At 37.7% G+C, this 57,671-nt stretch carries 51 protein-coding genes (2 of these 51 cut by a window edge); 32 read left to right on the forward strand and 19 right to left on the reverse strand.

Going from position 1 to position 57,671, the window contains the following annotated elements:
- From HX124_RS10515 to HX124_RS10585, 15 genes are all read left to right on the forward strand, one after another.
- Positions 1–571: the 3' portion of an amidase gene (locus HX124_RS10515; protein WP_286383459.1), read on the forward strand. The gene continues 542 nt to the left of window position 1, outside the view; only the last 571 of its 1,113 coding nucleotides appear in the window; its start codon lies beyond the left edge, outside the window; its stop codon occupies positions 569–571.
- 18 nt (positions 572–589) lie between these two features.
- Positions 590–1,756, forward strand: a complete 1,167-nt coding sequence (locus tag HX124_RS10520) for an acyl-CoA dehydrogenase family protein (protein WP_286383460.1) — start codon at positions 590–592, stop codon at positions 1,754–1,756.
- Positions 1,757–1,787: 31 nt separating this feature from the next.
- Positions 1,788–2,312: a nuclear transport factor 2 family protein gene (locus HX124_RS10525; protein WP_286383461.1), complete on the forward strand. Its 525-nt coding sequence runs from the start codon at positions 1,788–1,790 to the stop codon at positions 2,310–2,312.
- A gap of 29 nt (positions 2,313–2,341) precedes the next feature.
- On the forward strand, positions 2,342–3,619 hold the full coding sequence (locus HX124_RS10530; protein WP_107007953.1) for an aromatic ring-hydroxylating oxygenase subunit alpha: 1,278 nt from the start codon (positions 2,342–2,344) through the stop codon (positions 3,617–3,619).
- A 10-nt stretch (positions 3,620–3,629) separates the two neighbouring features.
- On the forward strand, positions 3,630–4,115 hold the full coding sequence (locus HX124_RS10535; RefSeq protein ID WP_286377467.1) for an aromatic-ring-hydroxylating dioxygenase subunit beta: 486 nt from the start codon (positions 3,630–3,632) through the stop codon (positions 4,113–4,115).
- A gap of 9 nt (positions 4,116–4,124) precedes the next feature.
- Entirely contained in the window at positions 4,125–4,862 is a 738-nt protein-coding gene (locus HX124_RS10540; protein WP_286383462.1) for an SDR family NAD(P)-dependent oxidoreductase, read from the forward strand.
- 34 nt (positions 4,863–4,896) lie between these two features.
- Entirely contained in the window at positions 4,897–5,850 is a 954-nt protein-coding gene (locus HX124_RS10545; RefSeq protein WP_286383463.1) for a PDR/VanB family oxidoreductase, read from the forward strand.
- Positions 5,851–5,904: 54 nt separating this feature from the next.
- Positions 5,905–6,870, forward strand: coding sequence for a p-hydroxyphenylacetate 3-hydroxylase reductase component (locus tag HX124_RS10550; RefSeq protein WP_286383474.1), 966 nt, complete (start codon positions 5,905–5,907; stop codon positions 6,868–6,870).
- A gap of 255 nt (positions 6,871–7,125) precedes the next feature.
- Complete coding sequence (locus HX124_RS10555; protein ID WP_286383464.1) at positions 7,126–8,268, forward strand: ABC transporter substrate-binding protein; 1,143 nt, start codon at positions 7,126–7,128, stop codon at positions 8,266–8,268.
- Positions 8,269–8,363: 95 nt separating this feature from the next.
- Positions 8,364–9,401 carry a branched-chain amino acid ABC transporter permease gene (locus tag HX124_RS10560; RefSeq protein ID WP_286383465.1) on the forward strand — a complete coding sequence of 346 codons (1,038 nt, stop codon included), beginning with the start codon at positions 8,364–8,366 and terminating at the stop codon, positions 9,399–9,401.
- Complete coding sequence (locus HX124_RS10565) at positions 9,398–11,200, forward strand: branched-chain amino acid ABC transporter ATP-binding protein/permease (RefSeq protein WP_286377471.1); 1,803 nt, start codon at positions 9,398–9,400, stop codon at positions 11,198–11,200. The genes HX124_RS10560 and HX124_RS10565 overlap by 4 nt, the downstream gene beginning before the upstream one ends.
- Positions 11,197–11,970: an ABC transporter ATP-binding protein gene (locus HX124_RS10570; protein WP_286377472.1), complete on the forward strand. Its 774-nt coding sequence runs from the start codon at positions 11,197–11,199 to the stop codon at positions 11,968–11,970. Before HX124_RS10565 ends, HX124_RS10570 begins: the two co-directional genes overlap by 4 nt.
- Positions 11,971–11,984: 14 nt before the next feature.
- Positions 11,985–12,977, forward strand: a complete 993-nt coding sequence (locus HX124_RS10575; RefSeq protein ID WP_286383466.1) for a ketopantoate reductase family protein — start codon at positions 11,985–11,987, stop codon at positions 12,975–12,977.
- Positions 12,978–12,988: 11 nt separating this feature from the next.
- Positions 12,989–13,738, forward strand: coding sequence for a class II aldolase/adducin family protein (locus HX124_RS10580; protein WP_286377474.1), 750 nt, complete (start codon positions 12,989–12,991; stop codon positions 13,736–13,738).
- Between the two features lie 31 nt (positions 13,739–13,769).
- Positions 13,770–14,756 carry a TauD/TfdA family dioxygenase gene (locus tag HX124_RS10585; RefSeq protein ID WP_286383467.1) on the forward strand — a complete coding sequence of 329 codons (987 nt, stop codon included), beginning with the start codon at positions 13,770–13,772 and terminating at the stop codon, positions 14,754–14,756.
- Positions 14,757–14,899: 143 nt separating this feature from the next.
- Here the strand turns inward: HX124_RS10585 and pcaD are convergent, their stop codons facing one another.
- The 7 genes from pcaD to HX124_RS10620 form a co-directional block, all read right to left on the reverse strand.
- Positions 14,900–15,676 (reverse strand): 3-oxoadipate enol-lactonase, encoded by a 777-nt coding sequence (gene pcaD / locus HX124_RS10590; protein WP_107007941.1) that lies wholly within the window; start codon positions 15,674–15,676, stop codon positions 14,900–14,902.
- A 141-nt stretch (positions 15,677–15,817) separates the two neighbouring features.
- On the reverse strand, positions 15,818–17,020 hold the full coding sequence (gene pcaF, locus HX124_RS10595) for a 3-oxoadipyl-CoA thiolase (RefSeq protein ID WP_286418688.1): 1,203 nt from the start codon (positions 17,018–17,020) through the stop codon (positions 15,818–15,820).
- A 133-nt stretch (positions 17,021–17,153) separates the two neighbouring features.
- Positions 17,154–17,804: a 3-oxoacid CoA-transferase subunit B gene (locus tag HX124_RS10600; RefSeq protein ID WP_107007738.1), complete on the reverse strand. Its 651-nt coding sequence runs from the start codon at positions 17,802–17,804 to the stop codon at positions 17,154–17,156.
- Positions 17,805–17,824: 20 nt separating this feature from the next.
- Entirely contained in the window at positions 17,825–18,496 is a 672-nt protein-coding gene (locus HX124_RS10605; protein WP_286418690.1) for a 3-oxoacid CoA-transferase subunit A, read from the reverse strand.
- A 130-nt stretch (positions 18,497–18,626) separates the two neighbouring features.
- Positions 18,627–19,547, reverse strand: a complete 921-nt coding sequence (catA, locus tag HX124_RS10610; protein ID WP_286384117.1) for a catechol 1,2-dioxygenase — start codon at positions 19,545–19,547, stop codon at positions 18,627–18,629.
- Between the two features lie 116 nt (positions 19,548–19,663).
- Positions 19,664–19,954 carry a muconolactone Delta-isomerase gene (catC, locus tag HX124_RS10615; protein WP_107009750.1) on the reverse strand — a complete coding sequence of 97 codons (291 nt, stop codon included), beginning with the start codon at positions 19,952–19,954 and terminating at the stop codon, positions 19,664–19,666.
- Between the two features lie 14 nt (positions 19,955–19,968).
- On the reverse strand, positions 19,969–21,078 hold the full coding sequence (locus tag HX124_RS10620) for a muconate/chloromuconate family cycloisomerase (protein ID WP_107009749.1): 1,110 nt from the start codon (positions 21,076–21,078) through the stop codon (positions 19,969–19,971).
- A gap of 102 nt (positions 21,079–21,180) precedes the next feature.
- Here HX124_RS10620 and catM point away from each other — a divergent pair, with 102 nt between their 5' ends.
- The 4 genes from catM to HX124_RS10640 all read left to right on the forward strand — a co-directional run bounded on the left by catM (position 21,181) and on the right by HX124_RS10640 (position 25,734).
- Positions 21,181–22,098, forward strand: coding sequence for a cis,cis-muconate-binding transcription regulator CatM (gene catM, locus HX124_RS10625; RefSeq protein WP_107009748.1), 918 nt, complete (start codon positions 21,181–21,183; stop codon positions 22,096–22,098).
- Between the two features lie 160 nt (positions 22,099–22,258).
- On the forward strand, positions 22,259–22,651 hold the full coding sequence (locus HX124_RS10630) for a DUF4440 domain-containing protein (protein ID WP_107009747.1): 393 nt from the start codon (positions 22,259–22,261) through the stop codon (positions 22,649–22,651).
- Positions 22,652–23,049: 398 nt separating this feature from the next.
- Positions 23,050–24,315 carry an OprD family outer membrane porin gene (locus HX124_RS10635; protein ID WP_107009746.1) on the forward strand — a complete coding sequence of 422 codons (1,266 nt, stop codon included), beginning with the start codon at positions 23,050–23,052 and terminating at the stop codon, positions 24,313–24,315.
- 27 nt (positions 24,316–24,342) lie between these two features.
- On the forward strand, positions 24,343–25,734 hold the full coding sequence (locus HX124_RS10640; protein ID WP_286384116.1) for an MFS transporter: 1,392 nt from the start codon (positions 24,343–24,345) through the stop codon (positions 25,732–25,734).
- Between the two features lie 53 nt (positions 25,735–25,787).
- Here the strand turns inward: HX124_RS10640 and HX124_RS10645 are convergent, their stop codons facing one another.
- The 5 genes from HX124_RS10645 to dnaE form a co-directional block, all read right to left on the reverse strand.
- Complete coding sequence (locus tag HX124_RS10645) at positions 25,788–27,794, reverse strand: lipase family alpha/beta hydrolase (protein ID WP_286384115.1); 2,007 nt, start codon at positions 27,792–27,794, stop codon at positions 25,788–25,790.
- A gap of 127 nt (positions 27,795–27,921) precedes the next feature.
- Entirely contained in the window at positions 27,922–28,854 is a 933-nt protein-coding gene (locus tag HX124_RS10650) for an ABUW_2363 family tetratricopeptide repeat lipoprotein (RefSeq protein WP_286384114.1), read from the reverse strand.
- A gap of 380 nt (positions 28,855–29,234) precedes the next feature.
- Positions 29,235–30,056 carry a serine O-acetyltransferase gene (gene cysE, locus HX124_RS10655; protein WP_107009743.1) on the reverse strand — a complete coding sequence of 274 codons (822 nt, stop codon included), beginning with the start codon at positions 30,054–30,056 and terminating at the stop codon, positions 29,235–29,237.
- Positions 30,056–30,889 (reverse strand): RNA methyltransferase, encoded by an 834-nt coding sequence (locus tag HX124_RS10660; RefSeq protein WP_107009742.1) that lies wholly within the window; start codon positions 30,887–30,889, stop codon positions 30,056–30,058. Before HX124_RS10660 ends, cysE begins: the two co-directional genes overlap by 1 nt.
- Positions 30,890–30,925: 36 nt before the next feature.
- Positions 30,926–34,498: a DNA polymerase III subunit alpha gene (gene dnaE / locus HX124_RS10665; protein ID WP_286384113.1), complete on the reverse strand. Its 3,573-nt coding sequence runs from the start codon at positions 34,496–34,498 to the stop codon at positions 30,926–30,928.
- A 176-nt stretch (positions 34,499–34,674) separates the two neighbouring features.
- Between dnaE and HX124_RS10670 the strand changes: the two genes are divergently transcribed.
- The gene (locus HX124_RS10670; protein WP_286384112.1) at positions 34,675–35,562 is read left to right on the forward strand and encodes a tetratricopeptide repeat protein; all 888 of its coding nucleotides are present in this window, start codon (positions 34,675–34,677) and stop codon (positions 35,560–35,562) included.
- A 64-nt stretch (positions 35,563–35,626) separates the two neighbouring features.
- Here HX124_RS10670 and HX124_RS10675 read toward each other — a convergent pair whose 3' ends face one another.
- Both HX124_RS10675 and HX124_RS10680 read right to left on the reverse strand, forming a co-directional pair.
- A complete protein-coding gene (locus HX124_RS10675) occupies positions 35,627–36,685 on the reverse strand; it encodes a type II asparaginase (protein WP_286384111.1) in 1,059 nt (352 codons plus the stop codon).
- A 253-nt stretch (positions 36,686–36,938) separates the two neighbouring features.
- The gene (locus tag HX124_RS10680) at positions 36,939–38,174 is read right to left on the reverse strand and encodes a pyridoxal phosphate-dependent aminotransferase (protein ID WP_107009738.1); all 1,236 of its coding nucleotides are present in this window, start codon (positions 38,172–38,174) and stop codon (positions 36,939–36,941) included.
- A 152-nt stretch (positions 38,175–38,326) separates the two neighbouring features.
- Between HX124_RS10680 and msrB the strand changes: the two genes are divergently transcribed.
- Both msrB and HX124_RS10690 read left to right on the forward strand, forming a co-directional pair.
- The gene (gene msrB / locus HX124_RS10685; RefSeq protein WP_286377899.1) at positions 38,327–38,746 is read left to right on the forward strand and encodes a peptide-methionine (R)-S-oxide reductase MsrB; all 420 of its coding nucleotides are present in this window, start codon (positions 38,327–38,329) and stop codon (positions 38,744–38,746) included.
- Positions 38,743–39,228 carry a glutathione peroxidase gene (locus tag HX124_RS10690; RefSeq protein WP_286384110.1) on the forward strand — a complete coding sequence of 162 codons (486 nt, stop codon included), beginning with the start codon at positions 38,743–38,745 and terminating at the stop codon, positions 39,226–39,228. Before msrB ends, HX124_RS10690 begins: the two co-directional genes overlap by 4 nt.
- Before the next feature lie 125 nt (positions 39,229–39,353).
- Here HX124_RS10690 and HX124_RS10695 read toward each other — a convergent pair whose 3' ends face one another.
- On the reverse strand, positions 39,354–40,700 hold the full coding sequence (locus tag HX124_RS10695) for an amino acid permease (protein WP_286384109.1): 1,347 nt from the start codon (positions 40,698–40,700) through the stop codon (positions 39,354–39,356).
- Between the two features lie 237 nt (positions 40,701–40,937).
- Between HX124_RS10695 and HX124_RS10700 the strand changes: the two genes are divergently transcribed.
- The 3 genes from HX124_RS10700 to HX124_RS10710 all read left to right on the forward strand — a co-directional run bounded on the left by HX124_RS10700 (position 40,938) and on the right by HX124_RS10710 (position 44,535).
- Positions 40,938–41,921, forward strand: a complete 984-nt coding sequence (locus tag HX124_RS10700) for an ion transporter (RefSeq protein WP_286384108.1) — start codon at positions 40,938–40,940, stop codon at positions 41,919–41,921.
- A gap of 75 nt (positions 41,922–41,996) precedes the next feature.
- Positions 41,997–43,214: a sodium/glutamate symporter gene (gltS, locus tag HX124_RS10705; RefSeq protein WP_286384107.1), complete on the forward strand. Its 1,218-nt coding sequence runs from the start codon at positions 41,997–41,999 to the stop codon at positions 43,212–43,214.
- 400 nt (positions 43,215–43,614) lie between these two features.
- Positions 43,615–44,535: a LysR family transcriptional regulator gene (locus HX124_RS10710; protein ID WP_107009733.1), complete on the forward strand. Its 921-nt coding sequence runs from the start codon at positions 43,615–43,617 to the stop codon at positions 44,533–44,535.
- Positions 44,536–44,963: 428 nt separating this feature from the next.
- Here the strand turns inward: HX124_RS10710 and HX124_RS10715 are convergent, their stop codons facing one another.
- Together HX124_RS10715 and HX124_RS10720 are read right to left on the reverse strand one after the other, a co-directional pair.
- Positions 44,964–45,878 carry an alpha/beta fold hydrolase gene (locus HX124_RS10715; protein ID WP_286384106.1) on the reverse strand — a complete coding sequence of 305 codons (915 nt, stop codon included), beginning with the start codon at positions 45,876–45,878 and terminating at the stop codon, positions 44,964–44,966.
- Positions 45,879–45,886: 8 nt separating this feature from the next.
- On the reverse strand, positions 45,887–46,438 hold the full coding sequence (locus tag HX124_RS10720; protein ID WP_286384118.1) for a PadR family transcriptional regulator: 552 nt from the start codon (positions 46,436–46,438) through the stop codon (positions 45,887–45,889).
- Between the two features lie 165 nt (positions 46,439–46,603).
- On the opposite strand from HX124_RS10720, the gene HX124_RS10725 reads away from it, so the two are divergent.
- The 3 genes from HX124_RS10725 to HX124_RS10735 all read left to right on the forward strand — a co-directional run bounded on the left by HX124_RS10725 (position 46,604) and on the right by HX124_RS10735 (position 50,410).
- Positions 46,604–48,628 (forward strand): NADPH-dependent 2,4-dienoyl-CoA reductase, encoded by a 2,025-nt coding sequence (locus tag HX124_RS10725; RefSeq protein WP_286384105.1) that lies wholly within the window; start codon positions 46,604–46,606, stop codon positions 48,626–48,628.
- A gap of 193 nt (positions 48,629–48,821) precedes the next feature.
- Entirely contained in the window at positions 48,822–49,226 is a 405-nt protein-coding gene (locus tag HX124_RS10730) for a nuclear transport factor 2 family protein (protein WP_286384104.1), read from the forward strand.
- A 101-nt stretch (positions 49,227–49,327) separates the two neighbouring features.
- Complete coding sequence (locus tag HX124_RS10735) at positions 49,328–50,410, forward strand: YheT family hydrolase (protein WP_286384103.1); 1,083 nt, start codon at positions 49,328–49,330, stop codon at positions 50,408–50,410.
- 154 nt (positions 50,411–50,564) lie between these two features.
- Here HX124_RS10735 and HX124_RS10740 read toward each other — a convergent pair whose 3' ends face one another.
- Positions 50,565–51,440 (reverse strand): LysR substrate-binding domain-containing protein, encoded by an 876-nt coding sequence (locus tag HX124_RS10740; RefSeq protein WP_286384102.1) that lies wholly within the window; start codon positions 51,438–51,440, stop codon positions 50,565–50,567.
- A gap of 144 nt (positions 51,441–51,584) precedes the next feature.
- On the opposite strand from HX124_RS10740, the gene HX124_RS10745 reads away from it, so the two are divergent.
- A complete protein-coding gene (locus HX124_RS10745) occupies positions 51,585–53,003 on the forward strand; it encodes an aspartate ammonia-lyase (RefSeq protein ID WP_286384101.1) in 1,419 nt (472 codons plus the stop codon).
- A 142-nt stretch (positions 53,004–53,145) separates the two neighbouring features.
- On the opposite strand, the gene HX124_RS10750 is transcribed toward HX124_RS10745, so the two are convergent.
- Positions 53,146–53,685 carry an internalin gene (locus HX124_RS10750; protein ID WP_286384100.1) on the reverse strand — a complete coding sequence of 180 codons (540 nt, stop codon included), beginning with the start codon at positions 53,683–53,685 and terminating at the stop codon, positions 53,146–53,148.
- Positions 53,686–53,911: 226 nt separating this feature from the next.
- On the opposite strand from HX124_RS10750, the gene pyrG reads away from it, so the two are divergent.
- The 3 genes in view from pyrG to eno are tightly spaced (at most 43 nt apart) and all read left to right on the forward strand, a layout consistent with a single transcriptional unit that may run on beyond the window.
- Complete coding sequence (gene pyrG / locus HX124_RS10755) at positions 53,912–55,552, forward strand: CTP synthase (RefSeq protein WP_107009780.1); 1,641 nt, start codon at positions 53,912–53,914, stop codon at positions 55,550–55,552.
- Between the two features lie 27 nt (positions 55,553–55,579).
- Entirely contained in the window at positions 55,580–56,437 is an 858-nt protein-coding gene (gene kdsA, locus HX124_RS10760) for a 3-deoxy-8-phosphooctulonate synthase (protein WP_107009781.1), read from the forward strand.
- A 43-nt stretch (positions 56,438–56,480) separates the two neighbouring features.
- Positions 56,481–57,671: the 5' portion of a phosphopyruvate hydratase gene (eno, locus tag HX124_RS10765; protein ID WP_286377887.1), read on the forward strand. It continues 99 nt past the right edge of the window; the window shows 1,191 of its 1,290 coding nt (coding positions 1–1,191); the start codon lies at positions 56,481–56,483; its stop codon lies beyond the right edge, outside the window.

The raw sequence follows: 57,671 nt of genomic DNA on the forward strand, positions 1-57,671 counted from the left end.
CATAGAGCAAACACCCAAACTTGCATGGTTGGATGTAGATGCAGATGTAAGCGTCATTTCATGTATAGAAAAATTTTTATCTCAAAGAAATTTAGATATTGGGCATGAACATGTCGCATCTTTTACCGATGCTTTTCATGCAGGTATGCAAATCATTAATTATGAAAATTGGCAGGCTTATGCAGCACTCACCAGAACAGGTTTGATTGGTGCTGATGTGCAAGGACGCTTGTTAAAAGCTGCGGAAACGACACAAGAACAAGTTCAACAAGCGGAGCAAATCAAAAAGATTTTTACACAAGAAATTGATGCGTTATTGGAACAATATGATGCTTTGATTTTACCCACTTTACCGCAGTTAGCACCCAAAGTTGTTGATGCTGAAAATACGGTGGCATTTTTAAACTTAACTGCTCTGGTTCGCCCATTTAATTTATCTGGGCATCCTGCAATATCTATTCCACTAGAAACAGAACAGGGCTTTCCTGTTGGATTACAAATCGTAGCTAAACGCAATGCGGATGAGCAGTTGTGTGCAATTGCAAAATTTGTCGTGAAGGCAGCGCAATAAATTACAAGGAGTTAGGTAATGAATGATTTATCTAGAGTGTTTAGTTTTGACCAGAGTACAACGGTTGATCTTGAGACGTTATGTCAGGAAATTCGTGAACGTGCAATCACAGGCGAGTTTGATGATCAGGCTTATGTCAGCCAAGACATGATTCAAAAGTTAAAACAATTGGGTGTATATCGTGCACTTGTGCCAAAACGTTTTGGTGGTTTGGAAGTTTCGCCAAGAACATTTTGTGAGTTAATTGAAAAATTATCTATGGCTGATGGTTCAGTGGGTTGGGTTGCAAGTTTTGGAATGAGTCCAGCTTATTTAGGTGGTTTGCCTGAGGAAACTTTGCAGCTTTTATATAAAGATTCGCCTGATATTGTATTTGCTGGCGGAATTTTCCCACCGCAACCTGCTGAAATCACAGATGAAGGTGTGGTTGTAAAAGGTCGTTGGAAGTTTTCAAGCGGTTGTATGGGGGCAGATATTGTCGGTGTAGGAATTTCTCCACGTAAAGACAATGAAGCTCAAGGTTTACCGCGTATGGCAGTATTGCCAGCACATAAAGTAAAAATTGAAATGACTTGGGATACGGTTGGTTTAAAAGGAACAGGCAGCCATGACTTAGTTGTTGAAGATGTATTGGTTGCAAAAGAGTGGACTTTTGTTCGTGGTGAGCCTTCAAAACTGTCTGAACCCTTTTTTAAATATCCATCTTTGTCTTTGGCAACACAAGTTTTGACGGTTGTAGGGATTGGCGTGGCAGCGGCTGCATTGGAAGAGTTTAAAAAACTAGCACCGGGTAAAGCGTCGATTACAGGCGGTTCAGAAATTGCGAATCGACCTGTTACACAATATGAATTTGCACAAGTGGAAGCAGAGTTTAAAGCAGCGCGTACATGGTTCTATGAAACGATGGACGCAGTATGGAATGAAATACTTGCAGGGCAAAAACCGTCAGAGCAACAGATTAGTGATATGCGTTTGTCTTGTACACATGCAGCACGTGTTGCAGCGCGTGTGGCTCGTAAAATGCAAATGTTGGCAGGGATGACTGCTATTTATACCAATAATGTGTTTAGCCGTTTTGTAAACGATACCAATGTCGTGACACAGCATGCTTTTATGGGCGACGCTACTTTACAAAATGCAGGTTCGGTAAGTTTTGGTTTAAAACCAACACCGGGTTATTTATAAGCATTTTTAGGCAAAAAAGTGAGTATTTAAGATGAATGACATGGATTTGACAGCAATCTTAGCACGTCTAAATAAGCTTGAAGCAGAGAGCGCAATCCGTAATTGCATCAATCGTTATATGGAAATCTGTGATGCATTAGATGCCAATACTGATCTGAATGAATTGATGGATTTATTTGACTCCAACAGTATTTGGGAAGGGATTGGCGAAAAATATGCCAAATCTTTTGGGCGTTATGCATCATGGCAGGCAATTTATGACATGTTCAAAAGCTATATCCAAAAAGAATCACATTTTGTCATGAATGCTCACTTTGTCAGCTCAGAACAAATTTATGTAGAACAGCAGCAGGCAAAAGCCACTTGGCTGATGTTGCAAACTTCAACGTTCCGTGATGGTCGCAGTCATTTAAATGCAGCCAAACTCAGTGTGAAGTTTCAACAACAGACAGATGGAACTTGGAAAATCAAACATTTCCAGACTGAAAATATTTTAAGTCGCCCTGTATCGCATTGGGACAGTACAGCCGAATTGCCAGTACCGACCCAAAATTAACCAAGGATAAATGAAAAAGGATCATCAAAATGAATAGTATTATTCCAATGCAGAATATTGATATTGATTATAACGAGCTTGTGCAAAGTGATCGTGCGCATACATCTTTGTATAAAGATGCCAATATCTTTGAAGATGAAATGGAAAAAATATTTTATAAAACTTGGGTTTGGGTTGCTCATGCGAGTGAAATCCCAGATGCTGGTAGTTATAAAACAATGAACATTGGTAAACAACCTGTGGTTGCAGTACGTGACCGTAAGAAAAAAGTTCATGTGCTGTTAAACCGTTGCCGTCATCGTGCTGCAACTGTTTGTGAACATAAAAAAGGTAAAACCAATAGTTTTGTTTGCCCATATCACGGTTGGAGCTATGCACTTGATGGCAGTTTACGTGGTGTGCCATCTCCTGAAAGTTATGGTGAATGTTTAGATAAATCAGAACTGCCGATGATCAGTTTACGTGTCGAAGAATATAACGGCATGATTTTCGCTTCATTTAATCATGATGTAGAGCCACTAGAAGACTTTTTAGGTGCTGCGAAAAAATGGATTGATTTGTTCATGAAACAAGGTGCAGGTTATCCTGTCAAAGTTTTAGGTGAGCACCGTTTTACGTTCCCAGGTAACTGGAAAATTCAGTTAGAAAATACAACAGATGCATATCATTTCCCATTGGTACACAAATCATTCCTCAGCTCTGTAGATGAAAAAACAGAAGAATTATTTAACTTTGAAAACCAACCAGGCTATGTCGAAGATTTGGGTAATGGTCATAGTGTGATGGTCATGATTCCTGAATTGGTTGATTTAGACGAAGAATTGATGGAACGTCCAATTCAAGAACGTTTTGAAGATTTGGCACAGGCTTTACGTGATGAAGGACATGAAGAACTTGAAGTGCGTCGTATTGTACGTGCAGTGGGTGGTTCAGGTTTTAACTTAAATATCTTCCCAAATATCGCTTGTTCAATGGCATTTTTCCGTGTAATGCAGCCGATTTCTGTAGAAAAAACTGAAATTCACCATTCTGTGATTACGATGGATGGTGGTCCTCAAATTGCCAACCAATATCGTCTACGTTTACATGAACATTTCCAAGGTCCATTTGGTTTTGGTACACCAGATGACGCTGAAGCGTGGGAACGTGTACAAAAAGGTGCAAGTGCAGGTGATGATTTGTGGATCATGCTGAATCGTGGCTTACCAGGTGAAGTGAAAACTGAAGATGGTCTAAAAAGCGATGTGAGTGCTGAAACAGGGATGCGCGCTGCTTATCAGCAGTGGAAAAAGTTGATGACGGCTTAAGGAGAGTGCCATGAAAATTGATTTGAATTTATTAAATGAAGTGACTGCTTTTATTTGGGCTGAAGCAGATATGCTCGACCATTTTGAACATGAAGCATGGTTAAGCCTGTGGAATGAACAAGGTGTTTATATTATTCCGATTGATCCGACATTGACTGATTATGAAAATAATTTGAACTATGCCTATGACAATCATCATATGCGTCAACTTCGTGTGAATCGCTTAAAAAATGGTGAAGCAATTTCAACATCACCAAAAGCCAATACTGTACGTAGTGTGTCACGAGTACGCATTATTAAAGATGAAAATGGTGAAATCGTCTTACGTTGTGCGCAGAACTTACGTGAGTTTCGTAAAGAAAATTTAAAACATTATACCGCAGATATTACATTCCATTTGGTACGTGATGCAGAACAAGGTTTTAAAATTAATCGTAAAATTATTAACTTAGTTAACTCTACAGATACTTTAGCGGGTATCAGTTACATTCTCTAGGAGAAAAAAATGAAACAGGTTGTTTTAGTGACTGGTGCTGCATCAGGTTTGGGAAATGTCATTGCTGAATATTTTGCAGCGCAAGGTCATCAGGTGATTTTATCGGCAAGTACTTTAGAAAAAGCTGAAAATGCTCAAGCACGTAGTGCACATGCAGACCATATGTTTCCTTTGAAATTAGATATTTCACAAGAAGCAGATTTTCATGCTGCTGTGGCGTGGATCGAAACGAAATTTTCTAAACTCGATGTGTTGATTAATAATGCAACAGTCACTAAGGCAACACCTGTTTTAGAAATTACAGCAGCAGATTTTGATTGGATTACCCAAGTAAATCAAAGAGGTACATTCCAAGCCTGTCAAATTATTGGGAAATATATGGCAGATAAAGGTCAAGGACGTATTATTAATATGGCGTCGTTGGCTGGGCAAAATGGTGGAACTGCAACAGGGGCACATTATGCGGCAAGCAAAGGTGCAATTGTGACCTTAACCAAAATTTTTGCGAAAGAATTTGCAGCAAAAGGGGTGACTGTAAATGCCATTGCACCAGGTCCAATGGAGTCACCTATTGTACATAGTGTCGTATCTGATGAAAAAATGGCACAGTTTATTCAAAATATTCCAGTGAAAGCCTTAGGAAGTATGGAATTTATTGCAGAAACATGTGCTTTATTGGCAAGTCCAAGTGCTGCATTTGTGACAGGTGCAACATGGGATATTAACGGCGGATTATTTATGCGTTAAGCCTTGTGCTTAATGCATAAGAGGGAGAAAAATCATGACTACACTTTATCCTGTTGTTGTTAAAAACCGTCATATTGAAGGTGAAAATGTCGCAGTTATGGAGTTTGAATCTGCGACAGCAAAAGTCCTGCCTAAAGTTGAGGCGGGTGCGCACATTGATGTGCATTTACCCAATGGTATGGTTCGACAGTATTCGCTTTGTCAAAATCCGAGCCAACAAGGCATATTTCGTTTGGGTATTTTACGTGATCCCGAATCACGTGGTGGTTCAGTTTCTGCATTTGATGACCTCAAAGATGGCATGCAAATTCAGGTCAGTGAACCTAAAAATTTATTTCCACTGGTTAAGGCAAAACATAGTGTTTTGATCGGAGGTGGCATTGGGATTACGCCACTTATTACGATGGCATACCAGTTGCAACAAGAAGGCGCTTCATTTGAACTACATTATTGTGGTGCAAGTCCTGAGCGTTGTGCTTTTGTTGATGAAATTAAAAATGGTGAACTTGCGGCATTTACAAGCTTTCATTTTAAATCGGAAGGTGCAAGCCATCGTGAGTTTTTTGAATCTGCAATCAAAGATATTGATGCAGAAAGTCATATTTATACCTGTGGTCCAAATGGGTTTATGGACTGGGTGATTAATCTGGCAACAACACAAAATTTTGCTGAAAATCAGATTCATAAAGAATATTTTCAGGTTGATATTGAAACAGGTGGCGATGCATTTGAAGTGGTTGCGCAACAAAGCGGCAAAATTATCATGGTGAATGCAGAAGAAACGATTTTACAGGCTTTGGCACGAGAAGGTATTGAAATAGAAATGTCTTGTGAACAGGGTGTATGTGGTACATGTATGTGTGATGTCATCGAAGGTGAGCCTGATCACCGAGATGTTTATTTTACTGATGAAGAAAAAGCCAGTAATGAGCAAATATTAGTCTGTTGTTCTCGGGCTAAATCTGCGCGTTTGGTGCTTGATATTTAAATTTTTCAAATAGATACCGTCCATTTAGGAATAGGACCAAAGATTCAGGAGAGAATAATGAATGCATTACAAGCAATAGAGACTATACAAATAGATCCAATGAAATTTCGTCGTGCTTTAGGTAATTTTGCGACAGGTGTGACGATTATGACTGCACAAAATGCAGAGGGCGAAAAAGTAGGCGTTACAGCAAATAGCTTTAACTCAGTCTCTTTAGACCCTGCCTTAATTTTGTGGAGTATTGATAAAAAATCTTCGAGTTTTCATGTGTTTGAACAAGCAACACACTTCGCAGTCAATGTTTTGTCAGGCTCTCAAATTGAGCTATCGAATAAATTTTCACGCCGTAATATTGATAAATATGACGGTACAAGCCATCGTGAAGGTGCAGGTGGTGCTCCAATTTTGGCACATTGCTCTGCGGTATTTGAATGTGAACGCCATCAAATTATTGAAGGTGGTGATCATTGGATTATTATTGGCAAAGTTGTAAATTTCCATGATGAAGGGCGTAGTCCATTGGTATATCACCAAGGTGCATATTCTGGTGTGACTCCACATCCTTTATTGCAAGTAAAAGATACCAATGATCATGTTGAATATGATGTTGGAGCAATGCATCAAGGGCATTTACATCGTAACGTTTGTTATTTGATGAGTCGTGCTTTTAAATTTTACCAAAATGACTATATTCCAAAACAGTTGGTGACAGGTTTTAGAACCAGTGAAGCAAGATTATTGTTAGTGCTTGGCAGTGGTACAGCGTCTAGCAAAGCTGATTTACCTCGAGATATTGCAATGCCAATGCGAGAAGTTGAGCAATCGGCGGCGATATTAGCCAAAGAAGGCTTATTGGTGGAAAATGATGGTTTTTATCATTTAACAGAAAAAGGTAAAAAAACAGCACATTATTTATTTGATATCGCCGATAGTCACCAAAATGAAGTCTTTGAAAAGTACCCTGAAAATGAAAAAGAAATTTTCATTAAAATCTTAAGAGATATTGCAGGTATTGTTTAAGACGTTTATTTACCGATAAAAAATGAAAGATTTTATCGGTAAATTTGAGAACTTGAAATTTCGATCAGTGTATTGTGCTGAGTCAATCATTAGGATGATGATTGTTGCAATATATGGTCTAAATTTTAAAAATAGCATCTATATCGATTTAAAATTCGATATATATTTTTAAAATTAACATGAAAATTACATGTATTTATGTTATAAAAATGCTAAGTCGAGAGACTTGTGATAATGAAAAATGGAGTTAAGGATATGGAAATTAAAAAAATATTACTGCTTTCAGCATTAACGACTGTTGCAGTAAATAGTTATGCAGAAATACGTATTGGTGTGGTGAGTTCATCCACTGGACCTGTTGCGATGGTCGGCATTCCACAACGTAATACAGTTGCTTTGCTGCCTAAAATGATTGGTGGTGAAAAAGTCACTTATATTTCATTGGATGATGCAAGTGACCCAACTGCCAGTGTAAAAGCAGTCAATAAACTGATCAATGAAAGTAATGTTGATGCGATTATTGGACCATCAGGTTCACCTAATGCCAATGCTGTTATCGGTACTATTGCCAAAGCGCAAGTTCCTTTATTAGCACCAGTTGGTACATCAACGGTCGTTTTACCGATGAATGAGCAACGTAAATGGGTATTTAAAACCACACAAAATGATGAGTTGATTGCAGAAGCTTTAGTCGATGATATGGTGAAGCGTAACATCAAAACTTTAGGTTTTATTGGTACAGCAGACCCTTATGGAGAAAACTGGAGCAAAGTTGTGAGTAACTTAGCAGCCAAGAAAGGGATTAAAGTCACTCAAAAAGAATCTTTTCAACGTCAAGATACGTCATTAACAGGGCAAGCGCTAAAATTAATTGCAGGTAAACCACAAGCGATTTTGGTGGCAGCACCAGGAAGTTCAGCCGTTACTCCACAAGTGGCTTTATATGACCGTGGATATCGTGGGCAAATGTACCAAACACATGGTGCAGCGTTGGATCAATTTTTAAAACTGGGTGGTAAAAAAGTTGAAAATACGATTTTAGCAGCAAGTTTAATGTTGGTGATTAATGAGGTGGCAAATACACATCCATCTAAAGCCATTGCATTGAAATATATGAATAATTATAAAAAGGCTTATGGTGAGTATCCCGCAACTTTTGGCGCTAACGTGTATGATGCAGGTTTGTTGCTTGAAAAAGCGATTCCAATTGCATTAAAGCAGTCTAAACCAGGAAATGTGAAATTCCGTCAAGCTTTACGCAATGCATTGGAACAAACCAAAGAATTGGCTGCAACACAAGGCGTTTATAACATGACACCAATGGATCATAGTGGTTTTGACAAGCGTGGACGCGTGATGATTACAGTAAAAAATGGACAATGGACGTTGTTGAAATAATTCATCTTTTTTAATTTATTAATCTGCTATTTAAAATTTAGGGTGTAAACACTCTTAGCGGAGTGTTGCCTCTAAAATAGCAAGGATCAGGCGTTATGGATTTAGATATCGCATTAATTCTTGGGCAAGATGGCATTACCAGTGGTGCAATTTATGCGTTGCTCGCATTATGTATTTTATTGGTTTTTACCGTAACCCGAATTTTACTTATTCCTTTAGGCGAGTTTAGTGTTTTTGGTGCTTTAACACTTGCTGCAATTCAAGCTGGAACACCAAGCCGTATTGTCTGGTTACTCGTCGTATTTTTTGTTGTGCAATTGCTTATAGATGCTTATGTGAGTTTAAAAAATAACGCAAAGTTTAATTTAAAGAGTCATAGTCTATGGGGGTTTTATATTGCGCTCATCACAGCTGCAATGTATTTTTTGCCTTTAGCAGAGCTACCAATTTTTGTTCAAGTCATATTGGCTTTGGCTGTGGTTACACCGCTAGGTCCACAAATTTATCGTTTATTTTTCCAACCTTTAGTGGCTGCTAAGCCTTTAGTTCTACTGATTGTTTCGATTGCTGTGCATGTCGCATTGGTCGGAATCGGACTATTAATTTTTGGTCCAAATGGTGCGCAAACTAAACCCTTTAGCGAAGCGACTTTTGAGCTTGGTAGTTTGGTTGTGAGTAGTCAAACTTTATATATCTTATTTGCTTTTTTTAGCATGATTATTTTGTTGTGGTATTTTTTTGGTAAAACACTCTACGGCAAAGCATTAAGAGCAACGGCTGTGAATCGAGTGGGTGCTCAGCTCATGGGAATTTCTCCTATTTTTGCAGGAAAAATCACTTTTGCGATGGCTGCATTTATGGGGGCATTTGCAGGAATTCTCATTGCACCGATTACAACTTTATATTATGACTCAGGCTTTATTATCAGTTTAAAAGGATTTGTGGGCGCGATTATTGGCGGTTTAGCAAGCTTTCCTGTTGCTGCAATCGGTTCTGTTGTTGTTGGTATTATTGAAGCATTTTCAATGTTTTGGGCAAGTGACTATAAAGAAATCATTGTATTTACCTTGATTATTCCATTTTTACTTTGGAAGTCTTTAACCTCTCGTCAAATTGAGGAGGATCATGAATGAAGTCTAAGTATTTATTTATGGGCTTTGTTGCGCTCATGGCAATCAGTCCTTTTTTGCTACCAACCTATCAAGTCACATTATTAAATTATATTGGTCTAAATGCCTTAGTGGTTTTGGGTTTAGTCTTACTCACAGGCGTTGGTGGCATGACCAGTTTTGGTCAGGCGGCATTGGTGGGAATTGGTGCTTATTCAACAGCGTATTTAACTGTGACAGAGCAGCTTCCACAATTTTTAGCATGGACAGGAGGAAGTCCTTGGGCAGCCTTGTTGTTGGGAATATTCATTACTGTGGTTTCTGCACTTTTAGTCGGTGGATTAACCTTAAAACTGTCGGGGCATTATTTACCTTTAGGCACAATTGCTTGGGGAATTTCTTTATATTATTTTTTCTCAACCATTGAAACATTAGGTGGGCATTCAGGGATTTCAAATATTCCAAATATTGCGATTGCAGGTTATGCCTTAGATACCAATAACAAAATGTTTTATCTGATTTGGTTTATTTTATTTATTGCGATTATTTTGACTAAAAACTTACTTAACTCAAGAGAAGGTCGTGCGATTCGTGCGCTTAAAGGTGGGCAAGTTATGGCAGAGTCTATGGGGGTGAATACCTTTAGATCAAAAATGGTCGTATTTATTATTTCTTCAGTTTTTGCGTCTATTTCTGGTTGGTTATATGCACATAATCAGTCCTTTATTAACCCAACGCCATTTGGTCTACAAATGGGGATTGATTACCTATTTATGGCTTTACTCGGTGGGGTAAGTAGTATTTGGGGTGCAATTTTTGGTGCAGGCATTTTTACAATGATGCGCCAATGGTTACAAGACCTCATGCCTGTATTATTTGGTAATGAAGGACAATATGAAACGATTGTCTTTGGCTTAATGATTGTTGTGTTGATGCAAAAAGCACCATCTGGTTTATGGCCGATGTTGGTAAAGTTACTTCCTCAGCGTTTTAAAGCCAATGATTTACATACTGTTTTAACTGAACCTACGCAAAAACTACCCAGCTTAGATTTACCTGCCAAAGGCACAGTCATTTTAGAAGCGAAAAATGTCACAAAAAAATTTGGTGGTTTAGTTGCCAATAACAATATGAATTTAAAAATTCATGCAGGTGAAATATTAGCCCTGATTGGTCCAAATGGTGCAGGTAAAAGTACCATGTTTAATCAACTTTCGGGAGTCGATGTACCAACCAGTGGTGAAGTGATTTTTTTAGGTGAAAAAATTAATGGCAAGCATTCTCGTGAGATCGCGAAAAAAGGACTCAGTCGGACTTTTCAGCATGTCAAAATTTTACCTGAAATGACAGTGCTCGAAAATGTCGTGATTGGCGCGCATTTACGTGGCAAAAAAGGCGTATGGGCATCTTTATTTCGCTTAGATCGTGAAGAAGAAAACAATCTTTTAAATGAAGCTAAATATCAATTAGAACGTGTCGGTTTAGGTGAATATCTTTATACCGAAGCGGGCAGTTTAGCATTAGGGCAACAGCGTATTTTAGAAATTGCACGTGCTTTGTGTGCGCACCCAAGTTTATTGTTACTAGATGAACCCGCAGCAGGTTTACGCTTCAAAGAAAAGCAAGCTTTGGCTGATTTATTAAGCAAACTAAAAGCTGAAGGCATGGCAATTTTACTGGTTGAACATGATATGGATTTTGTCATGAACTTGGTTGATCAGGTTGTCGTGATGGAGTTTGGTGAGAAAATTGCAGAAGGCTTACCAGAAGATGTACAAAAAGATGAGGCGGTGTTAGAGGCGTATTTAGGAGGTGTAGCATGAGCATCGTAACAGCAAATACGCAAGGAAAAAGCTTACTTGAAGTCAATAACTTAAGTGTCGCTTATGGCAAAGTCGAAGCTTTAATGAACTTTAATATGCGAGTGAATGAAGGACAAATTGTTTCTGTTGTGGGTCCAAATGGTGCAGGAAAAACCACATTACTTTCAGCCATTATGGGGGTGTTGGGTTCAAAAGGTCAGGTTGAGTTTGATGGTCAAGTCGAACAATGCCCACAAATTGAAAGAATGGTGGTACGTGGTTTAGGACTTGTCCCTGAAAAAAGAGAACTTTTCAGTACCATGACGATTGAAGATAATTTAATGCTGGGTGGCTTTCAGCGTTATCGTCATGGTGATCGGGCTTTAAAAGAAACCTTAGATGAAGTTTATACCATTTTTCCTCGTTTAAAAGAGCGTCGTATTCAAGAGGCAGGTACGCTTTCAGGTGGTGAACGTCAAATGTTAGCCGTGGGACGTGCTTTAATGGCAAAACCAAAATTGTTAATGCTTGATGAGCCAAGTTTGGGGCTTGCACCTTTAATTACCCGTGAAATTTTTAAAATTATTGATCAATTGCGTGGACAGGGTGTATCAATTTTATTGGTTGAACAAAATGCTCGTGCTGCACTAAAACTTGCTGATTATGCTTATGTACTTGAAATGGGTGAATTATCTATGCAAGGAACAGGGCAAGATTTAGTTGAAGATCCTAGAATTATTGAAAGTTATTTGGGAATTAACAGTAAACATCAGGACATTCTGGCAATTTAGTAGGGAGTTTTGTGATGCAAAAAAATGCCAAAATTGCCATTTTAGGAGCAGGTGCAATCGGTTGCACCTTAGCAGCACGACTTATTTTATCGGGTTGTGATAGCGTTAGCTTGATCGCACGTGGTGAAAATTTTCAAGTTTTATCAAAGCAAGGTATTTATCTTAAAGATTTAACAGGTGAATATCACGTGCAGCCCTACCAAGTGGTTGAAGACTTAACCCAGTTAGATAAGCAAGACATTGTTTTTATTGCCACAAAATCCAATGCCTTGCCACAAATTGTGCAATCACTTCAGCATGTTTTACATGCAGAGAGTTTAGTTATTCCTTTAATGAATGGTATTCCTTTTTGGTATTTTTATCAGCAGGAAGCACAACAAGATATTCCTGTAGTGAAATGTTTAGATGCAGATCAGCAATTAATTCAACAGTTTCCTTTAGTACATTTAATCGGTGCGGTTGTATTTATTACCGCAGAGCTAAAAAGCTATGGAAAAGTTGAGTCGAATAATCCGTATTTATTGATTTTAGGTGAACCTACTCATCAAATTACATCACGTATAACAGCAGTTAAAAAAATCTTTGTTGATACAGAAATTGAGTTGCGAATTACAGAACATATTCGAGATCAGATTTGGACGAAAGTGATTGCAAACTTAAGTTCAAATCCTTTGTCAGTTGTGGCAGGAGCCACATTAAAAGATATTTATTCACATCCTTATTTACGTGAAATTACGTTGCAAATTACACAAGAAGTACGGCAAGTTGCAGCAAGTTATGGCGCCCGTATCAGTATAGACCCAATGACTTTTTTACAACTTGGTGCAGATATGGGCGAGATTCATACGTCAATGTGGTATGACTATCAAAAAAAACAACCTTTAGAAATGGCAGGTATTGCAGAAGCAGTTTTAGAGCTAGCAGAGCGCTTTAACTGTCCGATGCCAGTCACCAAACATATTTGTAATCTTACACATTATTTGAGTCAACAATCACTTCAACCTTAAAAAGGATTTTTATGAATGCAAGTGTAAAACCCATCAGTATGTGTCAGCAGGAGTGGGAACTGCGCGTAAAATTGGCACATTGCTACCATTTGGTCGATTATTTTGGTTGGACAGAAACCATTTTTAACCATATTTCAGCACGTCTTGAGGGCGATGAAAATCATTATTTAGTCAATCCTTTTGGGCTAAATTATAGTGAAATTACACCTGAAAATTTACTCAAAGTTGATTTAGATGGTCATAAAGTTGAACCCTCTGAATATGATGCAAACCCAGCAGGTTTTGCTTTACATAGCGCAGTACATGGCGCACGACATGATATTCGTTGCCTCATTCATACCCATACCACACCAATTAGCGCAGTGGTACAAAAGAAAAATGGTTTTTCCTATGATAGTTTTTATGGTGCGCAACTCTATGGGCGTGTGGCTTATCATGCTTTTGAGGGAATTACTTTATTTGCAGAAGAAAAACAGCGCATGATTGAAAATTTGGCAGATAAACATATTTTAGTGCTGCGGAATCATGGAATTGCAGTAGGAGAAAATAGCATTGAAAAAGCATTTTTCTTACTTTGGACTGTACAACGCGCGGCTGAAATTCAGTGTCAAGCAGGCGCACTAGGAGGCGAAGACTATCCATTAAGTGAAGAAGTAAAACAAAAATGCACAGATCTAACCGCAATGCTGATTCGTGACAGTGGTTTTGCCATTAAATTTTTTAATGCGATGGTGCGTAAAATGCAAGCAACAACAGCTTGATAGAACAAGCTTAATCAACAGGGAAAATGTGATGAGTATTATTTTAAAAGAAAAAATTGAAGCAAAAGCTGCATGGATCGGTAAGGATTTAGCACAAAATCAACAAAATTGGATTTATCAACTTTCACCACATAGTTTAACGGTATTTGATCAGGCACTCAAACAAGTTGAAGCGAAACATTTAACTGCACCACATTTTACTCAGCAAGACTTTTTGATTGATGATCAAGATGTATTAGCAGAAATCGCACATTGGGCAGATGAACTCGAAAATGGTTATGGTTTTTTTGTACTGCGAGGTTTATCGGCAGAGATCTACTCTGAAACACAATTAGCCATTATTTATTATGGTTTAGGTTTATATTTGGGTGAACCTGTAACTCAAAATCCAAAAGGGGACTTGATTGGCTTTGTACAAAATGTCGGTGATCAAAGCCAAAAATCGACACGGGTTTATGAGACAAATGCTTATTTACCTTATCATACTGACTTATCGGATGCAGTTGGACTACTCTGTATTCGTAAAGCCAAAGAAGGTGGTTTGAGTAGTTTAGTCAGTGCGGCTACCATTTATAATAAAATTTTAGTCGAATATCCTGAATATCTAAGTTATTTTTATCATCCGATGCCTTGTGCGCATTTAGGTGATGATATTGAACCACTTACGCCTATTTTTAGCTTTTATCAAAATAAATTAAGTTGTCGTTATATGCGTGCATATATTGAACTTGGACATGAATATCAAAACTTTAAAATTTCTCAAGTTCAAAAAGAAGCTTTAGATCTTTTTGATCATTTTATTCATGATCCTGATTTACGTTTAGATATGATGTTAGAATCGGGCGATATCCAATTTTGTAATAATTATGCAGTGATGCATTCTCGAACAGGATTTATAGATGATGAACATCCTGAAAAAAATCGTAAATTATTGCGCCTTTGGTTAAAAATGCCAAATGCACGTATGTTATCGCCAGAGTTCCCAGGCAGAAATGGTATAGCGGTTAAAGCAGCTTAAGAGATTAAACATTAAATTTAAAAAATGCTTTAAATGTAAGGTTCATTTGAGGCATTTTTTGTTTGAGATAAAGGATAAAACATAAAAAAAGATGTAATGTCGAAACACTACATCAGAAGAGGAAACATAAAAATAAAACAGAATTAATTCAAAATACCACGTAGAGCTTGCGTAAATTCTGTTGGGCATTCGATATTTGAAATATGAGAAGCATTAATTTCAAATAGCTGACTATTTGCAATGCGATCAACCATATACTGACCATCTGCAACCGTAGTTACAGGATCTTGCTGACCTGCGATTACAAGGACTGGAACTGTAATATTTTTCAATTCTTCACGTAAATCTGCTTTAGCCAAAGCTTCGCAACAACTTGCATAACCTTCTGCGCTGCCAGCTGCTAAGTCGTTACTTAAAGATTGTACAGTTGCGGCTTGGCTTTGGATAAAGCTTTCCGTAAACCATCTTGATGCCGCAGTTGCAGCAATGGTTTGCAGACCTTGTTGGCGTACTAAAGCAGCACGCTCATTCCATGCTTGTTCTTGTCCAATTTTTGCTGCGGTATTACATACAACAACATGATTAAAACGCTCTGGCTTATGAATAGCAAGCCATTGACCCGTTAAACCACCCATTGAAATACCACAGAATGTTGCTTTTTCAACCTGTAAATGGTCTAACAAATTCACAACATCTTGCCCAAGTTGTTCAATACAATATGGACCTTGTGGTGCAGAAGAAGCGCCATGTCCACGTGTATCATAGCAAATCACAAAGAAATCATTTTGCAATGCATCAATTTGCGGTTGCCACATGCTGTATTTTGTACCCAATGAGTTAGAAAATACAATTGCAGGCTGACTTGCATCACCAAAAGTTTGGTAATTAATTTGGGCATCATTGGATGTAAATGTTGGCATTTTTTTTCCTCATTCTCTTTCCTCCTTGCGAAATGATATTCCTCATCCTTTAAGAAAGGAGGGAAGAAAGAGCAGTTATCTTTGTATAAAAAATCCCCCTAAATCCCCCTTTTTTTAAAGAGGGACTTTACTTAGGAGGGATTAAACACGTTCAATAATCAAAGCAATGCCTTGACCCACACCGATACACATTGAGCAAAGGGCATATTTGCCACCTGTTGCTTCAAGCTGATTCAGCGCTGTGATCACCAAACGTGCGCCTGATGCACCGAGTGGATGACCCAAAGCAATCGCACCACCATTTGGATTGACTTTCTCTGAACCATCGGCAATACCTAAATCACGCGTTACTGCCAATGCTTGTGCTGCAAAAGCTTCGTTCAGTTCAATCACATCCATCTGCTCAAGGCTTAAACCTGTTTGAGCAAGCAATTTTTTGATCGCAGGTGCAGGACCAAAGCCCATAATGCGAGGTTCAACACCAACAGTAGTTGCACCAATCACTTTGGCACGGGCTTTTAAACCATATTTTTCAACAGCTTCATCAGAAGCGATGAGCAATGCTGCTGCACCATCGTTAATCCCTGAAGCATTGCCCGCAGTGACTGTACCTTCAGCTTTCACTACAGGTTTTAACTTGGTTAATGCTTCAATGGTGGTTGCACGTGGATGTTCATCTTTTGCAACAACAATGGCATCACCTTTGCGCTGTGGAATGGTCACCGCAATAATTTCTTTGTCGAAGAAACCTTTTGCCTGCGCAGCAGCAGTACGTTGCTGACTGGTCAAAGCGAACTGATCTTGATCGGCACGGTTAATGTTGAATTGCTCAGCCACGTTTTCCGCAGTTTGAGGCATGGTTTCAACACCATACATTTCTTTGAGTTTTGGATTGATAAAACGCCATCCCATAGTGGTGTCTTCAAGCTTTTGTGCACGACCATAAGCAGATTCAGATTTACCCATGACAAATGGCGCACGTGACATCGATTCTACACCACCTGCAATAATCAAATCTGCTTCACCTGCTTTAATCGCACGTGCTGCCATTGCCACAGCATCAAGCGATGAACCACATAAACGGTTGACTGTGGTTGCAGGCACTTGGTATGGCACACCTGCAAGAAGTGCAGACATACGACCGACGTTACGGTTGTCTTCACCTGCTTGGTTGGCACAGCCATAAATCACATCATCGACTTTTTCCCAGTTCACTGATGGATTACGTTCAATTAAAGCTTTAATTGGCAATGCGCCTAAGTCATCTGTACGTACAGGTGCAAGTCCACCTGCATAGCGACCGAATGGGGTACGGATGGCATCGATAATGTATGCGTTTTTCATTTTTAAATCCTTTACCTCCCTTAATCCCTCCTGAAAGGCGGGAGACTTTCCAATGAAAAATAAATATTTATTGGTCAAAGTCCCCCTTTGAAAAAGGGGGATTTAGGGGGATTCTGTATATTTCTAAAGTGTCTTAAACCGTCGCATCAATCAATTTTGCACCCGTCAACGACTGCAATTCTTCAAATGAAAGACCTTCAACTTTTTCAATCACTTTCATGCCTTCAGCAGTCACATCAATCACGCACAGGTCAGTGTAAATACGGTCTACACATTTCAAACCTGTAGCAGGATAAGTCAGCTCTGCCACGATTTTTGGCTCGCCTTTTTTGGTTACGTGATCTGTGGTGATAAATACTTTTTTCGCACCAACGGCTAAGTCCATTGCACCGCCAACCGCAGGAATCGCATCAGGTGCGCCTGTATGCCAGTTCGCCAAATCACCATTTTCAGCAATCTGGAAAGCACCTAAAACAGCGATGTCTAAATGACCACCACGCATCATGGCAAATGAGTCACCGTGATGGAAGAAAGCACCGCCATCCAGTAAAGTCACAAATTCTTTACCTGCATTGATCAGTTCAGGGTCACGATCTTCTTCTGCAGGTGGTGGACCAAAAGCCAAAAGACCATTTTCAGAATGTAAAAATACGTCTTTGTCGCTTGGTAAATAGCTTGAAATTTTAGTTGGTAAACCAATGCCTAAGTTAACATAAGCACCATCAGGAATGTCTTGTGCCACACGCTCAGCAATTTGATCACGGCTTAATTTTGTATAACTCATTTTAAATTCTCCGTAGCCAATTATTGAGCAGGTTTTACTTGTACAACATGTTGTACAAAAATACCCGGTGTGATGATATGTTCAGGATCTAAAGCACCCAACTCTACAACTTCAGACACTTGTGCAATGGTCACATCTGCTGCCATTGCCATAATTGGACCAAAGTTACGTGCAGATTTACGGTATACGAGGTTACCCCAACGGTCGCCTTGTTGTGCTTTAATGAGGGCAAAATCCGCTTTGATTGGATTTTCTAAAACGAAATCTTTACCTTCATAGTTTAAGGTCGGTTTGCCTTCAGCGAGCAAAGTCCCAAAACCTGTCGGTGTGTAGATTGGACCTAAGCCCATGCCTGCAGCCTGAATACGGCAAGCCAAGTTACCTTGAGGTACAAGTTCTAACTCGATTTTGCCAGCACGGTAGAGTTCATCGAACACCCAAGAGTCAGACTGACGAGGGAAAGAGCAAATGATTTTACGGACAGCACCCGCTTTGAGCAGTTTAGCTAGACCATAGTCGCCATTACCTGCGTTATTATTAACAATCACAAGGTCTTTGATGCCGAGCTCAATCAAACCATCGATCAGTTCTGCAGGTTGTCCAGCCGTACCAAAACCGCCAATCATGACGGTTGAACCATCTTTAATCTGTGAAAGAGCTTCTTTAAGAGAAGCTGAGCTTTTATCAATCATGTGATTAACCTTATCTACATTTTCATAAATTGCTATGCATAAATATTTTGAATAAATACTTATGCATAAAAAATTATGGCACAAGGAAATACTGTGAAACTAATAATGTTTCACAGTATTTTTATCATCATTATGCACTTGCACGACGACGATCAACTTCAGTCGTTGGCGCAGCTTCTTGTTCTTTCACAAGTTCCACATTGAATGTGATGTGTTTGAATGCTTTATCTGCACCACGACGCGCAATTTCAGCTTCATCTGTTACATCAACAGCAGTTGCAACTAGACCTTCACGTGTAGCGAATGCGAAGTCATCCCAAAGATACTCGTCACCTTCAATATTGAATTGAGTTGTAAGTTTGCGATAGCCTGGTGCAGACACGAAATAATGCACGTGAGAAGGGCGGTTACCATGACGACCTAGTTTATCAAGTACAAATTGAGTTGTACCTTCAGGTGGGCAGCCATAGCCAACAGGCATAGTTGTTTGAGCAACATATTGACCATTTGCATCTGAAAAAATCGTACGACGTAGGTTAAAATCAGACTGAGATTTATCAAAGAATGAATAGTTACCTAAGCTGTTTGCATGCCAAACTTCAACTTTAGCACCTTCGATAATATTACCTTCAGTATCAGTAACTTGACCTTCAATAAATAAAAGATCAACTTTATCTGATTCAGAACCATCATCCATACGAGCAAAACCTACAGATTCAGGTGCCCCTGCAACGTATAAAGGACCTTCAATTGTACGAGGTGTACCACCTGTGATTCCTGCTTTAGCATCAGCTTCATCGGCACGTAAGTCCAAATAATGCTCAAGACCTAAACCAGCAGCAAGTAAACCTAATTCATTTGCTTGACCTGCGTCAGTAAAATATTCAAGACCTTTCCACAATTCAGTTTGTGAAATATCGAGGTCTTCAATAGCTTGAAAAAGATCAGAAACTAAACGTACAACAATTTGTTGAACACGAGCATCAACAGGACCTGTTGCTGTGTCTACGTTCATTTTTTTTACTAATTGATCGATCTCTTGACGGTTCATACGGATTCTCCTTAAGTATGAAAAGGTTGCTGTGGGGCTGTGCTTGCTAAATGTTTTTGGCTCGCGTCCTTGCCCCAACAATCCTTGTTTTATTACTATACAATTATACTAAAAAATCAGGTGTCATCTTCACGAATTGATGAAGGATGGCGGTTTAATGCAACAACTTCGATGTCCATGTATGGATACAATGGTAAACCTTGTAAAATGTTGTGCAATTCTTCATTACTCTCTACATCAAAAATACTGATATTTGAGTATTGACCTGTAATACGCCAAATATGACGCCATTTACCTTGTCGTTGCAAATCGTGAGAATATGCTTTTTCAACGGCTTTGATTTCATTGGCTTTTTCAGCTGGCATATCTAATGGGATATTGACATCCATTTTTACTTGGAAAAGCATGACGACTCCTTCAATTATTGACGACGTAGGTTGTCGATTTTGTCTTCATCCAATTCAATACCTAAGCCTAAACCTGTTGGGATTTTAAGCTCAAAGTTTTCATATTGAAGTGGAGTTTTTAAAATTTGTTCAGTCAGTAATAATGGACCAAATAACTCTGTACCATATGCTAAATTACTGAATGTTGAAAATACGTGTGCAGAAGCAATCGTGCCAACAGGACCTTCAAGCATGGTGCCGCCATAAAGATCAATACCTGCAAGATTCGCAATTTTGGCAACTTCACAACCTTCAATTAAGCCACCAGATTGTGCTACTTTTACAGCAAAAACAGAAGCTGCATTGCGTTTAGCAAGTTCGTAAGCACTTTGTGGACCCATTAAAGATTCATCTGCCATAATGGCAATATCAAACTTACGGGTTAAGCGTTCCATGGCATCAATGTTGTTGATTGCACAAGGTTGCTCAATTAAGTCTACGCCACCGTCTTGTAACAGTTGAATACCTTTGATTGCAGTCAGTTCTGACCAAGCACGATTCACATCAACACGGATTGAAACATCATTGCCTAATGCTTTTTTGATGGCTAAAACATGTTCTACATCTTCTTCTACAGGACGAGAACCGATTTTGAGTTTGAAAACATTATGACGCTTGCTTTCAACCATTTTTTGCGCTTCAGCGATATCTTTTTCTGTATTACCAGATGCTAATACCCATAATACTGAAATACTGTCACGTAAACGACCACCTAGAACCTCACTTAAAGGTAAACCTAGACGTTGTGCTTGAATATCTAACAAAGCTGTTTGAATTGCACATTTAGCAAAACGATTACCGTTAATATTACGGTTAATGATTTGCATCGTTTGTGCCACATTGAGCCCATTTAAGGTTTTTAATAATGGCGCAAAATAGGTTTCAATATTGGTTTTAACACTTTCAGGGCTTTCTTCACCATAGCCTAAACCACCAATTGTGGTTGCTTCACCCCAACCGACAAAGCCATCTTCTGTAGTGACTTTGATGAGGACTAAAGTTTGTGTCTGCATTGTTGCAACCGCCATCTTATGAGGACGGATGGTTGGGATTTCAACAAGCAATGTTTCTATGGACTTATACATCGCAATATTTCTTAAGTGTTGATCTATTTACATACCCTAAATTAATGTAATATCTTAAACTAGAGCCAAATTGGTATTTTTAGATACTTAAAAGGTATATAAATGGAATTAAGACATTTACGCTACTTTGTGACGGTTGTTGAAGAGCAGAGTATTACGAAAGCGGCTGAAAAACTCTGTATTGCACAACCACCGTTAAGCCGTCAAATTCAAAAATTAGAAGAAGAACTAGGGATTTTATTATTTGAACGCGGCTCTCGACCTGTGAAAACTACGGAGGCAGGACAGTTTTTTTATCAGCATGCTGTTCAAATATTAACGCATACTGCACAAGCAACTTCAATGGCAAAACGAATCAGTGCAGTCAGTAAAATAGTGCGTATAGGTTATGTGAGTTCTTTACTCTATGCATTATTGCCGCAAATCATTTATTTATTTAGACAAAAAAATCCAGATACTGAGGTAGAACTCATTGAATGTGGAACAAAAGACCAAATCGAAGCCTTAAAATTAGGGAAAATTGATATTGGTTTTGGTCGTTTAAGACTGACTGATCCAGCAATCAAACGTATTTTAATGCGTAAAGAAAAATTATTATTAGCTGTACATAAGCAGCATTTTTTAACTCAATATATTGATAGAGGTGTTTATTTATCTGAAATTGTTAGCGAATTAATTTTTTCCTATCCTGCAACCCAAAAGCCAAATTTTTCAACATTAATTCAATCTATTTTTACTGAGTTAGGTTTAGTTCCAAACAATATGGTCGAGGTACGTGAAATTCATATGGCTTTAGGTTTAGTATCTTCGGGTGAGGGAATTTGCTTGATACCACAAAGTGCCAGTGAAATTGGAATGAAAAATTTAGCATATATCCCGATTTTAGATTTAGAGGCATATAGTCCAATTTCAATGTCCATTCGAAATATGGATCAGAGTGCGTATATTCCAAATATTTTAGATTGTGTTAAAGAAGTTTTTGAATCAGAAGAAATTGCCTTGCTGATGGATATGGATTAATTCCGATAAAAATATAGGTTGAATACTTAGTTTTCATCGGGTTTTTATGGAAATTTCAAAATTGAATGGATATTTTTATATTTAATTTGTATTTTTAAATTGAAAATTACATTTAATTTTGTATTATTAATACATCATTTGCTTTCAATAAGGATAGGTTATGGCACTGAATAAAGACGCTGCAATTCAAAGCACGTATACATTACATGAATTGATTCAAGCAGTATTTAATGAAAAAAATACGGATGAACAACTTGAACAATTAATTGGATATTTCACACAAGATTTTGAAATGGTGGGTGCAGCAGGAAAACGTATCCAGTATGAACAAGTTCTACAACTATTTAAAAATAATCAAGGAAATATTCCAGATTTAAAAATAGAAATTTCAGATGCTGAAGTGATCATGCAAAAAGATGATGCAGTTTTGATGAATTATACCGAAACACATCATAAAGAAGCAGGTACAACAAGCCGTCGAGCTTCTGTACTTTTGGTTGAGCAAGAAGGGCAAATGTACTGGCGTTATTTGCAAGAAACTTTTCTGGCATAAAATATAAAATTTGTACATTTAAAAGTGGGTTATATCGAAAAATATAACCCATTTTTTTTTGCTTAAAATAAATACATGTTTTTGGATGAAGAAGTATATTTTTTGAACTGTGCTTTGTAGCACTGTTTTTATTTTTAATGTGAGTTCAAGAGTAAATTTATTAATATATTGAAAATAAGATATCAAAAAGGTATGAAAATATACTTAAAATTATATGGAAAAATACATTGATTATTAAAATAATGTAAGGGATAGTAAATTAAGTCTTTGTCTAAGTAATTTGAAAATAAAGAAGTTTAGAAATATTCAAGGAGATCAATTTTATTATTAGATTGTCGTGATGATGTACAACCCAGAGTAATACAACAAGTTAAAAATGTTTGGAAAGGATTTCCTCTATGTTTAAATTAAATGGCTTATTTCAAGCACAACGTACTGTCGGCTATGCAATTTTAGGTTGCTTAAGTATTAATATCGCGCATGCAGATTTTTGGCAGGATAGTCAAAAATCGGTGTATTTAAGAAATTTTTATGTAGATCGTGATATTGCAAAAACCGATAAAGATATTGGAAGTTGGTCGCAAGGAATTAGCAGCCGTTTTGAATCAGGATATACCAATACACCTGTACAGTTGGGATTAGATTTAGGCTTTCAATATGCTGTACGCTTAAGTGATCATAATGATCAGCGTTTAGATACTGTATTTAATTACAATAAATCTGAAGGTAAACAAGAGCGTGACTTCTTAAAGTTAGGCGCAACGCTGAAATTAAAATATCAAGATACAGAGTTAAAAGTGGGTGAATTATTTCCAAAAACGCCCGTATTATTTATTGATGATTCACGCCAGTTGGTCACCACTTATGCAGGTGCAATGCTTGAGAGTAAAGAGATTAAAGATCTAAAAGTATCTGCGGGTCGTTTTACACATGTGAATGCACGTGATGATGATGAGTTTAATAAATTAACTTTAGCGGGTTCAACCGATCCAAATAAAGAGAGTGATGGTTTAAATTTTCTTGGGCTAGACTATAACTTTAATCCGAATATTTCAGGTTCATATTGGTTTGGGCAGCTTGAAGATATTTATCAACAACATTATTTGAATGCGGCATATACAGAGCAAGTCGGCAAATCCAAAGTTAAAGTGGATGCACGTTATTTTAACTATACCGAAGATGGTGATGCTTACTTTGGCAATATTGATACCCAATCTGTAGGGTTACAAGCAACGGTACAAAATGGTTCGAATACAATCACCACAGGTGTTCAAAAACACATGGGTGAAAATGCGATACCTGTATTGGGAGGGTATATTCCACAGCCATTTTTACAAAGTTGGTCGTCTTTAGGGTTTTATAAAGCAAAAGAGCTTACATGGCATATTTTATATAGTTATGACTTTAAAGAAGCAGGAGTTCCAGGCTTAAGACTGACTTTACGCTATTTAAATGGTAGTGAAATTTATCGTCCAAATTTAAAGGATAATAAAGAAACCGAGAAAAATGTCATCGTCAATTACACAGCTCCTGAAGGTAAATTTAAAGGTTTAGGCTTTGAATGGCGTCATATTCGTACTGACCAAAAATATGGCGTAGGTAATGCAGCAGGTACAGACTATGTCGAAAACCGTGTTGCAACTACATATACCTTTAAGTTCTAAATACAAAATCATGAGGGTGTGAATAGAATGATGCAAAAAACATCGCAAGATTTAACACCACATACACGATTAAAAAAAGCATGGTTGATCACTGCATTATTAATGATTTTTCAAATGATTAATTTTGCAGATAAGGCAGTCTTAGGACTTGTTGCAGAGTCAGCCATGGCTGAACTGCAAATGACGAGTACAGAGTTTGGCTTTATTGGTAGTTCATTCTTTTTTTTATTTGCAATATCTGGTGTTGTTGTTGGTTTTGCTGCAGGAAAAATTCAAACCAAATGGATTATTTTGGTCATGGGCGTCAGTTGGGCTATTTTACAATTTCCAATGTTATTTGGAGGTGGTGCAATGGCGCTTTTAGTCACCCGTATTATTTTGGGGGCGGCTGAAGGACCAGCGTCTTCAATTAGTTTACAACACGTGCAAGGTTGGTTTGAGCCTACTGCACGTGGTTTTCCAAGTAGTATGGTTGCAGCAGGAACAACTATTGGACCTATTTTAGCTGCACCTGCTTTGGCTTATATCATTGCACATCCACAACTGGGATGGCGTTGGGCATTTGGTTTTCTAGGCATAGTGGGTTTGATTTGGACAGTAGTTTGGTTTTTCGTATGCAAAGAAGGACCTTATAGTCATACTAGTGATCAACCTGAAAAGAAAGAGACCAAAAATAATGATGAGTTAAATATTCATACACATAGTATTGCAGCGGTGGTAGATCAGCTTAAGCCTGTTCCTTATTTTAAAATTTTTAGTTCGAAAATGTTTATTGTGGCAGTGCTTACAGGGATCGGTTGTTTTTGGCCACTTGGTTTTTTAACGACATGGTCTCCTAAATATATTGCAACAGTGGCACAGTTGTCTCCACAAATGGTGGGAACGATCTCAACTTTACCATGGATACTTGGCGCACTTGCTTTAATGGGGGCAGGTTATATTTCACGTATTTTGATGAAAAAAAATGCCACAGTACATCAAGCTTTGGGCATGAATTTTGGCATCATTATTTTAATTTCGGGTATTGCATTTTTTCTTTTGCCTTATACTCAAAGTAATATGGCGATTTTATTGATTACGATTGCCGCAGGGGCAGCAATGACTTTTCCATTGGCAACGATGACAGTCGGATATAGTGTTTGTTCTAAACAACGTGCAGCAGTGATGGCAACCTTAGTTTCCTTATCTTCAGTGGGTGGAATCGTGTCTCCTTTAATGGTTGGACATTTGATGGATCGGGCAGGATATATTCAACCAGCCAAAGGGCAATTATTATCGAGTCAAATGGCTGAAAATTTAATTTATGGAATGAACCAAAGTTTTACTTATATTGGTGTGTATTTAATTGTTGTTGCAGTTTTGGCAATTTTATTTTTAAATCCAGATAAAACAGCAAAGCGTTTAAATCTTTCCAAATGATTTTTTTATTTGAAGTAAAAAATAGCCCACAAAATGCGGGCTATTTTTTTGTTTTAGTCAGGCTTATATAGACCTAATTTTACCAAATGCAAGCGTAAAATACGTCTTAACTCTAAAACGGCTTCAGGCGTTTCTTGAATAGAATGCCCACCTTTTATAATTTTTTCAGAGGCAGCACCATCTAAATGCGCACTTTCATAAGGGACAATACCGTCAGACATGATACTAAAATCAGTTGTATCTGAGTTATTCCCCATAATTGAGTGATAAATCATGCCTTGTTTCGGCATGACATTTTTTGTAAGTTGCGTGAATTTTGAGTTATGGCTTAAATCACTTGGACCATTTTGAATTAGGCCATGTCCAACTTCTTCAACAAAATTTTTCATATTCATATTTTGTTCTGTGACTGTATCTGCCAAAGCACCTAGGAAAGCACCTGGTAATTTAATAATTTTTCGTGCAGCCAAAGTAAACCAACGATCAGCAAAGGCAGTACCACGATGAGGAGCTGAAACAAAGATAGCACGGTCAAAGTTCGGAATTGATGAAATCGTTAAACGTGATTTAAAAACGGAATCATTCTTAAAGCGATCAAATTTACGATTGTTGAGCATTTTTAAAGCAGGTTGTGTCAGATCTGCATCACTGACCAAAAGACGAGAAATAATTCCACCCATAGAGTGACCAATTAATACTGCATCTTTAGCCGCAGCAGTGTCTTGACCAATATAATCAAATGTTTGATTAATCAAGGCATTAATTTGAAAGCGACTTTCTAAAATAGGCATGTTGGTAGAGTAAAATACTTGCCAAACTTGAAAATGTTCACGTAAAACATGGTCGCCCATAATATCATTGGTTAAACGTATCCATGCTTCAGGACTACTTGCTAAACCATGCACTAAAACAATCACTTTTTTATTTGGGTTAAAAGGTTCTAGCATATATAAATGCGGCATAGCCAAATGCTGATCACGATCAATCAAAGTCAAATAGGCAGCAGCACCTAAATTATTTTCAGCTAACCATAAACCATAAGGTGCAGAAAAATTTGCAGCTAAAGGATATTCACGATCAGCAACTTGGACTTTTTCAGTCGAATAAGGGTCATAAATTTTTAAGCTAAAGTTAGGATTGTGAATAATTTCTTGAACACTTTTTCCTGATGTTGGTTGAGCAATAATACTGACAGATAAATAACGCGGATCGTGAATATTTGGATTCACTCCATTTTGATAATGATGATGCAAAGGATCGACGACATATTGGTCTTCTTCTGGACTTTTCGGGTCGGCTAAAATTGCGACAAATTCGGAACCAAAACCATCTCTACGGTTTAGTGAGCGCAAGCCTGAAAAGTTCAGATTATAACTAGACAGTAAGTTTTCAATATTTGCCTTATCTAATAATGGATAATGACTATAATCAATATGATAGACGCTTTGTCCAATTTTAATTTCTTTTGCAACTGTTTTGTCTTTAGAGCGTAGACCATACGTCGTGATCATTTTTGCTAAAGCTTGGTTGTAAAAATCTCGAATTTGAACTTGGCGGTTATCGAAAATGCGATCTTGCGGTAATCGTTTCGTTTCAAATAAATAAGCATAACTATAACGGATACTTTTATCCAACATGTTTAATTGCTGATCTAAACATGTATTGTAATTATCTTGATTAATTTTTTGTTTTTCTTCAGATTGATGTTTAGCTAAAATACTAATTTTACAGCTTGAAGAATTATTTAAAGCAATTGCTTTAGCTAAAAAAATCTCACTGGCTGCTGATAAAAGTTGCTCATCTTGAATTTGTGGGATTTTTTCTAAATCTTGTACACATTGTTCAGGCTGCTCGGTACATTTTTTAGCTTCGCTACCTGTCATCGAGAGTACATTTAAACTTGCCTCACTCATTTTGTTGCGAGTTAAAATGCTGTCACGCTCATTGGCAATAGTGACATTCACTTTTTGATTTTTTACACTCACAACTTGACAGCCACTGAAGAAAAATGGAATCAGAGCGGTAAGGACTAGCAGTATATTTTTTTGAGTTAGCTGCATGGATATCCTCATAGGAACAACTTTTAGAAAATCATACGATTTTGCGTACAGAATTCAATGTTTTCTATAAAAAATAGGTTGATCAAGTCAACCTATTTTTTATCTTAATTTTGCAAAGACAAAATCATTATTTAGATTGTGCTGGATTTTGTAGCACTTGCCAAACATTATAGCGACCAGATTTTTCAATTTCTTGAATTAAACGATCAACAACTTCAGCTTCTTCAGGATATTTTACTTTATAATTTTTTAAAGTTTGTAAAGCATTTTTCTTTTGCTCTATCCATAAGTAGTTATTTACAGAAGATAAATATGCTTCTTGCACACCTGCATTCATTGCTTTGTTTAAATATGGAATAGCTTCTTTTTGACCGCCACCTTCAGAAAGTGAGAAACCAAACCATAAATTTGCTTCAGCATCATCTTTATTGATTTTTAAAATACGTTGTGCGTAGTCTAAAGATTTAGTGGTATATGCTGGTCCTAAGTCCAAATTACGACCCAAAATACTGGCTTTAAAAGCACGAATCAAAATGTCAAATGAAGCATTAGGTGCAGCAGCTAAACTATCTAATTGAGCAGAAACTTCTTTTAATTTACTTTCAAAACCGCGACGTTCTTGACGGTCAATAAACTGAGGTGGGTAATGACGTGCCTTGCCTTCAACCATTTGTAAAAGATCATCAATTGCAGTGATGTCAATTTCATCTTGTCCTGCAATCACTGCATATTTCATGGTACGCTGATTATTGTTGACTAAAGGTACAATGAGCTTATTTTGATCTAAAATAATTTTAGCATTTGGGTTTTGTGGATCAGTCACTTCCATCTTTTGTAAAGGGACAGCCGCAGCTTTTTGAAGCTCTAACTCAAATACAGGAGGTTGGTCATAATTAAAAGGATTTAAAGCATAAAAAGGTGGTGCAATATCTGGTTCTGTGTAGACGATTGGTTCATTACTCGCAGCTTTATTTGATGGTTTATGTAAGGGTGTTGTTGTAGAGCAAGCAGCAAGCACTGAAGCTGATAAAATAGCTAATGCTAATGGCTTAATCGTCATATTGATCTTCCAAAAAATTGTTGTATAAAGTAAGAAAAGTCTAAGTGTCAGTCTAAGAAAACTCATTTAAACATGCAACTTTTAAAACTTGAAGTTTTAAAATTTATACAGAATACAAACGTGTTTAAGCTAACTGATCAGAAAAGTCTTTTATTTAGGTTGTTTTGAAGAGGAATTAGACTGATGGTTTTCTTTTCTAAGTGATGGCTGAAATCGCTTTATGGTCAATATATGCAAATTTGTGCAATGACTCAAAAACGATCAAATTTTGATGATGATCAAAGAAAAAGGTCGCTTTATTTTTGAGAACAATAAAGAGACCTTTTACAGGATAAATTTTAACAGTTTAAAATAATTTTGAATGAATGCTTACAATCAAATCACTTAGTTTGTGCTTCACATTCGCGACGCACATCCTCAATAATTTTGAGTTCTTCATCACTATAAGGTTGTTGATCAACAGCATCTAATTTATTAAATGTTGGATCTAATAAAGATAAACGATGACACAAGCTGTTCATGCGTTTTTCATTTTGCTCTAAACGATCAAGTAGAACACGCATACCTTCAAGCATTGGATCCGTTTGTTCTTGGGTCGCTGCATAGGGTTGGAAGTTTGTATTTTCAGCTAAACTTTCAATTTGTTCTGGGCAAGGAGCACTTTGTTCTGCTGTCGTTGTTGGTTCTTTGTCTTTGAGAATAAAACGTGCAGCGCTGCCAACGGCAGTTGCTCCTTCAGGAATGGCTTTGGTCACGACGGCATTAGAGCCAACTTTAGCATTTTTACCTACTGTAAATGGACCAAGAATTTTTGCACCTGCACCCACAATCACGCCATCTTCTAAAGTTGGATGACGTTTGCCTTGATTCCAAGTTGTTCCGCCTAAAGTGACACCATGATAAAGTGTAACATCATCACCAATTTCGGCAGTTTCTCCAATCACCACACCCATGCCATGATCAATAAAGAAACGTTTACCAATTTTTGCACCAGGATGAATTTCAATACCTGTGGTAAAACGGCTAAAAGAAGACAACATACGTGCTGAAGTTTTACAGTCTTTGATCCATAGCTCATGTGCAACACGGTGCATAATGAGAGCATGTATTCCTGGATAGGTTGTTAAAACTTCAAGTGTATTACGCGCAGCAGGATCACGCGCAAACACAGCTTGGATATCTTCTTTAAGCTGTTTTAGCATTAGTTTTGATCCTCATTTTTTGACTTTTTCCATGTACCATTATTCAAGGCTTGAACACGACTAAATATGCCTCGTAATAAATGATATTCCATTTTATCTAATTGTATACGCCCGAATAATCGACGCAAGCGTAAAGGCAGCAATCTTGGGTTTTTCGGGTCTAAAAATTCAATTTCTGCTAACATTTTTTCGATATGTGGATAAAATTGTTCCATTTGTTCATGCGTAACTAATGGTTCATCCCAATGCATATCTTCTGAATCCGTTACATGCATCACAGCTTGAGGGTCTGTTTTTTTATCTGCCAATTCAAGCGTTGCCATACGCATTTCATAACAAATGACTTGGATTGCTTGCGAAACATTGAGTACACCATAGTCACTATTCACAGGAATAGTCACATGATAATTCGCAAGGGCGAGTTCTTCATTGGTGAGTCCTCGATCTTCACGACCAAAAACAATGGCGATTTCTTGTTGATCTTGAATCACGGCATTCATTGACTTTTGTGCCGCTGGACGAGCATCAAGCAATGGCCAAGGAATGGTACGACTACGCGCACTAGTACCGAAAACTAAATGACAGTCTTTAATTGCATCTTCTAAAGTTTCAACAATTTCAATTTGTTCGATTAAATCTGTTGCACCAGCCGCAAGCGCATCAATGTCAGGATGTGGGTAAGTTTTCGGAGACACTAAGACCAGTTTTGACAAGCCCATAGTTTTCATGGCACGCAATGCGCTGCCAATATTTGCAGGGAGAGTGGTATTTACCATCACAATACGTACATGACTTAAATGCTGTGAAACCACAGCATTATCGATAATATTCATTCGATATCCAAAGTATTTAATTTAAATCAGAGAGATTTATGAAAATTGACTGACATCAGCCATATATTGATCCATCGCATCATCCATGCTCATATCGCTAGGCGGGGCTGCAATTTGAGCTGGTTTGGCTAATTCACGTTGATCCACTGCTTTGGCTGCTTTAGATTTCACTTGATATTCAACATGAATGGATTCTTTACCAAAATAATCACGTAATTTTGCAAGTAAATCATCTAAAGGGGCAACTTTCCACTGTTGTCCTAAATGAAGCTCAGTTGTGGCATAGCTATAGTCAAGTAGCAGATGTAAAGGAATGTGCTGACATAAATCAACATGGCAGAAAGATTGTAAAATATTTTGTAAATCATGACTTAATGTTTTGGTCATGATTTCTGGAGAAAGTTTAATCGCAATGTGATTGGCACGCTTTTGACGAATTTCATTTAAGGTAAATGCTTTAGTTAAGCGTCCCATTGGACGGTCAAAGCCTTCTCGCTCATAGATTTCACCTTCTATGACCACCACTTTTTCATTTTGAATAATATCTTTGAAACGTTGGAAGCGCTCATGATTTGCTGAAACTTCAATACGTGCTGTACCATCATCAAGCGTCATCATCATACGATTTGGGAAGTTCGCAACGTCTACCACCAAACCAGCAAAGACAGTCGTAACTCCACGACGAGTAGGGGTGAGTTCACTAATTTTGTTTGGAATAAAGGCTTTTAGTTCTGGTTTATAGACATCAATTGGATGTCCAGTAAGATATAAACCGAGTGTATCTTTTTCGCCTTTTAAACGAACTTCATCTGACCATGCTTTAACAGGTTTGGCAGGTTTACGCTGAACTTCTTCGACCTCACCAAACAAATCCATAATGCCTGTTTCACGGTTAGAACGTGCCTGTTCAGCCGCTTGAACTGCTTCAGGGAGTTGTAACATCAGACTAGCACGTTCAATGCCTAAACAATCCAATGCACCCGCACGAATTAAGGCTTCCAAGGTGCGTTTATTGATTTTTTTCAAATCAACACGATGACAGAAATCAAATAAATCCTTAAACGGACCATCATGCAGACGTGAATCTATCACCGATTGCATGGCTTGTTCACCGACACCTTTAATGGCACCTAAACCATAAACGATGGTTTCAGCGTCAGAGGCATGGAATTGGTAAAACGACATATTTACAGAAGGAGGTAATACATTTAAATCATTGATACGGCAGTCATCAATCAGAAAAACAATATTATCGGTATTCTGCATTTCCGAAGACATGACCGCAGCCATAAACTCGGATGGATAATGTGCTTTGAGCCATGCAGTTTGATAAGCTACAAGTGCGTAAGCTGCCGCATGGGATTTGTTAAAGCCATAGCCTGCGAATTTTTCCATATAGTCGAAAATATGGTTGGCAGTGCCTTCGTCAATATCTTTTTTAGCAGCACCTTCAATAAAGATTTGGCGCTGTTTGACCATTTCTTCAGGTTTTTTCTTACCCATGGCACGACGTAAAATATCCGCACCACCAAGCGAATAGCCTGCACAGAATTGTGCAGCTTGCATTACCTGTTCCTGATACACCATGATGCCATAAGTCGGTTCAAGCACACTTTCAAGTAGTGGATGTAAATATTCAAATTCACCACCGTGCATCCGGTGAATAAAGTCTGGAATCAGATCCATTGGACCCGGACGATATAAAGATACGAAGGCAATAATTTCTTCAAATTTGCTTGGGCGTGCTTCTTTGAGCATTTTTTTCATACCCACGGATTCAAACTGGAACACCGCAGTGGTATTGGCTTCGGCAAAGACGAGGTAAGCATCTTTATCGTCAAGTGGAATATGAGCAATGTCCAAAGGTTTTTCAGCTTGAATGCGCTTATTGATATTTTGAACAGCATCTTCAATGACCGTCAGGTTACGTAAACCCAAAAAGTCAAATTTAACCAATCCTGCGGCTTCAACATCATCCTTATCAAATTGGGCAACACGGGCTGTACCATCGGCTTCACACATGACAGCAGAATAATCGGTGATTTTAGTTGGTGCGATGACCACACCGCCTGCATGCTTACCTGTATTTCGGGTAATGCCTTCCAGTTTAAGTGCCATTTCCCAGATTTCAGCTGCATCATCATTGTCAGGGTTGGATGGGTTGGTCACAATATCTTTGAGTTGTGGTTCCGCTTCAATGGATTCTTCCAAAGTTAAACCCAAAGGCTTGGTTGGAATCATTTTTGAAATACGGTCAGCCAGACCATAAGATTTGCCTAATACACGCGCAACATCTCGAATCGCACCTTTAGCCGCCATGGTACCGAAGGTCGCAATCTGTGAAACGGCATCACGTCCATAATGGCGTGCCACGTAGTCAATGACTTTATCACGACCCGCAATACAGAAATCGACATCAAAGTCGGGCATGGATACACGTTCTGGATTTAAGAAACGTTCGAAAAGCAGGTCATAGCGCAGAGGGTCTAAGTCAGTGATTTTTAAGCTGAATGCGACCAATGAACCTGCACCTGAACCACGACCAGGTCCCACAGGAACGCCATTATTTTTTGACCATTGAATGAAGTCCATAACGATCAGGAAGTAGCCGGGGAATCCCATTTTATTGATAATGCCAAGTTCATAGGCAAGACGTTCATCATAAGGTTTACGGATTTCTGCCCAATCTGCATCACGCTTTTCTACAGGGTATAGAACGTCAAGGCGTTCTTCTAAACCCACTTCAGACAAATGCGCAAAGTAGGTGTCAATGGTATGACCTTCTGGGATTGGGTAGTCAGGTAAGTCATTGAAGCCTAAGCGTAAAGAAACAGTACAACGTTTCGCAATCTGTACTGTATTTTCAATGGCACTTGGAATGTCTGCAAACAGCTCAATCATTTCTTGTGATGATTTGAAATATTGCTCAGTGCTGTAGTTTTTAGGACGTTTATTATCACCGAGTACATAGCCATCAGCAATACATACACGGGCTTCATGCGCTTCAAAATCTTCGGGTTTGATAAAGTGGACATCGTTATGTGCCACCACACCAATATTATATTTTGCAGCAAGTTTAACGGCTTCCTGATTAAAGCTTTCTTCCATCGGGCGACCAGTACGGGTCAATGCCAGATATACCCGATTACCAAATTTGCTCACCCATTCTTCAAGTAAGGGTTCTGCTTTTTCAGGATATGCTGAACACAGCATTTCACCCACATCACTGTGTAAACCCAATAAAACAATTAAATCTTGAGATTGTTCTAGCACCCAGTCTTTTTGAATGCAGGGAATGGAAAGTTGTTGTCCTTCAATAAAACCGCGTGACACAATTTCGGTCAGTCCACGCCAGCCTTTGTTGGTCATGGCTAATAAAGTGGCTTTGTGGCTGGCATCATTCAAGCGGATGGTACTGCCAAAGATTGGTTTAATCCCTTTACCGATGACTTTATTATAAAATTTAACTGCGGCATGCAGATTGGATAAGTCGGTAATGGCTAAAGCAGGCATTTCATCTGACGCAGCAGCTTTAATCAGATCAGGTATACGAACGATCGACTCTGTGATCGAAAATTCTGTAAAAATACCAAGATGAACAAACTGCATAGATAGAAACCCTTTCATAACAACGTATGATTTTAACACGCTTCATTTAGATATGTCGGTGAAACTTAATCAATCTTATTTTGTTGTTGAATAGTTGCATGTTTTGCAATCATTAAAAAATCTTAATATCATTAGGCTTTACAATAAATGAATTGTTTAGTCCTTAAAGGAAACAGATGAAAATTAAAACATTATTTTTATTGGGTTGTTTAGCTTTACCTGTTACAAGCGTTGTTTATGCAGAAGTTGAATATAGTTCCACTTTAGTCAAAAAAGCACAATCTGGTGATGCTCAAGCACAATATGAATTGGGTGAAGCATATTATCAAGGTTATGGTGTAGAGGAAAATTTAGCAGAAGCGTTAAAGTGGTATCGTAAGGCAGCAGCAAAAGATAATTTAGAAGCTATTTACTCAATCGGTTATATGTACGATGAAGGTGAAGCCGTTAAAGAAGATAATGTCGAAGCGATGAAATGGCTGCTCAAAGCTGCTGAGAAAGGCCATTTATTAGCACAATATCGCTATGGTCAAACTTTAGAAAATGGCGAAGAAGGTGTCAAAGCTGATCCTAAAAAAGCCATGACATGGATACAAAAAGCTGCGGATGGTGGTCTTGCAGAAGCGCAATATCATGCAGGTTATAATTACGAAATGGGTGAATATGTCACCAAAGACTTGAAAAAAGCAGTTCAATATTATCAACTGGCTGTAGATCAAGAAAATCGTGATGCGCAAAATAATTTAGGCGTTTTATATCATGATGGTGATGGTGTTACCCAAGACTATGCCAAAGCATTACAACTTTATACTTTAGCTTCTGAGCAAGGCAATGAACTTGCAACGTCAAACCTAGGTTTATTGTATGAAAATGGCGAAGGTGTAAAAAAAGATTTTAAACGCGCAGCAAAGTATTATGAATTGGCTTATGAACAAGGCGACCATGATGCACTTGAAAGCTTGGCAAATCTTTATGAAACAGGTGGTTTTGGTTTGAAAAAAGATGCAAGTAAAGCGAAGGAATATCGTGAATCAATCGCGGCAACAGCAAGTGCTGCAGAATGATTGATGTATATGCTATAAATAAGCGCCGATGAGGCGCTTATTTTTTGTTTTAACTTCAAAAAAGTTAATATTCCCAAAACATACGTTGGATTTCTTTAGCATCTTGAGTCTTTGTCAGTGCTAAAGCCGCTAACAGTTTCGCTTTTTGTGGATTTAAATCGTGAGCGACGACCCAACCATATTGATCGTCAGGTTGTTCAGCATTGCGTAAGACAAAACCTTGCGGAACACGTGATGAACGAATGATTTGAATGCCTTGTTGCTGTAACTGATTTAAGGTTGGGACAATGTAATTTGCGACAGAGCCATTGCCTGTACCTGCATTAATAATTGCTTTGACACCTGCTTTGGCATAAGCCAAGTAAGCATCAGGAAGCATATTGCCTGAACCATAAACAATTTGCACTGAAGGTAGGCGATCTCCTTGAATACTTTCAATATTAAATTCTGAACTATTGTTAAAGCGTTTCGCTACATTTCTAAACCAATAAGGCTTTCCTTCAACTAATGTAACTAAGGCTCCCCATTGGCTTACAAAAGCATTGGTGTGAATGTTAATGGTCTTACTCACATCACGTGCCGCAAATATATCATCATTCATGAGAACAAAGACTCCTTTACCCTTGGCGCTATCCGCCGCAGCGAGCGCGACTGCACTATAAAGGTTCAAAGGACCATCCGCAGATAGGGCAGAAGGTGGGCGCATCGAACCCACAACCACGATAGGTTTATCTGTATGTACAGTTAATCCTAAAAAGAATGCGGTTTCCTCTAACGTATCGGTACCATGTGTAATGACTACACCATTTACATCAGGCTTTTTAACCAACTCATTGACTTTACGGGCAATCGTTAAAAGCTCTTTATCTGTAATACTTTCTGAGGCAACTTGCAGTGCTTGTACACCTGTAACATTTGCAAGGTTTTGAATTTGTGGAACAGCTTTGAGTAGATCATCTACAGGAACTTTGGCTGCGGTATAAGTAGCGCTATTGGTAGAGCTTGCACCAGCACCTGCAATCGTACCGCCTGTTGCGACGACAACGACATTATTTTTAGCATAACTTGCAAATGGCAAGAGCATTCCGATTGAAAGTGCGAGAGCTGTAACCGTCTTTTTCATAAAATATCCTTTTCTATTCATCATTCTAGTTTTAAGCACTTTTTGTACCAATTTGAACTTAATATAAAAAATAGGTTTTTGCCCATACCTAATTTAAAATATTGTTTTTTGAATGATCATTCAAATTTATATGTATTGAAAAAGAAAATGTGAAATGGAAATAGCACTTTATTAAGCTATTAAGTTTTAAAACTTCTTACAAAAAAAGCACCCAATCAATTGAGTGCTTTTGAAATTTATCTAAACTTGAAAATTAACGCATTTTTGCCAAGAAACGACTTAAACGATTTAATGCTTCACGCAGTTCATTTTCAGCAGGTAAGAACACGACACGGAAGTGGTCAGGCGTAGGCCAGTTAAAACCTGTACCTTGAACCAATAAAACTTTTTCAGCTTTTAAGAAATCCAACATAAATTTTTCATCATCTTCGATTGGATAAACTTCAGGGTCAAGTTTAGGGAAACAGTACATTGCACCTTCGGGTTTTACACAAGATACGCCCGGAATGTCATTCAACATTTCCCATGCAATATTGCGTTGTTCATATAAACGACCACCCGGACGAATCAAGTCATTGATTGACTGATAGCCCCCTAGAGCGGTTTGAATCGCATACTGCGCTTGATGGTTGGCACATAAACGCATTGAAGCGAGCATGTCTAAACCTTCAATATAATCGGCAGCGCGTGTTTTGTCGCCTGTGATCGCCATCCAGCCTGAACGGAAGCCAGCAATACGATAAGATTTAGATAAACCATTAAAAGAAATACATAATTGGTCGCCTGCGAGTGCAGCAACTGAAACATGTTCGATGCCGTCATACACGATTTTGTCGTAGATTTCATCTGCAAATAAAATCAAATCGTATTTTTTAGCCAAAGCAACAATTTGTTCTAAAACATGACGTGGATAGACTGAACCTGTTGGGTTATTTGGGTTAATAATCACGATCCCACGTGTATTGGGGGTGATTTTACTTTCCATGTCTGCAATATCTGGATACCAATAATTTTGGTCATCGCACTTGTAGTGAATCGCAGTACCACCTGAAAGATTGACCGCAGCAGTCCATAGCGGATAGTCAGGCATTGGAACAAGCATTTCATCGCCATCGTCCAATAAACCTTGCATTGCCATGACAATGAGTTCAGAAACACCATTACCAATATACACGTCATTAACATGCATATTTAAAATGCCTTTTTGTTGATAATACTGACACACTGCTTTACGTGCAGGGAAAATTCCTTTTGAGTCTGTATAACCAATCGCATTAGGTAGATTTAAAGCGACATCATTAATAATTTCTTGAGGTGCTTCAAATCCGAATGGAGCAGGATTGCCGATATTTAACTTAATAATTTTGTGTCCGGCTTCTTCCATTTCATTGGCCGCTCGTAACACTGGTCCACGAATGTCGTAGCAAACATGCTCAAGCTTTGACGATTTCTTGATTTCGCGTGGTTTTGTGTTACCTAAAACGGACATAATTTTATCCAATGATTTCGAGTTGAAAAAAATAGATTACTGAAATATCACAATCTATGTTGAAATTTAGCTAGATATTTTGCAAGCTCTAGCGTAAATATGGAAGTACGTGAAGCATGACATTGAATGTCAAAGATTTAAAGGAGTTAATGATGGGAAAACTCAATAAAACAGACCGAGAATGGCAAAGAGAGTTATCACCAGAAGAATTTAAGATCACTCGTCAAAAGGGGACAGAGCCTGCTTTTACGGGTAAATACTGGAATACTAAGCAACAGGGGACATATATTTGCCGTTGCTGTGGTACAGAATTATTTTCTTCAGAAACGAAATATGATAGTGGTAGTGGTTGGCCAAGTTTTTATAAACCAATTAATGCCGCCGCTGTTGAAGAAAATGATGATGATTCACACGGTATGCAACGCACAGAAATTGTTTGTCACCATTGTGATGCACATTTGGGGCATGTTTTTGAAGATGGTCCACAACCGACGGGGTTACGTTATTGTGTAAATTCCGCGTCGTTAGAATTAAAAACACAAGAAAAAAGTGATGAGGAAACCTATCCATGACCAGTATTTATCAGTTTGAAGCTGAATTATTAGAAGGAGACAATAAAGCTTTTTCAGACTATCAAGGCGAAGTTTTATTGATCGTGAATACAGCTAGCAAATGTGGTTTTACACCACAATTTGCAGGTTTAGAAAAACTCTATGAAAAATATAAAGATCAAGGCTTTAAGGTTCTAGGTTTTCCATGTAACCAATTTGGTGGACAAGACCCAGGAAGTAATGAACAAATAGGAGAATACTGCCAACGCAATTATGGTGTGAATTTTCCTATGTTTGCAAAAGTCGATGTGAAAGGTCCAGAAGCACACGCGATTTTTCGTTATTTGACCAACAATAGTAAAGGTGTTTTGGGGAGTGGAATTAAGTGGAATTTCACTAAATTTTTAATTAATCGCAAAGGTGAAGTCATCAACCGTTACGCACCGACAACCAAACCAGAAGCATTGGAAGAAGATATTGAAAAAGCGTTGGCTGAAGTATAAAGCTTCAGTGTAATGTGTAATTCAATGTCTAAAAAATTGCTGAATGATTAGCCCTTTATGTTATTTTCATAGAGGGCTAAATTTTAATAAATGATAAAAATATTGATCACTGATTAACAGGTTAGTTATTTTTTGGGTTTTAAATAATACGCTAAAGTCAAACAGATCAACCAAAATGGAATCAGAATAACAGCAATTTGCATATCGGGTGTCATCCACATCACGACCAAAATAGCCAACATAAAAATGATACAAATATAGTTTGTTATTGGGTATGCAATCGCTGGAAAAAGTGTCGATTTCTGGAGTTTGAGCATACGTTGCTTAAACTTTAAGTGAGTAAATGCGAGCATCATCCAGTTAATAACAATAGCAGATACGACTAAACTCATCAGTAATTTAAATGCTTTTTCAGGAAAAGCATAATTTAAAACAACACAAATTGCAGTGACAACAGCAGAAGTTAAAATCGCAGCATAAGGAATGCCACGTTGATTAATTTTGCGTAAAAATTTGGGCGCATTGCCTTGTTCTGCTAAACCAAGCAACATACGACTGGTGCCATAACTGGTGCCGTTATAAACAGAAATTGCCGCAGTTAAAACCACAAAGTTTAAAATAGTGGCAACGCCTTGACTACCTAAAGAATCAAAAATTAAGACAAAAGGACTGCCGCCTTCTGCAATCTGATTCCATGGGAATAATGAAAGTAAAACGACAATTGTGAGTACATAAAATAGCAAGACTCGATAGACAATTTGATTCACTGCTTTAGGAATGGTTTGGGTTGGGTTACGTGTTTCTGCGGCGGCAATTCCAACTAACTCAATGCCACCAAAAGAGAACATAATGATCGCCATCGCCATAATTAAACCTGTAAAGCCATTTGGGAAAAATCCGCCTAAAGCCCATAAGTTTGTAATACTGGCTGTTTCACCTGCCTGACCACTGGCAAGCAACCAAGCACCAAAGCCAATCATGCCAATAATGGCTAAAATTTTGATGATTGAAAAAATAAATTCCATTTCACCAAAAACTTTGACGTGTAATAGATTGATGATATTAATGAAAATAAAGAAACCTAATGCAGACACCCATGTTGGAATTTCTGGCCACCAGTATTGTATATACAAACCGATCGCACTGAGTTCAGCCATACAAACTAAGACATTGAGTACCCAATAATTCCAACCTGACATAAAGCCAGCAAATGGATTCCAATATTTATAAGCAAAATAACTGAATGAGCCGCTTACAGGTTCTTCAACGACCATTTCGCCGAGTTGACGCATCATAAAAAAGGCGATGAGTCCTGCAATGGCATATCCTAAAATGACGGATGGACCAGCAAGTTTAATGGTTTGAGAAATTCCAAGAAATAATCCAGTTCCGATTGAACCACCTAATGCGATCAGTTGAATATGGCGGTTACTCAAACCATGTTTGAGTTGGCTCTGTTTTTGTGCAGACATAAATGATCCATTTATGTAGAAAAATGAGGAAATACAGCGAGGGCTGAAAATATGAGGTGGTTAATATAATAAATATTTATGTATAAATGAAATTTAATTTATGAGTAGAAAGTCTAATAAGCAAAAAAGACATATAATTTAAATAGATATTGTGAAAAATAAAAAAACCATAAAAATTGTCAAGATCAGACATCACGTATTACCATAATGCATTCTATAAAAAATAAGCACTCTGTTATGCGATTTAAGACTTGGTACACACTTCGTAAGTTTGTCTATGACAACTTACATAATGAGGATTACGAGACAAGATTTAGTCGCACCATTAACTTTTTTTTGATTTTTCTTATTATTGGTAATGTGGTCGCGGTTTTATTAGAATCCGTCAATGAAATTTATAGGGCTTATCAATTTTATTTTGATGTATTTGAAAATTTTTCAATCGTGATTTTTAGTGCTGAATATATTTTAAGATTTTGGAGTATTGTTGAAAAAGAGCCGTTTGTGTCAGGTTGGAAACAACGTTGGCATTATGTCACGAGTGGCGCAGCAATTATTGATTTATTCGCAATTTTACCTGCTTATATTAATTTCTTTGTGCATATTGATTTACGTTTTTTACGAATTTTGCGATTACTCAGGCTACTAAAATTAACACGTTACTTTGTGTCATTACAGATTTTATTACGTGTAATTGAACGTGAAAAAGGTTCATTCCAAGCGGTTATTTTTATTTTATTAATCATGATTGTGATGGCGGCAGGTGGCATTTATGTGGTTGAAAGCCGTGCTCAGCCTGAAATTTTTAGTTCAATCCCTGCTGCAATGTGGTGGGCTGTCGTAACATTGACAACAGTAGGTTATGGTGATGTGACGCCAATTACGCCATTGGGACGTTTTTTAGGTGCATTGATTACCATTTTAGGGGTCGGGTTAGCTGCTTTACCAGCAGGTATTCTTGCCAATGGTTTAGCGAATGAATTGGAGTTGAGAAAACAGCAGCTCGAACTTAAGTTTCGAGATTTATTGAAAAACTGTGAAATTGATATTATTAAAGATGAAGAAAAAATAGAAAGTATTCGTAAAGAAGTAGGACTTTCAACTGAGCAAACACAGGACATTATATTGCAATTGATTCGAGAGCGTCGCGAAGAAGAGTTAGAGCGTGAAAAAAATAAATATTGTTTTTGTCCGCATTGTGGGCACAAATTGCCAGAATAAATTACACTTATATGGATGAAAAATTATTCAATTATTTATTTAATGTCTCTATAAAATCGAATAAGTAGGTTAAACATGACATTAGAAATAGATGCTTTTGGAACAATTGTAATCGCAGTCTTCGTTTTATTTATTGGGCGAATTTTAGTTCAAAAAATATCCTTTTTAAGAAACTATAATATTCCTGAACCTGTAGTTGGTGGTTTGATTGCTGCGATCTGTGCTTATTTTGCTTTTAAATTTTTTAATATCAGTGCAACTTTTAATGATGCAATTCAAAAAGCCTTAATGTTAATGTTTTTTACTTCAATTGGTTTGAGTGCAAGTTTTGTAAAACTCAAAGAAGGCGGAAAATCTCTCGTTATTTTTCTGCTTTGTGTAGCAGGTTTTGTATTGGTACAAAATGCTGTGGGTATGAGTTTGGCAAAAGTACTTGGATTAGATCCATTAATTGGTCTAATTGTGGGATCTATTACATTAACTGGGGGGCATGGTACAGCAGGTGCATGGGGAACCATTCTTGAAAATGAACATGGCATTCATGGGGCTGTGGTCTTGGGAATGGCAAGTGCAACCTTTGGACTCATTATTGGTGGCGTAATTGGCGGTCCAGTTGCTAAGTTTTTAATTAAAAGACATAAATTAGCAACAGATTTGGGTGTTGAAGAACATGATGATACACCTGCGGCTGAGGGAAGTGCTGCATTTGAATATCCACGGAAAACGCGTTTAATTACATCAAGTAATGCCATCTCAACTTTGGGAATGTTCTCATTATGTATTTTTATTGCCAATTGGATGACTGAATTAAGCAAAGGTAAATGGTTTGAATTACCTACATTTGTTTGGGCTTTGGCATGTGGTGTATTACTGAGAAATTTTTTAGAGCATGTACTTAAAGTTAAAATATTTGATCGTGCAATTGATGTATTTGGTAATGCATCGCTATCTTTATATTTGGCAATGGCTTTACTGTCCTTACAACTGTGGTTATTGGCAGATTTAGCGGGTCCACTGGTCATTATTTTATTATTACAAACATTAACATTGGCTTTATATACAAGTTTTGTGACATTTAAAGTAATGGGCAGTAATTATGATGCCGCAGTATTGGCAGCAGGGCATTGTGGTTTTGGAATGGGAGCAACACCAACAGCAATTGCCAATATTCAAGCAGTGACCAATAGTTATGGACCATCACATAAAGCTTTTCTCATTATTCCTTTATGTGGTGCTTTCTTTATTGATATTATTAATGCTGTGGTTATTCAGACAATTATTAAGTTTTTTTAATACATATAAAATGAAAATTTAGCCTATCGCTCAGAAAATAAGCCTCTATAACGGAGGCTTTGCTGATTAAAGAGGTACTGCTTTATTGTTCTCTCATTTTTATTATCAAGTCTTTTTTCTTTTTATTGTATTTTTTAATGTTTTAGCAAAGATCAAGATAATAAAAACTAAGATAGATTGGATGTTGATGATTAAGTGGGGTAATAAGATTTTTCATAATTTTAAAGTGATGTAATTTCATTTGTTGGAGGAATTATTAAATAAAATTCATCATTAGGAAACTTCATTAAATTCATGTTATAGTGAAATTAATTCATCTAAATATCATTGACTATATAATGTTCAATCGTTGTGTAGCAATTTATTTTTAAGTTCTATTTAGGTTTTATTGGATCTCCCCATGCTTGAAATACGCCATTTAAAAACTTTAACTGCTTTACGTGAACATGGTTCATTGGTTGCGGCGGCGAGTGATTTATGCCTTACGCCTTCTGCTATTTCTCATCAACTCAAAGAGTTAGATCATTGGTATGGGGTTGAAGTTGTCAATCGTCGTACACGTCCAGTTTCTTTTTCGAATGTTGGGCAAAGGCTGCTTAAACTGGCAGATGACATTCTTCCACAAATTCAAATTGCACAAACAGATATCACACGTATCGTACATGGTCAGACAGGACGCATCATTTTTTCGTCAGAATGTCATAGTTGTTTTGACTGGTTGATGCCTTTATTAAATCAATATCGTTCACAATATCCTGATGTAGATCTGGATTTTGCTTCAGGTTTTGAGGCAAATCCACATGAGTTACTACAAACTGGTGAATTTGACTTACTGATTACTGCTGATCCAATTGCGCTTAAAGGTATTGAGTATTTTCCAATTTTTGAATACGAGTCGCGTTTAGTTTTGTCAAATACGCATCCTTTGGTGCGAGCAAATCAAGTGACTGTGCAAGAGTTGGCAGAAGAAACTTTAATCACTTATCCTGTTGATAAGCATCGACTTGATATCATGTCACGCCTGTTTATTCCTGCAAATATTCAACCGAAACAAATACGTACTACAGATTTAACGCAAATGTTAATTCAATTGGTTGCGAGTGGACGTGGAATTGCAGCTCTACCAGATTGGGTGGTAAATGAGTATGAGCAAAAAGGTTGGGTAACATCTCGACGTTTAGATTGTGTTTCGGAAAATGGTTTGCGTCGTACTTTATATGCAGGCTATCGTACAGAGGAAAAAGAGAAAAATTATTTTGAAGGTTTTTTAAATCAGTTAGATCGTTTTTCTAAGAAAAGAACAATTTACTATAATTCATAAGGGTGAATACACGATAAAGATTCGGAGGTGTTCTAAATAGTATGCTGCTTATGATGATACTGAAGTGAATGAAAAATATTCAAGCACAGCCCCATTTATATTACAAAGTTTGTACTTCTTTTCGTAGGCGATGCCTTACTTTTTAAGGATAAAAAGTAACAAAAATCCTTTGTTGGACATGAGAAGCTAAGCTTCGCAAGATATCCTCCCTTGCGGAGCATTGCTCCTCATGTCCAACGGCGACATCCATGTCGCCCTGCGATAGCACCACCACGTTAAGCTTTAATTTTGGATAAGATTTACTACAAATTGATGTGAAACTACTCAGCATACTTTTTAAAACATCGCCAAAAATTCAACTAAAGTCAAAATATAAAGCTTTAGTTGAATCATTTAGCTTTAAAACATCACATTTTATTGGTTGAATTTTAACTTTTATTTTTGAGTAAAAAATTTGTGATTTCTCTACCAAATTTTACAGGTTCGGTAATTAATGGGGTATGCCCTGAACGTTTGAATACGATATTTTTTGCATTTTTTAAATGTGCAGAAACTTCGAGTTGCCCTTGAGAAGGATACAGCGTCGATTTTTCACCAATAAAAAATGTAGTTGGACAGTCCAGTTGTGCAATGGCAGCCCGATAACCTTCCTGATGATTGAGATAATTGTCGATATACCAAGTCATATAATCAAGGCGACGAATCGGAAGTAAATGCTTTTGTAATTGTGGGCGTTTCAGTGCTAGATTGAAAATAAACGGACTGACTTTATTACTGCCTTGAATTTTAATAAAATTAATCCACATTTGCACCAATTCAGTACGGGGTTCAGCAGGTAACTCGTCTACAAAGCGATAGTTTTGGTATTGATGCAAAAAGTCTGAATAATCTTTAAGAAAACGTTTGAATTTTAAATGTTTTTTGCCAAATAAACCAAATTTCCAAGACGCATCTGTGGTGATTTTTGGGGTTTGGTCTATATGTAAATAAGCTTTGAGTTTTTCTCTTAAGTTGCCATATTGCATGCCATGCATGGCTGTGGTTGCACCCATAGAGTAAGCAATCAAAATAAAATCATGGAGTTGCATTTGTTCAATCAGGCTGTCAATGTCACGCCAATGATTATGAATGGCATCAAGCTCTTGTGGAATTTTACAGGTGCGTGAACCGCCAAAACCACGCCAATCAGGGATAATAAATTTAAATTTTTTGATATTGGGAAGTAAAAATGGAAGCCATTGCCAGCTTTGCATACCTAAACCAGACAGAACCAATACAGGTTCACCTTGTCCAATTTCTCGGACAAATAATTTTTCACCATCAGGCATTGTATAGTGTGGCATAGTAATCCTTAAGTTTTTTCTTTATTTTCAAAGGTTTTGAGTTGAGGGATGAGTTGACTGAGCCAATCAATCCAGCCATTTTCCAGATCAATTCCCAATTGTAAAATCATTTTATGAATATATAAAGTTCGATCTTGTGGGTCTGCATGAGCAAAGTCTTTATTAAAAATTTGCTGATACAATTTTAAATTTTCTTGATGTAACACTAAATGACGCTCTAATTCAGGCAAAATGGTATTGCCTCCAAATTGTGCCTCAAGTCTTAACCGCACCATAATTTCTTCACGAAGCTGAGCAGGTTGCCCTTGTTTGACCATCCATTCGGTTAGCTCTACACGTCCAAGTTGTTCAACCTGATAGGTTTTTTTGCGTCCTGTGTCAGCTTGATCTTCTAAAGTGGAAATCCAGCCTTTTTTCAGCATGCCACTTAATTCACGATAAATTTGTTGGTGTGTGGCATTCCAGAAAAAGCCCATAGAGCGGTCAAAACGGCGTGCCAACTCAAAACCTGTACTCGGTTTTTCAATCAGACTCGTCAATAAAACATGGGCTAAAGACATTTGAGTAATATTTCGCACATAAAATGGGTGTAAATTCATTATGCAACATGTTGCATAAAAATCAAATCTCGATTATAAATAAATTGCACTATGCAACTTGTTGCATTAAAAAATTAACTGAGAAATTATAAAGACTAGCCAGCGAAAGCACGCCAAGGAGTTCACATGTCTAATTACCCGCATTTACTTGCGCCATTGGATTTAGGCTTTACCACTTTAAAAAATCGCGTATTGATGGGTTCTATGCATGTAGGGCTTGAGGAAGTTGACGGTGGCTATGACCGTATGGCTGCATTTTATGCAGAGCGTGCAGCCGGCGGCGTTGGTTTAATTGTAACAGGCGGAATTTCACCGAATGATCACGGTGTAACCTTCTTTGGTGGTTCTAAACTTGATACCTTGGAAGAAGCAGAAAAGCATAAAGTGATTACACAGGCAGTACATGATGCAGGCGGAAAAATTGCCTTACAAATTTTACATACAGGACGTTATTCTTATCAGCCTGAAAATGTTGCACCTTCTGCTATTCAAGCACCGATTAACCCAACCAAACCACATGCTTTAACTTCCGCTGAAGTTCAGCAAACCATTGCAGACTTTGCCAACTGTGCCAAATTGTCACAAATTGCAGGTTATGACGGTGTTGAAATCATGGGTTCAGAAGGTTATCTGATCAATGAATTTATTGCAGCACGTACTAACCATCGTGATGATGAGTGGGGCGGTAGCTATGAAAACCGTATTCGTTTCCCGATAGAAATTGTGCGTCGTACCCGTGAAGAAGTCGGTGAAAACTTCATTATTATCTATCGTTTATCCATGCTTGATTTGGTCGAAGGCGGTTCAACTTTAGAAGAAGTGATTCAGTTGGCGAAAGAAATTGAAAAAGCAGGTGCAACCATTATCAATACAGGTATTGGTTGGCATGAAGCCCGTATTCCAACCATTGCGACCAAAGTGCCACGTGCTGCATTTACATGGGTAACGAAAAAATTGAAAGGTTCTGTGAATGTACCGTTAATTACGTCTAACCGTATCAATACCCCTGAAATGGCGGAACATGTCTTGGCTCAGGGCGATGCGGACATGATTTCGATGGCACGCCCGATGCTTGCCGATTCGCACTTTGTTGTAAAAGCTGAACAAGGTCGTGCAGATGAAATTAACACCTGTATCGGTTGTAACCAAGCGTGTTTAGACCATATTTTCTCAATGAAAATAGCAACTTGTTTGGTCAATCCGCGTGCATGTTATGAAACTGAACTGATTTTCAAAGATACGGCAACCGTTAAGAATATTGCAGTGATTGGCGCAGGTCCTGCGGGACTCAGTTTTGCGACTTATGCGGCTGATCGTGGTCATAAAGTCACGATTTTTGAAGCATCCAATCAGATTGGTGGGCAGTTTAATATTGCCAAAACCATTCCGGGCAAAGAAGAATTTTATGAAACTTTACGTTATTTCAAACGTAAAATTGAGCTTCAGCCAAATATTAAACTTGTGTTGAATCATACCGCGACTTATGAAGAACTCAGCGCTGAAAATTTTGATGATATTGTGGTGGCAACTGGCGTTACTCCGCGTCATTTAAATATTGAAGGCATTGATCATCCAAAAGTATTGTCTTATATCGAAGTGTTACGTGAGCGTAAGCCTGTAGGTAAAAAGGTAGCGATTATTGGTGCAGGCGGGATTGGTTTTGATACGGCTGAATATCTTTCTCATGAGGGTGAAAGTGGCAGTCTGAACCCACAAAAATTCTATGATGAATGGGGTATTGATACCACCTATGCACATGTGGGTGGTTTAAAGCAACCTGAAGTCGAGCAATCACCACGTGAAATTTATTTACTGCAACGTAAAACCAATTCAGTCGGCGCAGGCTTAGGTAAAACCACTGGGTGGATTCACCGTACAGGCTTGAAACATCGCCATGTCAATATGATTCCGGGTGCAAGCTACGACAAGATTGATGATCAAGGCTTACATATTACTGTGGCTGATAAAGTCATGGTATTGAATGTAGATAACGTTGTGATCTGTGCAGGGCAAGAATCTTATACTGCGATGTTTGAGCAACTCAAAGCAGATGGTAAATCTGTGCATCTGATTGGTGGTGCGAAAGAAGCAGGCGAGTTGGATGCGAAACGTGCCATTCGTCAGGGTGCTGAATTGGCGATGGTGATTTAAAAAACTAATTTATATTCACTTTTAAATAATTTAATGGAAGTTCCCTCTCCTTTTAGGAGAGGGCTAGGGTGAGGTGCTTAAATTTTATTTCCCCTCATCCCAGCCTTCTCCCTGAGCCATATATGGCGCAAGAGAAGGAGCATTCATTACATTAATCTTAGTGTGAATGTTTTGATTCTATAAGGACATTAAAATGAGCTACACCAATACCAAAACTGCCGTACAAAAATGGCATCGCATGGTTCAAACCCGTGATATGAACATTCTCAACGAATTACTCACAGATGATGTGGTCTTTCGTTCACCTGTTGCCTTTAATCCTTATGAAGGAAAACAGGTGGTATTTTTTATCTTGAGTAATGTGATTGAGATTTTCGAAAACTTTACCTATCACCGTGAATTTTTTACTGAAGATGAACAAAGTGTGGTCTTGGAGTTTTCGGCAATGGTTAGTGAAAAGAAACTCAAAGGCATTGATATGATTCGCTTTAATGAACAAGGTCAAATTGTTGAATTTGAAGTGATGTTACGACCAAAAAGTGGTTTAGAAGCACTCGCAGTGAAAATGGGCGCACGTTTTGCCCAATATCAAGCGTAATAGCACGTAAATCTGTTCAGGAATACACAGGTATTCCTGAATAAAGGGCTGTATCGCAGTCAAAGCTGTATTTTAAAATGTCCAAAATGTAGAGATGAGCAATGTCTATTCTGAATAAAGTCAGTCAAATGACGCAACATGTACTGGATCAACTCACTGGTGCAGAATTGCCGAAAATGTATTATGACCCACAGGGACAGATGAAAGCGGTGCTGGCACAATTGCCACAACTGCAACAAAAATATCGACCGACACCGTGGTTGAGCAATCAGCATGTGCATTTATTATATTTTGATATCATCAAAAAAAAGATGATCAAGTTACAATACGATCGAATTGAGCAACTGACCATGCAAGATGGTGGGGTGACGGCGATTGCTTGGTATGGCTATGATTTACCTCAGGATACGCCAACGATTGTGATCATGCATACTATTACAGGCACGCCTGAAAGTATGCGCGAGTTAGTCAAAGATTTGCATGACTATACAGGGTGGCGCATTGCACTGTGTTTACGCCGTGGACATGCAGGCTTACCTATGCCTGTACCACAAATGTCGATTTTTGGTTCAACCGCAGATTTACGTGAGCAAATTCAGTGTATTCAACAGAAATTTCCACAATCTGAACTGTATGCCGTCGGCTCTTCGGCAGGAACAGGATTATTGGTACGTTACTTGGGTGAGGAAGCTGAAAATACACCATTTAAAGCCGCTTTTGCTATGTGTCCGGGTTATGACACTGAACTGGGTTTTGCCAATGTGCATCCTTTTTATACCAAAGTCATGACCAAAAAATTATTTAAAGCCTTTATTACGCCCTATGCGCAAACCTGGGCGAAAATAGATTCGGTGCAAACTGTTTTGCAGACCAAAACTTTGCAGGAATTTCAAAATGAGTATTTTGAAATGGCAGGATTTTCAGATTATCAGAGTTATAATCAGGCGATTAACCCGATTTATGTGTTTGAAAATGTTAAAATTCCATTGATGATTTTAAATGCTGAAGATGATCCAGTCTGTTCAATTAAAAACCTCGAGCCTTTTAAGCAAACCATTGAAAATATGTCAAATATCATTGTAGTCACCACCAAAAAGGGCAGTCATTGTGGTTTCTATGAGGGTTTAAATACCAAATCATGGGCATCAAGGCTAATAGCAGGTTTTTTACAGCAATATTCATGATATGAATGACCAATCAATATTGGATAAAGTGATCAAATAATCGGATAAATCAGATATTGTTATTTGATCTATCCGTTTTAATGATCCAATTGTGATGCTTTATTGATTTTAAATAGATGGAATCATGTAAATATTAAAAAATTTGAGAAATGGTTTATGTAAGTGCTAAATAATTCCAAACGAAATTTATCTTTTGAGAGTAAATCATATTACTACGAACAATATAAATATCTTGGAAGAAACTATAACCATCCAGTATTTTTAATTTATTTTCATTGATTTCATCTTCAATGAGTAAACGAGGTAACCACACTATACCTAAGCCTTGTAAAGCCAAAGCTTTTAAGTCACTGGCATTATCTGTTTCATATAAAGTTCGATAATTCAGTTTATTTTCTATCATTTTATCAACACATTTTCTCAGATAGGCTTGCTTACTATAGGCTAAAAGCGGGAAAGTTTGATTGAGTTCGTATTTAGGCAATTCATTTTTGCTGGCTGTCACGGGCACAATTTGCATATTTACAATTTTATGGTAGGTAAAAAGCGTAGCATCCAATTGTTGCAAAGTAAGTTGATCACAATAACAAATGAGAAAATCACAAGAACCATCTTTTAATAAACGTATGCCTTGTTGCAGATTTGCAGCAATAATTTCTAATTTTAGGTCATTATAGTCTGAATATAATTTTTGAATAAATTTGGGAAAAAACTGAGTAATGAGAGAATGAGATACGGCAAATTTAATCGAAAGTTCATTGTCTTTAATATTTTTTTCTAAATATGTTATCGTTGTATTCATTTGGTTTTTAATACTTTTTGCTGTTGAGAGCAAGACTTGACCAGCATCTGTAAAATCAATATTTTTACTATAACGCTTTAAAATTTGAAATCCCAACGATGCTTCAATATTTTGTATTCTACGTGTAAACGCTGATTGCGTGACATGACGTATAGATGCTGCTCTAGAGATCGATTTTTCTTGATCCAATGCAAGAAGATCCTCAATCCAGCGAATTTCAAGCGTCATGTCTGATTACCAATAAATATTTAACTCATGAAAGTATAACAAGTGATATGCAAAAAATGCATACAGATATATTTTTTTACATTGGTCAAGTTTGGATTATTTCACCTAAGATAAATTCATCATCTTCGTAGAGCTACATTGCAAATGAACATTGAAATTAAAACGAGAACTGAAAAGGATTTATTGGGAAGTAAGGAAGTCCCATTTCATTGCTACTACGGTGTGCAAACATTAAGAGCGCTTGAGAATTTTAATCTAAGTGTGCATAAGTTAAGTGATTTTCCTATTTTTATTCAAGCGCTTGCTATGGTGAAATCTGCTTGTGTGGATGCTAATTTTAAATTAAATAAAATTGAAGAAAATAAATATAATGCGATTCAATATGCATGCCAGCAATTGATGAATGGTTCATACCATAGCCATTTTCCTATTGATATGATTCAGGGTGGGGCTGGAACTTCTACAAATATGAATGCCAATGAAGTTATTGCAAATATTGGATTGGAGTTTTTGGGGTATGCAAAAGGTGAATATCAACATCTACATCCCAATAACGATGTAAATATGTCTCAGTCAACCAATGATGTATATCCAAGTGCAATAAAAATAGGTTTATTATTTGCATTGGATCATCTGAATATCCCATTTCAAAAACTCATTGAAAGCTTAAGTAACAAAGCTAACGAGTTCTCTAATATCGTGAAAATGGGGCGTACTCAGTTACAAGATGCTGTGCCGATGACATTAGGGCAAGAATTTAGTGCTTTTGCGCACACCTTACAAAATGATTTGCAAAAATTAAATCATATTATGCCTGATTCACTCAGTGTCATTAATTTAGGTGGAACAGCAATTGGTACGGGAATTAATACCGAAACTGAGTATCGTATAAAAGCAATTCAAGCTTTATCAGAAATTACAGGTAAAAAGATTTCAAGTGCGCCTGATTTGATTGAGGCGACGACAGATATGGGTGACTTTGTACTTTTATCAAGTTTACTCAAACGTACTGCAACAAAGTTATCTAAAATTTCTAATGATTTACGTTTATTATCGAGTGGCCCACGTACAGGTATAGGCGAGATCCAATTGGAACCGCGTCAGCCTGGTAGTTCAATCATGCCAGGAAAAGTAAATCCAGTCATTCCTGAAGCGATGAATTTGGCGTGTTATCAAATTATTGCAAATGATTTGGCAATTACTTTGGCAGCAGAAGGTGGGCAACTACAGTTAAATGCATTTGAACCATTAATTGCGCTTAAATTATTTGAATCTATTGAGTTATTAGGCAAAGCGATGCAAATGTTAAATGAAAAATGCATCCAAAATATCCGCGCCAATGCCGCACATTGTCAGCATTTAGTAGAAAACTCAATTGGAATTGTGACTGTTTTAAACCCATATTTAGGTTATGAAACCACTACACGAATTGCAAAGATGGCAAATGAATCAGGTGAGAGTGTTTTAGCTTTGATCAAAGCTGAAGGATTACTTTCAGATGAAATTTTGGCAAATGTACTTGCTGTGCATAATATGATTCAGCCAAAACAACACGCAGCTTAGTGTTTTAAGTTAAGGATAAAATCAATCTAATGCATAACTTACATAAGAAATTAAAGTTTTCATATCATGTATGAAACTTGATATTGATGTAGCGTGAATAAAAAAAGGGAAATTATAATTTCCCTTTTTTAAATACTAAATCTTAGTTTTTCAATGCAGGTGTAGCAGCAGCGATTGCTGCAGCAACAGCATCATCTTCAGTTTGAGCAGCACCTGAGTTTGCTTTCGGTGCAGGTGTTTCTGCACGTGCAGTTTCAACAGCTACAGGTTTTACTTCTGGCTTCGGTGCAGCAGGTTTTGGTGCTTCTGTACGTGTCGTTTCAGTTGCTTGAACAGGACGAGGCGCAGGCGTTTCTACACGAGGAGTTGGTGCTGGAGCAGGTGCAGCAGTTACAGGCTGTTGTTGAGCTTGATGATTTGATGCTGTACTTGGTGTATCAGTTTGACTTGCTTGAGCAGGTTGTTGCTGATTATTCACTTGAGTTGGCTGCTGTTGAGTCTCATCTTGATCATGTTCAGCAGAATCAAGGTTTTCAAACTGAGCAGGTTGTTGTACAGGTTGCTGTGTTTGAGTTGTTTCTACTTTTTCAGGTTCATCATTTTTAGGCTCTTCTTTTTTCACACATGCTGTTAAAACAAGACCTGTAGCAATCAAACCACAAATTAAAAATTTTTTATTCATATTTACACAAAAAATAGCTTCTAGGGAGTAAGGCTATTATAACAATAAAATTAGAGATAAAAATCATGTACTGTAATGTTAATTTTTGATTGGAAATGCTGATAGAATAGCCAATTGTTTATTGTTCTATGAATTGATGTGAATTGACTTTGCTTTCTAGGTACAAGGTAAAGTAAAATCGCACAACATTGTAGGCCAATTTAGGCTCCATTGTACGAGAAACTTAATGACCCATTTTATATTCGTCACTGGTGGTGTTGTATCATCACTAGGTAAAGGTATTTCAGCTGCTTCAGTTGCTGCACTTTTAGAAGCCCGTGGTTTAAAAGTGACCATGGTCAAAATGGATCCATACATTAATGTCGATCCTGGGACTATGAGCCCATTCCAACACGGTGAAGTTTTTGTTACAGAAGACGGAGCTGAAACGGACTTAGATTTGGGTTATTACGAGCGTTTCTTACGTCGTGCCAAAATGACCAAATTGAATAACTTTACTTCTGGTCGTGTTTATCAGGATGTCTTGAACAAAGAACGTCGTGGTGATTACTTAGGCGGTACAGTACAAGTTATTCCACATATTACGGATAATATTAAAGAACGTGTACTTCGTGCAGGCGAAGGCTATGACGTTGCCATCGTTGAAATCGGTGGTACGGTAGGTGACATTGAATCTCTCCCATTCATGGAATCTGTACGTCAGTTAATGGTTGAGCTTGGTCATAAACGTACAATGCTTATGCATTTAACTTTATTGCCATATATCAAGTCTGCTGCTGAGCTTAAAACTAAACCAACACAACATTCTGTAAAAGAATTATTGTCCATTGGTATTCAACCTGACATTTTGATTTGTCGTACTGAGCATGATGTTGATGCAGACACAACTCGTAAAATCGCGTTATTTACTAACGTTGAAGCACGTGCAGTTGTGGTATGTAAAGATGCGCGTTCAATTTATCAAATTCCACGTACATTCTATGAACAAAATGTTGATGATTTAATCTGTGAACGTTTTGGTTATGACAATTTGCCAGAAGCGGATCTTTCAGATTGGGATCACGTTGTTGAAGCATTATTGAACCCGGAATACACAGTGCGTGTGGCGATGGTGGGTAAATATGTTGAACTGCCAGATGCGTATAAGTCTGTCAATGAAGCACTTTTACATGCAGGTATTCAAAACCGCGTTAAAGTTCAAATTGACTATGTCAATGCTGAAGAACTTGAAAGCCAAAATGTTGCTGAAGTATTGAAAGATGCAGATGCAATCCTTGTTCCAGGTGGTTTTGGTGAGCGCGGTACTGAAGGCAAAATGAAAGCGATTCAGTTTGCACGTGAAAACAAAGTACCATTCTTAGGTATTTGTTTGGGTATGCAATTGGCTGTGATCGAGTTTGCACGTCATGTTGCAGGTATGCCTGAAGCAACTTCAACTGAGTTTAACCGTTCAACTAAATTCCCATTGATTGGTTTAATTACTGAATGGTTAGATGAGCGTGGCGAAATTCAACATCGTAGTGCCGAGTCAAACTTAGGCGGTACAATGCGTTTAGGTGCACAAAAATCTGAATTGGTTGAAGGCACAAAAACACGTGAAGTTTATGCAAAAGCAGAAATCACAGAACGCCATCGTCATCGCTATGAAATGAATGATCGTTTTATTCCTGCTATTGAAGAAGCAGGTATGAAAATTTCTGGTTATTCTGCGGTACAACATCTTGTTGAAACTGTAGAAATTCCTGAACATCCTTGGTTTATTGCTGTACAATTCCACCCAGAATTTACAAGCTCACCACGTGATGGTCATCCATTATTTGCTAGCTTTATTGATGCTGCTAAACAACAGCACCAAAATAGTAAATAAGCATATAGCGACAACTAGGAAGTTTAAATGTCACAATTAAAAGCACAAGAAATTGTACGTTTAGGCGATATACAAATGGCAAATCATTTGCCATTTGTACTATTCGGCGGCATGAATGTACTTGAGTCTAAAGATTTAGCGTTTGAAATAGCAGAAACTTATGTTGATATCTGTAAACGCTTAGATATTCCATATGTATTTAAAGCAAGCTTTGATAAAGCGAATCGTTCAAGCCTACATTCATTCCGTGGTCCTGGTTTGGAAAAGGGTTTGGAGTGGCTAGCTGACATTAAAAAACATTTTAATGTTCCTATCATTACTGATGTACATGAACCTTATCAGGCTGCACCAGTCGCTGAAGTTGCAGACATTATACAACTTCCAGCATTTTTAAGTCGTCAGACTGATCTGGTTGAAGCCATGGCAAAAACGCAAGCCATTATCAATATCAAAAAAGCCCAGTTTCTTGCACCACATGAAATGCGTCATATTTTGCATAAATGTTTGGAAGCAGGAAATGACAAATTAATTTTGTGTGAGCGCGGTTCAGCATTTGGCTATAACAACTTAGTTGTAGACATGTTGGGCTTTGACACCATGAAAGAAATGAATGTCCCTGTGTTTTTTGATGTCACACATGCTTTGCAAACGCCGGGTGGACGTGCAGATTCTGCGGGTGGGCGTCGCGCACAAATTACCACACTTGCTCGTGCAGGTATGGCAACAGGTTTAGCAGGATTATTCTTAGAAGCACATCCTGATCCTGAACAGGCAAAATGTGATGGTCCTTGTGCATTACGTATGTCACAGCTTGAGCCATTCTTGGCACAATTAAAAGAATTGGATACTTTAGTAAAAGGATTCAAGAAGTTAGATACTCATTGATACCATTTTGGTATCTTTTATTCATTCAACTGAGGAATTATTCATGAGCCAAATCGTTGACATTCGTGCACGTGAAATCTTGGACTCTCGTGGTAACCCAACCATCGAAGCAGACGTAATTTTAGAATCTGGCGTTGTTGGTCGTGCATGTGCACCATCTGGTGCTTCAACTGGTTCTCGTGAAGCTTTAGAACTTCGTGATGGCGATAAAGCGCGTTATTTAGGTAAAGGCGTTAAAACAGCGGTTAATAATGTAAATACTTTAATCCGTGATGCTTTGGTTGGTAAGTCTGTATTTGAGCAAAAAGACATCGATAATACGATGATTGCGCTTGATGGTACTGAAAACAAAGAAAAATTAGGTGCAAATGCAACTTTAGCAGTATCGCTCGCTGCTGCACGTGCTGCTGCTGATGAAAAGAAAATTCCACTTTTCCAATACATCGCAGATTTACGTGGTCAAACAATTTTAACAATGCCTGTACCAATGATGAACATCATTAATGGTGGTTCACATGCAGATAATAACGTTGATATTCAAGAGTTTATGATTGAGCCTGTAGGCTTCACTTCATTCTCTGAAGCGCTTCGTGCGGGTGCTGAAATCTTCCATTCTTTAAAATCAGTATTAAACAAAAAAGGTTTAAACACTGCTGTTGGTGATGAAGGTGGTTTTGCACCAAACCTTCGCTCGAACGAAGAAGCAATTACTGTAATTCTTGAAGCAATTGGTCAAACTGGTTATAAAGCGGGTTCTGATATCATGCTTGCGCTTGACTGTGCATCTTCAGAATTCTACAAAAATGGTCAGTATATTCTTGCAGGTGAAGGCAACAAAGCATTTACAAGCAACCAATTCTCTGACTATTTAGCAGGTCTTGTAAACCAATATCCAATTATCTCTATTGAAGATGGTTTGGATGAGTCTGATTGGGAAGGTTGGTCTTATTTGACTTCTATCCTTGGTGATAAAATCCAATTGGTTGGTGATGATTTATTCGTTACAAATCCTAAGATTTTACAACGTGGTATTAATGAGAAAGTAGGTAACTCTATTTTAATCAAATACAACCAAATTGGTACGTTGACTGAAACTTTAGATGCGATTTACCTTGCAAAAGACAATGGTTATACCACTGTTATCTCTCATCGTTCAGGTGAAACTGAAGATTCTACAATTGCGGATCTTGCAGTAGGTACAGCAGCAGGTCAAATCAAAACAGGTTCACTTTGC

The organism is Acinetobacter sp. 226-1, from assembly GCF_030329325.1.
Taxonomy (GTDB): Bacteria; Pseudomonadota; Gammaproteobacteria; order Pseudomonadales; family Moraxellaceae; genus Acinetobacter; species Acinetobacter sichuanensis.

Coding starts and splice junctions, on each gene's coding strand:
- HX124_RS10735 (WP_286384103.1), top strand. CDS start 49,328: ATGTCTATTCTGAATAAAGTCAGTCAAATGACGCAACATGTACTGGAT.
- catM (WP_107009748.1), top strand. CDS start 21,181: ATGGAATTAAGACATTTACGCTACTTTGTGACGGTTGTTGAAGAGCAG.
- catC (WP_107009750.1), bottom strand. CDS start 19,954: ATGCTTTTCCAAGTAAAAATGGATGTCAATATCCCATTAGATATGCCA.
- pcaD (WP_107007941.1), bottom strand. CDS start 15,676: ATGCCAACATTTACATCCAATGATGCCCAAATTAATTACCAAACTTTT.
- HX124_RS10640 (WP_286384116.1), top strand. CDS start 24,343: ATGATGCAAAAAACATCGCAAGATTTAACACCACATACACGATTAAAA.
- gltS (WP_286384107.1), top strand. CDS start 41,997: ATGACATTAGAAATAGATGCTTTTGGAACAATTGTAATCGCAGTCTTC.
- HX124_RS10600 (WP_107007738.1), bottom strand. CDS start 17,804: ATGAGTTATACAAAATTAAGCCGTGATCAAATTGCTGAGCGTGTGGCA.
- HX124_RS10535 (WP_286377467.1), top strand. CDS start 3,630: ATGAAAATTGATTTGAATTTATTAAATGAAGTGACTGCTTTTATTTGG.
- HX124_RS10630 (WP_107009747.1), top strand. CDS start 22,259: ATGGCACTGAATAAAGACGCTGCAATTCAAAGCACGTATACATTACAT.
- HX124_RS10660 (WP_107009742.1), bottom strand. CDS start 30,889: ATGAATATTATCGATAATGCTGTGGTTTCACAGCATTTAAGTCATGTA.
- HX124_RS10650 (WP_286384114.1), bottom strand. CDS start 28,854: ATGACGATTAAGCCATTAGCATTAGCTATTTTATCAGCTTCAGTGCTT.
- HX124_RS10715 (WP_286384106.1), bottom strand. CDS start 45,878: ATGCCACACTATACAATGCCTGATGGTGAAAAATTATTTGTCCGAGAA.
- pcaF (WP_286418688.1), bottom strand. CDS start 17,020: ATGAAAAACGCATACATTATCGATGCCATCCGTACCCCATTCGGTCGC.
- HX124_RS10745 (WP_286384101.1), top strand. CDS start 51,585: ATGAACATTGAAATTAAAACGAGAACTGAAAAGGATTTATTGGGAAGT.
- pyrG (WP_107009780.1), top strand. CDS start 53,912: ATGACCCATTTTATATTCGTCACTGGTGGTGTTGTATCATCACTAGGT.
- HX124_RS10700 (WP_286384108.1), top strand. CDS start 40,938: ATGCGATTTAAGACTTGGTACACACTTCGTAAGTTTGTCTATGACAAC.
- HX124_RS10645 (WP_286384115.1), bottom strand. CDS start 27,794: ATGCAGCTAACTCAAAAAAATATACTGCTAGTCCTTACCGCTCTGATT.
- HX124_RS10525 (WP_286383461.1), top strand. CDS start 1,788: ATGAATGACATGGATTTGACAGCAATCTTAGCACGTCTAAATAAGCTT.
- HX124_RS10565 (WP_286377471.1), top strand. CDS start 9,398: ATGAAGTCTAAGTATTTATTTATGGGCTTTGTTGCGCTCATGGCAATC.
- HX124_RS10530 (WP_107007953.1), top strand. CDS start 2,342: ATGAATAGTATTATTCCAATGCAGAATATTGATATTGATTATAACGAG.
- HX124_RS10545 (WP_286383463.1), top strand. CDS start 4,897: ATGACTACACTTTATCCTGTTGTTGTTAAAAACCGTCATATTGAAGGT.
- dnaE (WP_286384113.1), bottom strand. CDS start 34,498: ATGCAGTTTGTTCATCTTGGTATTTTTACAGAATTTTCGATCACAGAG.
- HX124_RS10580 (WP_286377474.1), top strand. CDS start 12,989: ATGAATGCAAGTGTAAAACCCATCAGTATGTGTCAGCAGGAGTGGGAA.
- HX124_RS10725 (WP_286384105.1), top strand. CDS start 46,604: ATGTCTAATTACCCGCATTTACTTGCGCCATTGGATTTAGGCTTTACC.
- HX124_RS10570 (WP_286377472.1), top strand. CDS start 11,197: ATGAGCATCGTAACAGCAAATACGCAAGGAAAAAGCTTACTTGAAGTC.
- HX124_RS10540 (WP_286383462.1), top strand. CDS start 4,125: ATGAAACAGGTTGTTTTAGTGACTGGTGCTGCATCAGGTTTGGGAAAT.
- kdsA (WP_107009781.1), top strand. CDS start 55,580: ATGTCACAATTAAAAGCACAAGAAATTGTACGTTTAGGCGATATACAA.
- HX124_RS10555 (WP_286383464.1), top strand. CDS start 7,126: ATGGAAATTAAAAAAATATTACTGCTTTCAGCATTAACGACTGTTGCA.
- HX124_RS10680 (WP_107009738.1), bottom strand. CDS start 38,174: ATGTCCGTTTTAGGTAACACAAAACCACGCGAAATCAAGAAATCGTCA.
- HX124_RS10635 (WP_107009746.1), top strand. CDS start 23,050: ATGTTTAAATTAAATGGCTTATTTCAAGCACAACGTACTGTCGGCTAT.
- msrB (WP_286377899.1), top strand. CDS start 38,327: ATGGGAAAACTCAATAAAACAGACCGAGAATGGCAAAGAGAGTTATCA.
- HX124_RS10560 (WP_286383465.1), top strand. CDS start 8,364: ATGGATTTAGATATCGCATTAATTCTTGGGCAAGATGGCATTACCAGT.
- HX124_RS10575 (WP_286383466.1), top strand. CDS start 11,985: ATGCAAAAAAATGCCAAAATTGCCATTTTAGGAGCAGGTGCAATCGGT.
- HX124_RS10710 (WP_107009733.1), top strand. CDS start 43,615: ATGCTTGAAATACGCCATTTAAAAACTTTAACTGCTTTACGTGAACAT.
- HX124_RS10740 (WP_286384102.1), bottom strand. CDS start 51,440: ATGACGCTTGAAATTCGCTGGATTGAGGATCTTCTTGCATTGGATCAA.
- HX124_RS10695 (WP_286384109.1), bottom strand. CDS start 40,700: ATGTCTGCACAAAAACAGAGCCAACTCAAACATGGTTTGAGTAACCGC.
- HX124_RS10520 (WP_286383460.1), top strand. CDS start 590: ATGAATGATTTATCTAGAGTGTTTAGTTTTGACCAGAGTACAACGGTT.
- HX124_RS10670 (WP_286384112.1), top strand. CDS start 34,675: ATGAAAATTAAAACATTATTTTTATTGGGTTGTTTAGCTTTACCTGTT.
- HX124_RS10605 (WP_286418690.1), bottom strand. CDS start 18,496: ATGATTGATAAAAGCTCAGCTTCTCTTAAAGAAGCTCTTTCACAGATT.
- HX124_RS10750 (WP_286384100.1), bottom strand. CDS start 53,685: ATGAATAAAAAATTTTTAATTTGTGGTTTGATTGCTACAGGTCTTGTT.
- cysE (WP_107009743.1), bottom strand. CDS start 30,056: ATGCTAAAACAGCTTAAAGAAGATATCCAAGCTGTGTTTGCGCGTGAT.
- HX124_RS10730 (WP_286384104.1), top strand. CDS start 48,822: ATGAGCTACACCAATACCAAAACTGCCGTACAAAAATGGCATCGCATG.
- HX124_RS10690 (WP_286384110.1), top strand. CDS start 38,743: ATGACCAGTATTTATCAGTTTGAAGCTGAATTATTAGAAGGAGACAAT.
- catA (WP_286384117.1), bottom strand. CDS start 19,547: ATGAACCGTCAAGAGATCGATCAATTAGTAAAAAAAATGAACGTAGAC.
- HX124_RS10720 (WP_286384118.1), bottom strand. CDS start 46,438: ATGTCTTTAGCCCATGTTTTATTGACGAGTCTGATTGAAAAACCGAGT.
- HX124_RS10675 (WP_286384111.1), bottom strand. CDS start 36,685: ATGAAAAAGACGGTTACAGCTCTCGCACTTTCAATCGGAATGCTCTTG.
- HX124_RS10620 (WP_107009749.1), bottom strand. CDS start 21,078: ATGTATAAGTCCATAGAAACATTGCTTGTTGAAATCCCAACCATCCGT.
- HX124_RS10585 (WP_286383467.1), top strand. CDS start 13,770: ATGAGTATTATTTTAAAAGAAAAAATTGAAGCAAAAGCTGCATGGATC.